The sequence below is a fragment of the Streptococcus sp. A22 genome (assembly GCF_043674215.1).
Taxonomy (GTDB): Bacteria; Bacillota; Bacilli; order Lactobacillales; family Streptococcaceae; genus Streptococcus; species Streptococcus suis_V.
Genome location: NZ_JBIMJQ010000008.1, coordinates 1 through 57,352 on the forward strand (window position 1 = coordinate 1; position 57,352 = coordinate 57,352).

The 57,352-nt window shown below is 45.0% G+C and carries 54 protein-coding genes and 3 pseudogenes (1 of these 57 cut by a window edge); 12 read left to right on the plus strand and 45 right to left on the minus strand.

What is annotated here, in order from left to right; genetic code table 11:
- Nucleotides 1–290 precede the first annotated feature (290 nt).
- The 7 genes and pseudogenes from ACHBHN_RS04615 to sodA form a co-directional block, all read right to left on the minus strand.
- Nucleotides 291–869 carry an LPXTG cell wall anchor domain-containing protein gene (locus tag ACHBHN_RS04615; protein WP_330835977.1) on the minus strand — a complete coding sequence of 193 codons (579 nt, stop codon included), beginning with the start codon at nucleotides 867–869 and terminating at the stop codon, nucleotides 291–293.
- Nucleotides 870–902: 33 nt separating this feature from the next.
- A complete protein-coding gene (locus ACHBHN_RS04620) occupies nucleotides 903–1,076 on the minus strand; it encodes a hypothetical protein (RefSeq protein ID WP_161943368.1) in 174 nt (57 codons plus the stop codon).
- Between the two features lie 14 nt (nucleotides 1,077–1,090).
- Nucleotides 1,091–1,222 carry a hypothetical protein gene (locus tag ACHBHN_RS04625; RefSeq protein WP_269088497.1) on the minus strand — a complete coding sequence of 44 codons (132 nt, stop codon included), beginning with the start codon at nucleotides 1,220–1,222 and terminating at the stop codon, nucleotides 1,091–1,093.
- Nucleotides 1,223–1,272: 50 nt separating this feature from the next.
- A pseudogene (locus ACHBHN_RS04630) lies at nucleotides 1,273–1,377 on the minus strand (YSIRK-type signal peptide-containing protein); the annotation flags it as partial.
- Nucleotides 1,378–1,600: 223 nt separating this feature from the next.
- Nucleotides 1,601–2,287, minus strand: a complete 687-nt coding sequence (locus ACHBHN_RS04635; protein WP_105122804.1) for a Crp/Fnr family transcriptional regulator — start codon at nucleotides 2,285–2,287, stop codon at nucleotides 1,601–1,603.
- A 180-nt stretch (nucleotides 2,288–2,467) separates the two neighbouring features.
- Nucleotides 2,468–4,534 (minus strand): 5'-nucleotidase C-terminal domain-containing protein, encoded by a 2,067-nt coding sequence (locus ACHBHN_RS04640; protein ID WP_394733740.1) that lies wholly within the window; start codon nucleotides 4,532–4,534, stop codon nucleotides 2,468–2,470.
- Nucleotides 4,535–4,781: 247 nt separating this feature from the next.
- Nucleotides 4,782–5,387 (minus strand): superoxide dismutase SodA, encoded by a 606-nt coding sequence (sodA, locus tag ACHBHN_RS04645; protein WP_105160439.1) that lies wholly within the window; start codon nucleotides 5,385–5,387, stop codon nucleotides 4,782–4,784.
- 273 nt (nucleotides 5,388–5,660) lie between these two features.
- On the opposite strand from sodA, the gene ACHBHN_RS04650 reads away from it, so the two are divergent.
- Complete coding sequence (locus ACHBHN_RS04650; protein ID WP_209306925.1) at nucleotides 5,661–5,768, plus strand: putative holin-like toxin; 108 nt, start codon at nucleotides 5,661–5,663, stop codon at nucleotides 5,766–5,768.
- Nucleotides 5,769–5,877: 109 nt separating this feature from the next.
- On the opposite strand, the gene holA is transcribed toward ACHBHN_RS04650, so the two are convergent.
- The 13 genes and pseudogenes from holA to ACHBHN_RS04715 all read right to left on the minus strand — a co-directional run bounded on the left by holA (nucleotide 5,878) and on the right by ACHBHN_RS04715 (nucleotide 24,851).
- Nucleotides 5,878–6,909, minus strand: a complete 1,032-nt coding sequence (holA, locus tag ACHBHN_RS04655) for a DNA polymerase III subunit delta (RefSeq protein ID WP_105122801.1) — start codon at nucleotides 6,907–6,909, stop codon at nucleotides 5,878–5,880.
- A 62-nt stretch (nucleotides 6,910–6,971) separates the two neighbouring features.
- Complete coding sequence (locus ACHBHN_RS04660; RefSeq protein ID WP_105122800.1) at nucleotides 6,972–8,285, minus strand: serine hydrolase; 1,314 nt, start codon at nucleotides 8,283–8,285, stop codon at nucleotides 6,972–6,974.
- A 125-nt stretch (nucleotides 8,286–8,410) separates the two neighbouring features.
- On the minus strand, nucleotides 8,411–11,191 hold the full coding sequence (ldcB, locus tag ACHBHN_RS04665; RefSeq protein WP_394733700.1) for an LD-carboxypeptidase LdcB/DacB: 2,781 nt from the start codon (nucleotides 11,189–11,191) through the stop codon (nucleotides 8,411–8,413).
- A 240-nt stretch (nucleotides 11,192–11,431) separates the two neighbouring features.
- Complete coding sequence (locus ACHBHN_RS04670) at nucleotides 11,432–11,815, minus strand: PH domain-containing protein (RefSeq protein WP_024397275.1); 384 nt, start codon at nucleotides 11,813–11,815, stop codon at nucleotides 11,432–11,434.
- A 121-nt stretch (nucleotides 11,816–11,936) separates the two neighbouring features.
- Nucleotides 11,937–12,206 (minus strand): nucleoside-diphosphate kinase, encoded by a 270-nt coding sequence (locus ACHBHN_RS04675; protein WP_394733701.1) that lies wholly within the window; start codon nucleotides 12,204–12,206, stop codon nucleotides 11,937–11,939.
- A gap of 23 nt (nucleotides 12,207–12,229) precedes the next feature.
- On the minus strand, nucleotides 12,230–15,841 hold the full coding sequence (gene addA / locus ACHBHN_RS04680) for a helicase-exonuclease AddAB subunit AddA (protein ID WP_394733702.1): 3,612 nt from the start codon (nucleotides 15,839–15,841) through the stop codon (nucleotides 12,230–12,232).
- The gene (gene rexB / locus ACHBHN_RS04685; RefSeq protein ID WP_394733703.1) at nucleotides 15,838–19,110 is read right to left on the minus strand and encodes an ATP-dependent nuclease subunit B; all 3,273 of its coding nucleotides are present in this window, start codon (nucleotides 19,108–19,110) and stop codon (nucleotides 15,838–15,840) included. The genes addA and rexB overlap by 4 nt, the downstream gene beginning before the upstream one ends.
- Before the next feature lie 547 nt (nucleotides 19,111–19,657).
- Nucleotides 19,658–20,335: pseudogene (locus ACHBHN_RS04690) on the minus strand (DNA alkylation repair protein).
- Nucleotides 20,332–20,835, minus strand: a complete 504-nt coding sequence (locus ACHBHN_RS04695) for a GNAT family N-acetyltransferase (protein WP_105122796.1) — start codon at nucleotides 20,833–20,835, stop codon at nucleotides 20,332–20,334. Before ACHBHN_RS04695 ends, ACHBHN_RS04690 begins: the two are co-directional and overlap by 4 nt.
- Nucleotides 20,835–21,452: a DUF5052 family protein gene (locus ACHBHN_RS04700; RefSeq protein ID WP_105122795.1), complete on the minus strand. Its 618-nt coding sequence runs from the start codon at nucleotides 21,450–21,452 to the stop codon at nucleotides 20,835–20,837. The genes ACHBHN_RS04695 and ACHBHN_RS04700 overlap by 1 nt, the downstream gene beginning before the upstream one ends.
- An 82-nt stretch (nucleotides 21,453–21,534) precedes the next feature.
- The gene (locus tag ACHBHN_RS04705) at nucleotides 21,535–22,857 is read right to left on the minus strand and encodes an FAD-containing oxidoreductase (RefSeq protein ID WP_394733704.1); all 1,323 of its coding nucleotides are present in this window, start codon (nucleotides 22,855–22,857) and stop codon (nucleotides 21,535–21,537) included.
- Between the two features lie 110 nt (nucleotides 22,858–22,967).
- Nucleotides 22,968–24,251, minus strand: a complete 1,284-nt coding sequence (locus ACHBHN_RS04710) for an O-acetylhomoserine aminocarboxypropyltransferase/cysteine synthase family protein (protein WP_105122793.1) — start codon at nucleotides 24,249–24,251, stop codon at nucleotides 22,968–22,970.
- Nucleotides 24,252–24,413: 162 nt separating this feature from the next.
- Nucleotides 24,414–24,851 (minus strand): hypothetical protein, encoded by a 438-nt coding sequence (locus ACHBHN_RS04715; protein ID WP_105110576.1) that lies wholly within the window; start codon nucleotides 24,849–24,851, stop codon nucleotides 24,414–24,416.
- Between the two features lie 354 nt (nucleotides 24,852–25,205).
- On the opposite strand from ACHBHN_RS04715, the gene ACHBHN_RS04720 reads away from it, so the two are divergent.
- Together ACHBHN_RS04720 and ACHBHN_RS04725 are read left to right on the plus strand one after the other, a co-directional pair.
- On the plus strand, nucleotides 25,206–25,580 hold the full coding sequence (locus tag ACHBHN_RS04720; protein WP_105122792.1) for a hypothetical protein: 375 nt from the start codon (nucleotides 25,206–25,208) through the stop codon (nucleotides 25,578–25,580).
- A gap of 46 nt (nucleotides 25,581–25,626) precedes the next feature.
- Nucleotides 25,627–25,953 carry a hypothetical protein gene (locus ACHBHN_RS04725; RefSeq protein ID WP_105110578.1) on the plus strand — a complete coding sequence of 109 codons (327 nt, stop codon included), beginning with the start codon at nucleotides 25,627–25,629 and terminating at the stop codon, nucleotides 25,951–25,953.
- Nucleotides 25,954–26,006: 53 nt separating this feature from the next.
- Here the strand turns inward: ACHBHN_RS04725 and ACHBHN_RS04730 are convergent, their stop codons facing one another.
- Together ACHBHN_RS04730 and ACHBHN_RS04735 are read right to left on the minus strand one after the other, a co-directional pair.
- On the minus strand, nucleotides 26,007–26,279 hold the full coding sequence (locus ACHBHN_RS04730; protein ID WP_105110579.1) for a hypothetical protein: 273 nt from the start codon (nucleotides 26,277–26,279) through the stop codon (nucleotides 26,007–26,009).
- Between the two features lie 11 nt (nucleotides 26,280–26,290).
- The gene (locus tag ACHBHN_RS04735) at nucleotides 26,291–26,797 is read right to left on the minus strand and encodes a hypothetical protein (protein ID WP_394732595.1); all 507 of its coding nucleotides are present in this window, start codon (nucleotides 26,795–26,797) and stop codon (nucleotides 26,291–26,293) included.
- Between the two features lie 100 nt (nucleotides 26,798–26,897).
- Here ACHBHN_RS04735 and ACHBHN_RS04740 point away from each other — a divergent pair, with 100 nt between their 5' ends.
- Nucleotides 26,898–27,695, plus strand: coding sequence for an XRE family transcriptional regulator (locus ACHBHN_RS04740; protein WP_105122790.1), 798 nt, complete (start codon nucleotides 26,898–26,900; stop codon nucleotides 27,693–27,695).
- 64 nt (nucleotides 27,696–27,759) lie between these two features.
- Here ACHBHN_RS04740 and ACHBHN_RS04745 read toward each other — a convergent pair.
- From ACHBHN_RS04745 to ACHBHN_RS04760, 4 genes and pseudogenes are all read right to left on the minus strand, one after another.
- Nucleotides 27,760–29,039: pseudogene (locus ACHBHN_RS04745) on the minus strand (helix-turn-helix domain-containing protein).
- Nucleotides 29,040–29,224: 185 nt separating this feature from the next.
- Nucleotides 29,225–31,318: a type I DNA topoisomerase gene (gene topA / locus ACHBHN_RS04750; protein WP_105122789.1), complete on the minus strand. Its 2,094-nt coding sequence runs from the start codon at nucleotides 31,316–31,318 to the stop codon at nucleotides 29,225–29,227.
- Nucleotides 31,319–31,409: 91 nt separating this feature from the next.
- The gene (gene dprA, locus ACHBHN_RS04755) at nucleotides 31,410–32,252 is read right to left on the minus strand and encodes a DNA-processing protein DprA (RefSeq protein ID WP_172095214.1); all 843 of its coding nucleotides are present in this window, start codon (nucleotides 32,250–32,252) and stop codon (nucleotides 31,410–31,412) included.
- 142 nt (nucleotides 32,253–32,394) lie between these two features.
- Complete coding sequence (locus ACHBHN_RS04760; protein ID WP_105122788.1) at nucleotides 32,395–32,655, minus strand: metal-sensitive transcriptional regulator; 261 nt, start codon at nucleotides 32,653–32,655, stop codon at nucleotides 32,395–32,397.
- Between the two features lie 110 nt (nucleotides 32,656–32,765).
- On the opposite strand from ACHBHN_RS04760, the gene ACHBHN_RS04765 reads away from it, so the two are divergent.
- The 6 genes from ACHBHN_RS04765 to ACHBHN_RS04790 all read left to right on the plus strand — a co-directional run bounded on the left by ACHBHN_RS04765 (nucleotide 32,766) and on the right by ACHBHN_RS04790 (nucleotide 38,799).
- Nucleotides 32,766–33,098, plus strand: coding sequence for a rhodanese-like domain-containing protein (locus ACHBHN_RS04765; protein ID WP_172023578.1), 333 nt, complete (start codon nucleotides 32,766–32,768; stop codon nucleotides 33,096–33,098).
- Complete coding sequence (locus ACHBHN_RS04770; protein ID WP_394733705.1) at nucleotides 33,099–34,748, plus strand: FAD-dependent oxidoreductase; 1,650 nt, start codon at nucleotides 33,099–33,101, stop codon at nucleotides 34,746–34,748.
- 83 nt (nucleotides 34,749–34,831) lie between these two features.
- Nucleotides 34,832–35,293, plus strand: a complete 462-nt coding sequence (locus ACHBHN_RS04775) for a DUF1836 domain-containing protein (RefSeq protein ID WP_125265623.1) — start codon at nucleotides 34,832–34,834, stop codon at nucleotides 35,291–35,293.
- 2 nt (nucleotides 35,294–35,295) lie between these two features.
- Complete coding sequence (locus ACHBHN_RS04780; RefSeq protein WP_105160804.1) at nucleotides 35,296–35,949, plus strand: hemolysin III family protein; 654 nt, start codon at nucleotides 35,296–35,298, stop codon at nucleotides 35,947–35,949.
- Nucleotides 35,950–36,097: 148 nt separating this feature from the next.
- The gene (mnmE, locus tag ACHBHN_RS04785) at nucleotides 36,098–37,471 is read left to right on the plus strand and encodes a tRNA uridine-5-carboxymethylaminomethyl(34) synthesis GTPase MnmE (RefSeq protein WP_394732593.1); all 1,374 of its coding nucleotides are present in this window, start codon (nucleotides 36,098–36,100) and stop codon (nucleotides 37,469–37,471) included.
- A gap of 260 nt (nucleotides 37,472–37,731) precedes the next feature.
- Entirely contained in the window at nucleotides 37,732–38,799 is a 1,068-nt protein-coding gene (locus tag ACHBHN_RS04790) for a hypothetical protein (RefSeq protein WP_394733706.1), read from the plus strand.
- Between the two features lie 33 nt (nucleotides 38,800–38,832).
- Here ACHBHN_RS04790 and ACHBHN_RS04795 read toward each other — a convergent pair whose 3' ends face one another.
- The 14 genes from ACHBHN_RS04795 to miaA form a co-directional block, all read right to left on the minus strand.
- Nucleotides 38,833–39,414 (minus strand): LemA family protein, encoded by a 582-nt coding sequence (locus ACHBHN_RS04795; protein WP_172058883.1) that lies wholly within the window; start codon nucleotides 39,412–39,414, stop codon nucleotides 38,833–38,835.
- Between the two features lie 18 nt (nucleotides 39,415–39,432).
- A complete protein-coding gene (locus ACHBHN_RS04800) occupies nucleotides 39,433–40,224 on the minus strand; it encodes a TPM domain-containing protein (protein WP_394733707.1) in 792 nt (263 codons plus the stop codon).
- Nucleotides 40,225–40,284: 60 nt separating this feature from the next.
- The gene (locus tag ACHBHN_RS04805; protein WP_394733708.1) at nucleotides 40,285–40,872 is read right to left on the minus strand and encodes a uracil-DNA glycosylase family protein; all 588 of its coding nucleotides are present in this window, start codon (nucleotides 40,870–40,872) and stop codon (nucleotides 40,285–40,287) included.
- Between the two features lie 43 nt (nucleotides 40,873–40,915).
- On the minus strand, nucleotides 40,916–42,316 hold the full coding sequence (pepV, locus tag ACHBHN_RS04810) for a dipeptidase PepV (RefSeq protein WP_394733709.1): 1,401 nt from the start codon (nucleotides 42,314–42,316) through the stop codon (nucleotides 40,916–40,918).
- 94 nt (nucleotides 42,317–42,410) lie between these two features.
- Nucleotides 42,411–43,175 (minus strand): ABC transporter permease, encoded by a 765-nt coding sequence (locus ACHBHN_RS04815; protein WP_394733710.1) that lies wholly within the window; start codon nucleotides 43,173–43,175, stop codon nucleotides 42,411–42,413.
- On the minus strand, nucleotides 43,172–43,810 hold the full coding sequence (locus tag ACHBHN_RS04820; protein WP_394733711.1) for an ATP-binding cassette domain-containing protein: 639 nt from the start codon (nucleotides 43,808–43,810) through the stop codon (nucleotides 43,172–43,174). Before ACHBHN_RS04820 ends, ACHBHN_RS04815 begins: the two co-directional genes overlap by 4 nt.
- Complete coding sequence (locus ACHBHN_RS04825) at nucleotides 43,810–44,238, minus strand: cupin domain-containing protein (protein WP_172079226.1); 429 nt, start codon at nucleotides 44,236–44,238, stop codon at nucleotides 43,810–43,812. The genes ACHBHN_RS04820 and ACHBHN_RS04825 overlap by 1 nt, the downstream gene beginning before the upstream one ends.
- 129 nt (nucleotides 44,239–44,367) lie before the next feature.
- Nucleotides 44,368–44,742, minus strand: coding sequence for a DUF4825 domain-containing protein (locus ACHBHN_RS04830; protein WP_394733712.1), 375 nt, complete (start codon nucleotides 44,740–44,742; stop codon nucleotides 44,368–44,370).
- 106 nt (nucleotides 44,743–44,848) lie between these two features.
- Entirely contained in the window at nucleotides 44,849–47,002 is a 2,154-nt protein-coding gene (locus ACHBHN_RS04835; RefSeq protein WP_394733713.1) for a copper-translocating P-type ATPase, read from the minus strand.
- 143 nt (nucleotides 47,003–47,145) lie between these two features.
- Nucleotides 47,146–47,901, minus strand: coding sequence for an SDR family NAD(P)-dependent oxidoreductase (locus ACHBHN_RS04840; protein ID WP_394733714.1), 756 nt, complete (start codon nucleotides 47,899–47,901; stop codon nucleotides 47,146–47,148).
- Complete coding sequence (gene rnz, locus ACHBHN_RS04845; protein WP_105138109.1) at nucleotides 47,898–48,827, minus strand: ribonuclease Z; 930 nt, start codon at nucleotides 48,825–48,827, stop codon at nucleotides 47,898–47,900. The genes ACHBHN_RS04840 and rnz overlap by 4 nt, the downstream gene beginning before the upstream one ends.
- Nucleotides 48,828–48,837: 10 nt before the next feature.
- Nucleotides 48,838–49,467, minus strand: coding sequence for a cystathionine beta-lyase (locus ACHBHN_RS04850; RefSeq protein ID WP_394733715.1), 630 nt, complete (start codon nucleotides 49,465–49,467; stop codon nucleotides 48,838–48,840).
- Entirely contained in the window at nucleotides 49,451–50,701 is a 1,251-nt protein-coding gene (gene hflX / locus ACHBHN_RS04855) for a GTPase HflX (RefSeq protein WP_394733716.1), read from the minus strand. Before hflX ends, ACHBHN_RS04850 begins: the two co-directional genes overlap by 17 nt.
- Nucleotides 50,694–51,578 carry a tRNA (adenosine(37)-N6)-dimethylallyltransferase MiaA gene (gene miaA, locus ACHBHN_RS04860; protein ID WP_394733717.1) on the minus strand — a complete coding sequence of 295 codons (885 nt, stop codon included), beginning with the start codon at nucleotides 51,576–51,578 and terminating at the stop codon, nucleotides 50,694–50,696. The genes hflX and miaA overlap by 8 nt, the downstream gene beginning before the upstream one ends.
- A gap of 68 nt (nucleotides 51,579–51,646) precedes the next feature.
- Between miaA and ACHBHN_RS04865 the strand changes: the two genes are divergently transcribed.
- Nucleotides 51,647–51,817, plus strand: coding sequence for a DUF3042 family protein (locus ACHBHN_RS04865; RefSeq protein ID WP_105122767.1), 171 nt, complete (start codon nucleotides 51,647–51,649; stop codon nucleotides 51,815–51,817).
- Nucleotides 51,818–51,903: 86 nt separating this feature from the next.
- Here ACHBHN_RS04865 and ACHBHN_RS04870 read toward each other — a convergent pair whose 3' ends face one another.
- Entirely contained in the window at nucleotides 51,904–53,070 is a 1,167-nt protein-coding gene (locus tag ACHBHN_RS04870; RefSeq protein WP_394733718.1) for an MFS transporter, read from the minus strand.
- A gap of 200 nt (nucleotides 53,071–53,270) precedes the next feature.
- On the opposite strand from ACHBHN_RS04870, the gene ACHBHN_RS04875 reads away from it, so the two are divergent.
- Complete coding sequence (locus tag ACHBHN_RS04875; RefSeq protein WP_105122765.1) at nucleotides 53,271–54,422, plus strand: cobalamin-independent methionine synthase II family protein; 1,152 nt, start codon at nucleotides 53,271–53,273, stop codon at nucleotides 54,420–54,422.
- A gap of 107 nt (nucleotides 54,423–54,529) precedes the next feature.
- Here ACHBHN_RS04875 and ACHBHN_RS04880 read toward each other — a convergent pair whose 3' ends face one another.
- The 4 genes in view from ACHBHN_RS04880 to folP are tightly spaced (at most 42 nt apart) and all read right to left on the minus strand, a layout consistent with a single transcriptional unit that may run on beyond the window.
- Nucleotides 54,530–55,840, minus strand: a complete 1,311-nt coding sequence (locus tag ACHBHN_RS04880) for a GntP family permease (protein WP_394733719.1) — start codon at nucleotides 55,838–55,840, stop codon at nucleotides 54,530–54,532.
- 42 nt (nucleotides 55,841–55,882) lie between these two features.
- Nucleotides 55,883–56,371, minus strand: coding sequence for a 2-amino-4-hydroxy-6-hydroxymethyldihydropteridine diphosphokinase (gene folK / locus ACHBHN_RS04885; RefSeq protein WP_394733720.1), 489 nt, complete (start codon nucleotides 56,369–56,371; stop codon nucleotides 55,883–55,885).
- Nucleotides 56,368–56,730, minus strand: a complete 363-nt coding sequence (folB, locus tag ACHBHN_RS04890; RefSeq protein WP_125265645.1) for a dihydroneopterin aldolase — start codon at nucleotides 56,728–56,730, stop codon at nucleotides 56,368–56,370. Before folB ends, folK begins: the two co-directional genes overlap by 4 nt.
- A protein-coding gene (folP, locus tag ACHBHN_RS04895; RefSeq protein ID WP_394733721.1) for a dihydropteroate synthase crosses the window boundary here: on the minus strand, nucleotides 56,723–57,352 show its 3' portion. The gene runs 183 nt beyond the window's last position; the window shows 630 of its 813 coding nt (coding positions 184–813); its start codon lies beyond the right edge, outside the window — the gene reads right to left on this strand; the stop codon is at nucleotides 56,723–56,725. The genes folB and folP overlap by 8 nt, the downstream gene beginning before the upstream one ends.

Consider the following 57,352-nt stretch of genomic DNA (forward strand, 5'->3'; position numbering starts at 1 on the left):
TTCTGTTTGGGCTAGCCCAGACAGCTTAACCTCTGGATCTCTAGTTATCAATGAACTTGTTGCACTTGACTTGACAAATTGGGATATTTATTTTTTTGTTAAAAGTAACAAAAAACTCTCCTGTCAGTTTTGACAATAGAGTCTATCTCCTACAGATGCGATTGGTTAAGAGGGAGGACGTTTCCAATCACATCATAAGAAGCTTAATATAATCAAGAGGAGAGGCCCTCAGCAGATAGGGCTGACTGCCTCTACTCAATGATCCCCATGCTAAGATGGGAAGTTGTTGCCTAGTCTTCGCGACGACGGCGTTTGCCTGCAAGGCCAAGGGCTGCAACCAGCATTGCTGCTCCGAGAACACCTGCTTCTGATGAAGATTCACCAGTGTTTGGCAATTGTCCAGCTGAAAATGGTTGTGCTGGAGTGTCGGCACCTGGGTTGTTACCGCCTGGGTTGTTATCGCCACCATTTGGTCCACCTGGCTTATCATCAGTGCCTGGCTCACCTGGTTGACCATCATCCTTAACTGGTACATAAGGAATATGTGTATCTTCACCTGGATTGCTTGGAACCGGTGGAATGAAGCCTTTAGATGGATCTTCTGGATTTACTGGTTTCAACGGCTCATTCGTACCTGGATCAACCGGAACACAACCTGGAACGTGTGGAATAACTGGGACATCGCCACCTTCACCTGGTAATGTTGAATCTGCAGGAACAGTCATCGCACGGAAGCCAGTTGTGCCATCCGCAGCTGCTTCGCCTGTCGTTGCTGATCCAGCCAGCTCTTCTTTTTTATTAACGATTGAGAAAGCAAGGATGTTTGTGCTGTTTTGACCTTCAACGATAGTCTTGGTAACAGTCGTCAATTGGCCATCCGCAAGTTCATAGCCTGAGCTTACTTATGAAGGATCGATTGTGTAAGAAACTTCTGTGCTCGCTACTGCTTCCGTAGTTGGTACAGAGGCATTCATTACTTGACCAACCTTGTAAGACGTATTTATCTCAATATCTGTTTGGACAACCTTGTAAGCAATTTGAGCTGTACGTACTACGACAGGGGCAACCTCTTCCACAACTGGGGCAGGTTCTACAACTGTAGTTTCGCAACAGTTGGTACTGCTGATGTCGCTTCAACTACAGGTTCCGCAGTCACTTCTGCTGGTACTGATTCAACAACTGAATCAGGTGTCACTGTGTCAGTTGTAGCTGGTTCAGCCACTGGAGTTTCTGCTGTAGCTGTTACAAGCTCAGCGTTGGTTGCAGCAGAGTCTACTTTGCTGAAGCTGTCTCTGCACCCGCAACGGTCGCAAGAGCCACACCCAGCAAGACACTGGCTACACCGAAATGGTACTTACGAATAGAGAATCTCTGCTTCGTTGCGTATCAATCGAATGATTTTTTTCGTTTCATAAAAAAACATCCTCCTAATTTATTTACAGGAGAATGGATGTTTGGACATCTAAACTATGCACTTATTCCAGTATAACCTGCCCCTCATTTTTTTCAAGCAATATGACTGAAATTTTCTTATTTTTATGTAATGGTTTATAAAAACTAAAAGACAAGCCCAACGGACTTGTCTAGGAAGGAGAATCAACTAATTTAAACTTTTGAGGAAGAAAGGAACATCCTTGTAGGTCAGGCGCTTGTGGCCGTAAGCGATTTTATCAGCTTCCTTTAATTCCTTGCAGACATGGCTAGCAGTTTCCCTAGTCGTAGCCGCCAGGCGGGCAATCTCTTGGATGCTAATGTCAAACGGTAATTCCTCCAAGGACTCTCGCCGACACATGTCCCAGTAAAGTAAGGCTAAGACCTGAACCACTCGACTACTGGCCTTTGACACCATGGCATTGCGCAAACGCAGCTCCTGAAAACGCAGGATATTGGACAATTTTCTATTGATATAGACCAATTGCCTCGGATTGCGCATGGAATACTTTTCATAAAGAGCCATAGGAATAATAAAGAACTCCAAGTCCGTGATGGCAATGGCCGTATAATGGTAGGTCTTGTCCTGAAACATATCTCCAAAAGGAAATGAACCGCCCTGCCGAATGTAATCCAGGTAGCTGTAAGTGTCCGTCTCATCATACTGCTCAATCCGCGCATAACCCTTGCCGATGACAAAGAGATAGTCACGCTTGTCTTCCGCATAGAAAATGACCTGACCCTTGGGAATCCTCCGAAAACGGATTTCCTTAGCCAGCTGATCAAAATGCTCCACGGACAGCTGATTAAAGCTTGGATGGTTTTTCAGGTACATATACTGGTCAGTTGTAATCATGGCACTCCTCATCCTATTTCTCTACGGCTATTGAACATCCACGTGGTGACACCGGTGTCATTTAGCTTAATTTTTAGCAATCCCTATATTCATTATATCAAAATAATCTTCATTTTGAAAAGGAATACACAAAAAGCAAGCAGGATTGAAACCCGCTTGCTATCAAGCGTAAGGAGCTTATTAAACTTCTTTGCGCTTAATTGAAACAGCTGTACCCAGTGATACCAAACCACCCAAACTGATAAGGAGAGCTGTCAAGTCAGATTGACCAGTGTTTGGCAATGTTTTCTCTTCCTTGCTAGCTAGAGCTGTCAAGTCAGATTGACCAGTATTTGGCAATGTTTTCTCTTCCTTGCTAGCTAGAGTTGGCTTTGGTTCTGTGGTTGGGTCTATGATTGGGTCGGTTGGTCGAGTTGGTTTTTGTTCTGGTTCTGGTTTTGGATCAGTTGGGTCTTCTGGGGTTGGCTTAGGAGTTTGGTCTGACGGTGAAGTTTCTTCCTCAATTGGAGCTGGCTCTTCTTTCTCGATAAATTGCTTACGACCATCGATTTGAGCAGTGATTTTCTGACCAGCTTTTTCCAAGTCTGAGAGGTATTCAACAAAGACTTCTGTATCTGGATTGATGGCCCCAATCAATTTTGCTTCCTTGAAGATAGAGAAATCATCGCCACCACCAAAGAGGAAGTCGTTGATAACCAGGGTATAGGTCTTAGCTGGGTCCAATTCTTGCCCATCAGCTGTGTAGGCTTTGACAACCTTGTATGGCACTTCATCTGTAGGATTATCCGCATGGGTGTAGGTATATTTCAAGCCAGAGATTTGCAAGAAATATTTTTCCGTGTCATCATACTGCTCATTGAGGGCAGTATAGATTTGCTCACCAGTCATTTCCACCACTTGCAAGATGTTACCAAATGGCTGAACAGCCTGTGCAGCACCCCACGTCACTGTACCATCTTCTTGAACAGCCAGGTCTGCACGGATACCACCGTTGTTTGTAAAGGCGAAATCAACATTGTAGCCAGATTTTCTAGCGATTTCCAGCTGGGCAGTTGTCACCAGATTTCCGACTGCACTTTCTTTGAATTTATTAACTTCACGAGAAATGGCTGTTGTAGACGCCGCAGTCGCAATTTTCTTGTCTGTCACTTGTTTGACGATGGTATTTGCCTCATCGACAATGGCCTGGATGGTTGCGGACGGTGTTTTTTGGTCAGGTGCTACTGCCTTGATAGTCGCCGTTGGAATAGCCACAAAGTCTGCGATGTCTGTCTCATAAATAGCACGAACATCCGCAAAGGCCTTACCTTGTGAAGTTGCTTGGACAATCAAGGTATTGCCCGCTGTGCCATTTACTGCGACATGGTTGTGACCCGCAAAGACAAGGTCCACTGAGTTTTCTGGGTAGAGGCTATTGAGTTTTTCCAGCATATCCGCTGCTGCACCAGCTGCCACACCTTCCTTACTTGTAGCAGGAACGTGGGCAAGAACAACAATCGCCTTGACACCTTGGTCGTTCAATTCCTTAGAATATTTGGCAATGGTTTCTGCCTCGTCAAGGAAGTCATATTGTTCGTAGTTTGCCTTCAAGACAAGGTTTGGAATTTCTGTTGTTACCACACCGATAAAGCCGATATTGGCAACTTTATCATTAACAGGAATGGTCTTGATAGCATATGGTTTCCAGCCAAATGGAATTTCGCCTGTTGCCTTATCTACCACGTTTGCGATGACAATTTCCTGCGTAGAAGCCTGGCGGTCATAACTATCCACGATTGGGTTGAATTTTCCAGCTTCTGGGGCCTGACCAGTCACGATACGGTCGAATTCTGCCAAACCTTCGTCAAACTCGTGGTTACCCAAGGTTCCGTATTCAACGCCAATTTCATTGAAGACTTTGACAGTTGGCTCATCCTGCAAGAGGCCTGAGTTGGCTGGACTGGCACCAACCATATCACCAGCCTGAACACGGATAGATTCCGCTGGAATTTCTTTAGCTGTTGCTTCTGCTTCAAATTCTACTTGAGCATCATCCATGTAGGTATCTAGCAAGGCCGCTGTACCAGCGTTACGGACAGTTTCCCCCTCCAAACGAGCTGTACCAGTTGTATCCAATGCACCGTGGAAATCGTTGACACCCATGATTTGCACAGCCAACTCATCTGCCAGGGTGGTTTGCGTAGCTGCCACACTAAAACCAGCTACCAAGGCCAAGATACTAGACTTCAAACGAATATTCTTCATCAGAATGACTCCTTGTTCTTATATTATTTTTATATAATTATCATAATCCTATTCTCAGCAAAAGGCAAGATAAAACAACGTTTTTTATAAAAATAACGATAAATGTTCGCTTTATGTGAAATTGTAGTGAAAAAATCAGAAATATTATGAAAATGGAGGTGAATTTCTTATTTCATTCGATATTTTGTTTCTAGGAGCATAAACTATCATACAACAAAAAACAAGCAGGTTTCCCCACTTGTTCTGTCTGTTATTTAGCCGCTTTATAAAGCTCGTTTACTTTGTCCCAGTTAATGACTTCAAAGAATGCTTTGATGTAGTTTGGACGAACGTTGCGGTAGTTGAGGTAGTAGGCATGTTCCCAAACATCCAAGGCCAAGATTGGCTTCAAACCTTGCATGATCGGTGTATCTTGGTTGGCTGTTGAAATAACTTCCAACTTGCCTTCTTTGTTAACAACCAAGAAAGCCCAACCTGAACCAAAACGAGTTGTTGCTGCAGTTGTGAAAGCTTCTTTGAAGTCATCAAATGAACCAAATGTTGCATCGATGTCCGCTGCCAATTCTGCTGAAATTTCTGTTTTTTCTGGCGAAAGCAATTCCCAGAAAAGCGCGTGGTTGAGGTGACCACCACCATTGTTGATCAAAGCTTGACGGATGTCCGCTGGAATAGACTCAACATCTGAAAGAAGAGCTTCCAAGTCTTCACCGATTTCAGGATGCTTCTCAAGCGCTGCATTGGCATTTGCCACATAAGTCGCATGGTGCTTGTCATGGTGAAGCGTCATTGTCTCTGCATCAATGTGTGGCTCCAAAGCGTCGTAAGCGTAAGGTAGGTCTGGTAAAATAATTGCCATAATCGAATTCTCCTATCAATTTGATAGTTTTATTTTACCGCTTTCTGGCAGCCTTTTCAATTTATTTGTCTGAAAATCACGACGTAGCGATTTTGAGCAGAGTGAGACAGTATATTAGATAGTAAAACATCAATAACTATTTTCTACCCGTTATTACAATTGTGATGGCGGGAGATAGGGACTGCTTCTACAATCCCCTTTAATTATTTTTGAAAGTACGGTGATGCCTATGCACATAGCCAATAAAATCCTATTAGAAATGAGTAACAACTTTTGTCCACAGCAGAGGCTTTGCAAGTGATGCTAGAGTTTGGCGGTTTTACCATCAACCTATTAACACTTGTCATAGCGCTAAACCTGCTTACAGATAAAAAGAAATAACCGTCTTAAACGGATTTTCGCAGGAGTTAGTTGGAGCTAACTCCTTTTATATTTTTATTATAACTTATGACTTCTTTTTTTCAAGTTTTATCATCTCCATTGCCTCAAATCAACTCGTAGCGATTTTAAGCAGGGCCAAGTCAAACAGGTAATCCTTGTCCATGACTCCAGTCTTTATCTGGTAATCCGTCTCAATCAGCAAGCGCACCACCTTCTTGAGAAAGCCTACCGACAGATGCCTTGAGTCACGCAGGGCAAACTTAATCTGATAAGGATTGACCTTGCGCCCCGAAATCTCAGACAATTCCGCCACCATCTGCTGCTCACTCCGCCCCTGCTCCTGCATGATTTGCACCTGCAGATAGGTTCGAAACTGGGTCAGCATAATCGCAATCAGTTTAATCTCATCCTCCCCTTGCAGGCGTAAGTCCCGCACCAGGCTCCTTGCCTCATCCATCTTAGACTGGAGGACCAGCTGGGTCAGGTCGAAAATATTATCCTGCAGGGTCTTAGGAATAGCCGCATCAATGTCCTCCTGTGAAATCTGCTCCTGCCCCTTATAGGATTGGAGAAAGACTAGATTTTTACTGACTTCAGCAAATTCAAAATTGGATTTGACCAAGAGATAGTGATAGGTCTGGGCATCTAGATTGAGCCCCAGGCGACCAATTTCTTTCTGAAAATGAGCCTTCAAATCATTATCCTTGAGAGGATTGGCCTCCAGAATCAGTCCATCTCGTTTGAGAATTTTCACCAAACGGCGCTTGCTATCTAGCTTACCAGGGGCTAGGATGACCAAACGCGTCGTCTCAACCGGATTTTCCAAATACCCCTCAAAAAGCTTGAGCTCATCATCCGTCAAATAGCGCTTTTTATCAGACGTAATATCCGCAAAATAATCCAAAATGACCACTTTCTCATCCGAGAAAAAGGGTAGGGACACCAAATCTAAATCCACCTGGCTGTAATCCGCCTCAGACATATCAAAATAAGCATAGGTCAAGTCCGCCGGATCAAACTCCAACTGTTGCAGCAGGCGGTCCTTGGCTATCTGGTATTGACCCACGTCCTCACCGCAGAGCACCGTCAGTAAGCCCAATTTATCTTTTTTTACTGTTTCAATCTGTTCAATAACTGTCATAGGAATATTATACCATGTAGATGAAAAAGGAGGCTTACTTAGCCCCCTCGATATCATATTTACTATCTAGACCCTCGTCGGCCACCAGCACGCACCCTCCGGCGTTTTTTCTTGATGCGTGAAATGATAAAAAGGAGCACCAACAGACCAAAGAAAATTCCCAGTCCCAAGAGGATATAAGGCATTAGCGGAGAGGAAATGAGGGAACTAGTCGTTTCAAGAACCGTATCTACCATAGGTTTTTCTTCGACAATGTCCACTCCCTTACTTGAATCAATAGAATTTGCAAGCAAGACCTTATTATTTTCAATAGTCAGACTTGGCTCTTCCCCCTCCTTAACCAAACCGGTCAAGGGCTGTTCAATACGGATTTCCTCACCATTTACAGTGTGTTTCCCAGGTTCAAGAACCGTAGCCTGTTTATAGTCTGCGAAGCTTTTTTCCAAGAGGCCATTGACATAATAATGACGAACAAATTCACCCTCTGGATCGCCCCACTCGCTCGCTCCTAGAACTACCGTAATCAGGCGGGTATCACCCCGTTTAGCAGTGACAATCGAATTGTAACCAGCACTTGGGCTAGAGCCCGTTTTCAGACCGTCTACCCCTTCAATTCCCATAGGATCACCAGGCAGAGAGTGGTTATAGGCCTCAAACGATTCCTCATTCGGAGTACCTTCTTTGACTGTCACCTTGGTCGCATTTGTGAATTCCAGAACCTCTGGGTGGCGTTTAATCATATGATAGCCAAGAATAGCCAAATCCTTAGCGGTTGATTCATTGGCCAGGCTTTGATCAACTCCCTCCGGAGCATATAAACCTTCATAGGCCTCTGTAATAGCCCCCGTCGCGTTGTAAAATACCGTATTCTTCATTCCCAGAGCCTGGGCCGTATCATTCATCAATGTAAGGAATCCAGCGTCATCCCCTTCAAAAATCAAATGTGCCAACATCAGTGTCGCCACATTGGACGAGGGAACCAGGGTCATAGTCAGCAACTCTCTGACTTTGTAACTAACACCTGCAAGGATATTATTATTACTCAAGGCATAGATTTGGGCAATAGCCTGGTCTTGCTCTGTCGCAACCACTTCTGTGTCTAGGGTAATTTTTCCCTGACTAATGGCTTCTAGAGTCAAATACACCACCATTACCTTGCTCGTGCTTGCTGGATCGCGCACTAAATCTCCATTGTCGTCCCATAAAATCTGACCATTGTCTGCATTGATAACAATAGAGCTCTTTGGCGCAGTCTCTTCACTAGCTGGATAACCTGCCGCCTTGGCAATGTCTACAATTGACTCTGCAGCCAAAACAGACTGTAGGGGGGTGAAGCACCAACAAACCAACAATACTAAACTAATAACCTTTTTCATGATTCCTCCGTCTCGAATTTACCCTTACTAGTATAGCATAGAAAAGCCTCATTTGTAAAAAGAGGTGAAAAAAACTCACTTGAATTATGCTGAACAAGTGAGTTTTGGAAAAGGGGCTAGCTCATTTAAGCAATTTGAACATAGCGACGATTTCCACTATAGGCAATATAGGATAACCAGGTTTTACCGTCTTCTTTCACCACACGGTCGTAATTGATGCTTTCACCGGCTGCGAAGGTGTAAAGAGCTGGGCTCGTAGATTTTGCTGCGTTTCGGACAACTGCTCCCTTGGTAAAACGGTAGGTTCCTTTTGCTGGCAATGGCTGAACAGAGACATTTGTAGCACCACTGTTAGCTTGATTAGCTTGGACAGTTTGTTTCTTCTGATAATCTCCCCCTGGAATATCGTAATATTCCTCAAGAGTCAGACCAGATTGGTAAATATCCTTGGCTTCCTTACCAACGTAACGGAGATGCCATGGCTCAGACATATAGCCTGTCACTGCTTCTTTTCCTGGTAGGTAGCGAACAACGAAGCCGTACTTGTGGGCATTGTCCTTGAGCCACTGCTCTGCTCTGCTATTTGTCAATAAAGCGCCTGAAGCATCTGTCAGGTCAAAGGCTAAACCAGTCTGGTGCTCACTGTGACCTGGGCGAGCTGAGTAATGATCCGCCGCAGCCTGCCCATCACGTTGAACATAGTTCAGATAGAGAGTCTGCTGGGTCTCATAGCTACGGAAGCCACTGTAGGCCTTGCCAACGTTGAATCCTTGGCGGATCATGTCATTGCGCAAGTTCTGATAAGCGTTACGAGCAGTCGGATTCTCACCTGGGTTATAGGTGGAAGCCAGTCCATGCTGTTTATTGACAATGATAACTGGACCGTACTTGCCATCAACGCTGTAGTATTGACCGTTGAAGGTAAGCTTGGCTTGATTTGCCTGTGTCTCAGTCGAAAGATTTGAAACTGCTGGTTTGTCAGCCTTATCAGTCAGCTTAGCCACTGGGATATAAGAACGACCGCCGCTGAAGGAAATGTAGCTCAACCACTGATGATTATCGGCGGTGATAACCTTGTCATAGTTGACCTTCATGCCCTTGTTGTAAAAGGCAACATCTGGACTGGTCATTTTGGCTTCGCGTTTTACTCCAACACGCTCAGTAAAGGTGTAGGTGCCTTGCGGAGCTAGCTTGAGAGACGCTTCTGCGGTTTCAGTTTGGGTTGTTGCTGGGGTGACAGTTGGTTTGTCTGGTTTTGGACTTTCAACAGTTCCAGGTGCAACCTTAGCCACTGGAATATAAGAACGACCGCCGCTGAAGGAAATGTAGCTTAGCCACTGATGATTATCGGCGGTGATAACTTTATCGTAGTTAACTTTCATACCCTTATCATAGAAGGCTACATCTGGGCTAGACAATTTGGCTTCACGTTTAACACCCACACGCTCGGTAAAGGTGTAGCTACCTTGTGCTGCCAATTTGAGAGACGCTTCTGAGGTTTCAGTTTGGGATGTTACTGGGGTGACAGTTGGTTTGTCTGGTTTTGGACTTTCAACAGGTTTGTGAACGGTTGGAGTGGTTACAGGTGCAACCTTAGCCACTGGAATATAATAACGACCGCCGCTGAAGGAAATGTAGCTCAACCACTGATGATTATCGGCGGTGATAATCTTGTCATAATTGACCTTCATGCCCTTGTCGTAAAAGGCAACATCTGGACTGGTCATTTTGGCTTCACGTTTGATACCTACACGCTCGGTAAAGGTGTAGCTACCTTGAGGAGCTAATTTGAGAGACGCTTCTGCGGTTTCAGTTTGGGTTGTTGGTGGAGTTTGAACCACCGGAGTGACTGGTGTAGCGACTTTTGAAATGGCAATGTAACGACGAGTTCCATTGTAAGAAACATAAGAAATCCAATTATGGTCATCCGCTACCAGTGTTGAATCGTAATTGACTTTCTCACCTTTTTGATAAAAATATTCCGCTGGGCTACTCATTTTAGGCTGATTGCGGATAGGCATATCTTGAGTAAAACGATAAGTACCAGCTTTAGGGAGTTCTGATACAGGTGTGGCAGTTTCAGCAGGTTTGTGAACGGTTGGAGTGCTTACAGGTGCAACTTTAGCCACTGGAATATAAGAACGGCCGCCACCGAAGGAAATGTAACTCAACCACTGATGACTGTCAGCGGTGATGACCTTGTCATAGTTGACCTTCATACCCTTATCATAAAAAGCAACATCTGGACTGGTCATTTTGGCTTCGCGTTTGACACCTACACGCTCGGTAAAGGTGTAGCTACCTTGAGGAGCTAATTTGAGGGAAGTCTCTGCGGTTTGAGTTTGGTTGGTTGCCGGAGTTTCAACAGGCTTATCAGTAACTAATGTAGTCGTTGGTTCTGTTTTTGTTAGCTTATTGATAGGGGCGTAACGACGAGTACCACTGAAGGAAACATAGGAAATCCACTGATAATCATCCGCTGTCATAACCTTATCATAGATGACCTTTTGCCCCTTATCATAATAAAATTGATCCGGGCTAGCGATAGCAGGTTCATTTTTGATTCCAGTCTTTTCAGTAAATGTATAAGTCCCTTGCTTAGGAATTTCTGGTACTGGAACAGTCGGAACCTCAGTCATAGTAGCCTCTGTCTGTGTCCCTAGGCTACTTGTAGTCACGCTGGCACTTGTAGTCTCCGAAATAGTTTCAACTAACTCTCTAGTCACAATCGGAGGACTAACAAGAACTGGATTTTCTTCACTAGGCGTCGTTGACTGAATCTCATCAGCAGTTGCAATTTGGCTAGACATAAAAGAAAGGGTTGCAAGCAAGACAGAAGCTGCACCAACAGAATATTTGCGAATGGAGAAACGATTCTCTTGCTTAGTGTACCAACGTTTATTCATTTTTCTAATCCTCCTTTGTAATTATTTTTACTTACATATATTTTTATTATAACATAGGTTTTGTAAAAATAAAAACAAAAACGTAATATTTCGAAATATTTTTGTAACATTTGTCATAATCAGACCATTACCAAATATCCCTTCACCTATCAATTCGCAAAATTTCTCAAAAAATCTGGAAAATGTTAAATTTTTTATAAAAAAATAGAAAGTGACCCAAAAATCACTTTCTACATTTATCTATTTACCTAAAACAGCAGACGCCAAGGCCTTTTGAATAGCAATGACGGACTTGTCGCTCTTAAATTGCAGAGTCTCTGCTGGCTCTGCTGCTGAAGAAATCCATATTTTCAACTCCGCATCTAGGTCAAAATGACCGGAGGTTTCAACCGTAAATCGTGAAATCGAACGATAGGGAATGGACTTGTAGGAAACCTTCTTACCTGACATTCCTTGTTTGTCCACCAGAATCAAGCGATACTCGGTAAAGACAATTAGGTCGCGAACCAAACTAAAGGCCATTTCTACCTGTTCCGCATCCAAAAGGATATCTGCCAACTCTTGCTCTACCTTGTCATTATTCATCTGCGAGGCATTGCCCATCAAACCTGAAAACAAACCCATGTGTTTACTCCTTTTTTACTTTTCCTTATTTTACCGAAAAATGTGGAATAAAAAAAGCAAAAACCCCAGAAGAGTTTTTGCTGCTGTCAAACTTAGTAAACATCACGACGATAGCCAACAGTCACCACAAGTACAACCAATTCATCATCAATAATATCACAAATAACCCGATACCAGCAATCAGCGGTCCACTGGTCATATAGTCCACCAATTGCGGGAAAAATGGTTTGTCCGTCAAATGGTCATAGTGGGCGACAATCAAGTCTTCCGTCGCCGTCATCATTTTCAAATCAGAAATGGTAAAGCCACGGTGCTCGATGCGGGAAATCATCTGCCCCACCAGCCCATGCTGGACAGCGTCTGGTTTAATAATGAAAAATGTACGTTCCATAAATTACCTCCATTTTACAGGTGTCAGAGGGACAAAACCTCAATCTGATTTCCGCCCAAAAGAATTAAGTATGAGTCCACTCGGTCAATCGCATAGGCCTGTCTCAAGCTGGCAGCGTAGAGGGCCATTTGTTGCCGGTAACGTTCTCGTAATTGTTCCGGATGCTTGTATTTATCGGTCTTGTAATCAAACAGAACGATATGGTCCTCATAAAGGATGTAGCCGTCAATAATTCCACGCAGGACAAATTCCTCTTTAGAAGTTGCATCTTTTTGGATACTGGCAAAAGGTGCCTCTCGGTGTAGCTTGTCAGTATTGGACAAGATTTCCCGTCCCAAATCTGTATCAAAAAAGTCCAAAATCTTCTGAGTATCAATCCTGTCCTTGACAGCCTGATCAGCCTGCACACGGGCAAGAGCTTCTTTAACCGTATCCTCTGTCACCAGCCATGATAAATCAATAGCCTGCATGAGCTCATGGATGGCAGACCCCATATCAGCACCCGTCACCTGCTTGTGTTTAGTGAAATTCGGTAAGCTAAAGGAATGCTCTGTCTGTCTCGGTTCAATCACATCCAGGGCCTCATCAGATAAGACCGGCTCATAGAGTTTTTTAATCTGACTTGGCGTCCGCAAGGTCGGCAAATCAATAGCTGGCTTGTAGCGCTGATTGAGCTCTTCGACACCTTTTAGTTGCTTGATAGTATCTGAAATAGCTTTAGACTGTCGCTGGTCTTTGCCCCCAGGATTGGTCTGCTTGTCAGGCATTTCCAACTTATCCTCATCAGTAAATACCAAATCAGTGTCTTTTATAAAGCGCTTCTTGAAATGCAGGTCTTGGTCTGGAAAGGCCGCCTCAATGGCTAGCACCCAGTCTTGGAAAGAGGTCATGCTCTCTCTGCTGGCCCTTGCAAGAACGCCATCTTGACGCTTGCCATCGTAGCGAGTAGCTAATTTTTCCTGACTGCCCTTGCCCACTAGATAGAGTTTTTTCTCCGCACGGGTCATGGCTACATAGAGCAAGCGCATTTGCTCCGATAGGTTGGCAATTTTCAGCTCCTGGCTATTTATCTGATAGGGAAAGGTGTCCATTTGCACGCGCACATGCGGGAGCGGCGTATCAAACTGGTCTTTCATATCTGCGATAAACTGGATGCCCAGGCCATTTTCCCGACTGAGAATATAAGGCGCCCGACTTTCCATGGTATTGAACTTCTTGTCCATATTCATGAGAAAGACATACTGGAACTCCAAGCCCTTGGACTTATGGACCGTCATGAGCTGGACAGCCTCCTTGGGAACAACCACTTCTACCTCGGCCAGGTCATTGTCGCTGGCTAGGACCTTATCAATCATGCTGATGAAGCGTGACAAGCCCTTAAATCCTGTCTTTTCAAACTGATTGGCCCGCAAGCCCAGGGCATAAAGATTGGCCTGCCGCTTCTGACCATTGGGCAGAGCACCCACATAATCATAGTAAAAGCGGTCATTGAAAATCTTCCAAATCAGGTCGTGAATGGAATGAAGCTTGGCAAATTTTCTCCAGTCTGACAAGACGGCATCAAACTTCTGAACTTTTTCCAGTAAATCCTGCTCAATCAAGTCTGCATTCTCCGATTGACCCGATAGAGCCAGCTGAATCTTGTCGTAGAAAAATCCAGACTCTGACTGGAGAGCCAGACGAGCCAACTGGTCCTCATCAAATGCGAACATAGGGGATTTGAGCAGGGCTACCAGGGCATAATCATTGAGTGGCTGGTTAATGGTCCGCAGGGTATCCAGCATGACCATGACCTCCAGCGACTTGAGATAGGAAGCCATACCACCATCCGCTACCAAGGGGATACCATGCTTTTCAAAACTGGTCAAGATAGCATCGTTGCGGGTCCGACTTGGCACCAGTAGCGTAATCTTTGAAAAAGCTACTCCTTCCTGCTTATGCAGGCGAATGATTTCCTTGGCCACCAGCTCCACCTCGCCAGCTGTAAAGGATTGCTCCTCCTGCTCCTCGTCAGATATATCCGTATTGTAAATCAAATACTCCATCTCATTATTGGGCAGGATGAGTTCTTGTTTCCCTTGCTCCTCACTACCAGCAACCAGGCTATGGGTCTCATCATACTTGATTTGCCCCACTTCCTTGTCCATGAGGCGCGTGAAAATAGCATTGGTCGCATCGATGACCTCTACCCGGCTACGGAAATTTTCCTTGAGCAGGATCAGTTTGCCAGCCTCTGGATTGGCCTGGTAGAGCTCGAACTTATCTTGGAAAATCTGAGGATCCGCCTGACGGAAACGGTAGATGGACTGCTTGATATCTCCCACCATAAAGCGATTGTGCCCATTTGACAAGAGGTCCAACATCCGCTCCTGGGTGTGGTTGTTATCCTGATACTCGTCCACCATGACCTCATGGTACTTTTCTTGGAAATGCTGGCGAATCTGCGCATTGCTTTCTAAAATACCGATGGCTAAATGGCTGATATCAGAAAACTCAAAAGCATTTTCCTGCATCTTGGCCTGCAAATATTGATAAGAGAAATCGCAAACAAATTCCTGCAAAATCCTCATAAGTGGCAAGACATGGGGCTGGTAGGCAAAAATTGTCTCTAAAAACTGGAGATTCTGCAAGTGGGATTTGAGCTGCTTAAAGATAGGGTGCTTGACCCCAGCCACTGTGACATCGCTGGACGAAGGGAGGATGTCCACTAATTTGCCAGTCAATTCCAGCAGGCGGGCCGCATCCATATTCCTGTCAAATTCCTGGGCCCATTCGCGCAGACTTTGGAAAATCAATTGGTGCTTCTTGTAGGCCGCCGTATCCTCTCCCTTGGCTGTTTTTTGCTTGTAATCCGGCAAATCAGTCAAGTCCTGCAAGTCATCAGCAGCCTGAAGCATGGCTGCTAGCAAACCTGTTAGGCTAGAGCTAGGCAGGCTCTCCCAGTCCTTATAAACTTGATAGCCCTTGAGCAAATTTTGCCGCAGCCACTTGTCTGGTGCGCTAGTTGCCTGGCTAAAGTCATAGATCTGGTAGACCAATTCCCGAAAATTCTTATTATCCTTGCGGTTGCCGGAGAAATTCCGAACCAATTGCTCAAACGACTTGCCATCTTTTCCAGACAGATAATCTGCAAAGAGATCACCGAACACTTCATTTTTCAGCAAATCCTGCTCATTCTTATCTGTCATTATACGGAAATTGGGCGCCACGCCCAGCTCATAGCCATAAATCGTGACCAATTTCTGGGTAAAAGAGTCCATGGTTCCGATATCCGCATTGCCCAATTCAGCCAATTGAGCCGTCAAATGCCTGCGAATGTCCTCATCCACCGTCTCTTTGATTTCCGTGTTGAGCCTTTTCTCAATCCGCTCCTTCAATTCACCGGCCGCCTTGACCGTGAAGGTGGAGATAAAGAGCTGGTCGATATGGACACCCCGTTTGAGCTTGTCCAAAATCCGCTCGACCATGACAAAGGTTTTTCCTGAGCCCGCTGATGCGGACACCAAAATATTCTGCCCATGGCTGTAAATGGCCTCAATCTGCTCTGGAGTTCGCTTCTGGTCTTTTTCGGAAGCCAGTTCCTGGGCCTGAATCTCTTTGATTTCTTCTTCGGTTAAAAATGCTTGAAAGCTCACGATTGGCTCCCTCCTTTCATTCGCTCTAACCAGTCTTCTCGCCTACCACCCTTGACCAAGACACGAGCCTGGCTCAGATGCCGGTCTGCTTCAAATCCGGTAATGGCCTTGAGCTGGTCACCTGCAACGGAACGTCCATCTTCTGTATAGGGATTGATGGCAAATTTCCCCTCTAAAATGCGGCTGGCTGCCTGGCGATACAATTTCTCATTATGGGCCATTAGAAGCCCTAATTCCTCGCGACTATAAAGACTGGACTTAGTCTTATGATAGAGCTGGCTGAGACGATTGCTCTCCTCTTCGATAAATAAGCCCTTATAAACCAAGGATTTGTATGCTTCGGCAAGAACCTGGTCCTGCCCCTTAGTATCGGCTAATTTGACAATGGGATCCAGCAAATGCAGATACATGGCCCCAAATACCTTATCTGTCTGCCCAGCATCCTTCATCTGACTAATGGCCGACAGATAGGTAATGAGCTGGGGACTAAGGCCATTGTAAAATCTGTCAATCTTAAAGCTATTGGCACTGGACTTGTAGTCAACCACACCCAAAGCCTGGTCTGATAGCAGCTGATCCAGGCGGTCAATCTTACCGATAATTTGTAGCTTACGACCACCTTCTAGTTCTAAATGGGCTTGCTCGTTCTGACCAAACACTGCTTCATTGGCCAAGACTCGCACAGGATTATCGCCTCTTAAAACGAGGGAACTTGCACGCGCTACGTCCAACAAAATTTGCTCCGAATAACGACTATCGGCATTCTCACCGTATAGGGCCTGGAAATCCTTTTCCTGACGGGTTGCTGCAATGGCCTGCTCCAACTTTTCATCGAAGAAGGCACTGCTGTGGTCCATGGTCACGCGCTCAAAAATCCGATGGAGGAAATTCCCATGGCTACGAGCATCCGGTCGAATAGAATCCTGCTCCTTCAAACGCAGGACATGCTTAATGAAAAAGAGGTATTCATTCTTGTAGAAGTCCGTCAAACTAGACACCGACAACCTCAAGGGCTGGTCAACTGGATAGAGGGTTGCCAGAGTTTTCTTGGCCAGCTTCTGACTGCGCAATTGACTGGAAATTGTCGGAATGGTAACGCCCTTTTGCTTTAACTTCTTATCAAGATAACGGACAGCCGCCGACCAAAAGTTCTTGATATCAGTATCCTCTTCTGTAGCCAATTCCTCAGGATTGAGCTTAATTACTTGGGATAGGAGACCATTAAAATGCCCGACATCCGTTGGCAGAAGGGTCTTCCTCCGACCTTTTTCAATGGATTTCACACCCAAGCCCGTCAATAGCTTCAGATAAGGAGAGACTAATTCCTGACCTTCATTGTACAATTGCGGAGCTGATAAGACCAGATGCTCAGTCGCCGAATGCAGCAAGGACATAAAGGTAGCATGGTTTTTCTTGCCATTTTCCCGACTAGGAATGTGGAACTGGGATAGGGAGTCCGAACGTTCATTCATCCTGGCCTTCTCCTCGTCGGTCAAAATACCTGTATTCTTGGCAACTTTTGGGAAATTCGACTGGCTCAACCCCAGGGCATAGACATACTTGGCCGTATGCGGTTCAATCAAATCATAGGACTTGACAGACACTACATCCACCGTTGCTGGGACGGTCCGGTAATGACTAGATTGCATACCCGCCTTGAGTAGGGAAAGGAAATCCTCGACCGACAGGGTTTCCTTAGCAAACAAGTGTTGAAAAACTTCCAGAATATGGCAGAAAGCCTTCCAAACCTCTTCCTCTTTTTCAATTTGCAGCTGGCTCAATCCCTCTGACAAGGCAACCATATTTTCAGCCAAGTTGATGCGACGGGCAAACTCCATGAATTTTTCTAGAAGGGATTGGCCTGACTGCGGACGAGCCTTGAAAAACTGTGTCAGAGGTGCCATAATGCTCTCTCGTAGCTGGTTCAAAACCTCCAAATCATAATTCGCTCTGCTATTGACCGTAAAATCACGAGAAAACTTAGCCTGGCCCTTGAGATCCGCAAAGGTAATATAAGCGTGGAAGCGGTCCAGTTGCCCCTGCTCCAGCTGGCCATAGAGACCAGATTTCAGCAAGTTAATCAGGTCCTCCGCCCGAAAATTATAGCGTTTTAGACGCTCCAGGGACTCCACAAAATGCACCAGCGGATGGTGGCTCATTTCCTCAGCCCTGCCAAAATAGTGGGGGATTTCATATTTATCAAAAATCTTGCCAATCTGAAGTTGGTAGCTATCCATATCACCTAGCAGGACTAGGATATCCTTATAGCGAGTCCCCTCAAACAATCTTTTACGAATGGAACGAGCAACCGCTTCAACCTCCTCCTTTTGATTGGTAGCCTCCCAGATTTCAATAGCTGACAAATCCTCTTCAGTCAGCTCATAGGCAGGTTTGGAATAATCAAACTGGCTTTCAATATTTTTGGAGAGTTTTGCAAGGGATGGCCTCGGAACATCGCCATCATCCCTTGTCAACTTGCCTTGATCAACTCCGTCCATGAAAATGGGCTTGGTCTGGTAGCTAAAAGCCAAGTGACGGAGAAATTCAACACTGGCTTGAAAAACATTCCCCTCAAGATGAGTTTCCTGGTAGGCTTTTTTGCTGGCATAGCTGGCAATGTGTATTTCCGCTACACGCCCATGAAGGCTGGCAATTAGGGCTTCCTCTTCAGCTGAAAAACGCGTAAAACCGTCCACAATCAGGACCACCTGGCTGAGCTGGTCATCCAATTGACCTGACTCTACTTTCCATCTGAATTGCGCCAACTTGGTCTCATTTTCATAATCCTCGTCCATGAGAACGTCCTGCAAGGCTGACAAAATCTTGATAATATCTGCCTGCTTGGCAGAAGTCTCCAGATTTTCCAAGGCAGAAAGGGGCATGTTGGAGGTTTGCAATTCCTTGTAAAGATTGACCACCTGCTCAATAAATGCCGGGTCCTTCTTCAAGCGGCCATAGACCTGCAAATCACCATCTTCAAACTGTGCTAAAACTCGATAGACCATCATGGACAAGCCCAAATCATCCAACGCTTTTTTGCTGTTCTCTTCATGGTAGATAAAATAACGGGCCATTTGCGCAAAGCGGGTCACCAGGATTGATAAACTAGCCTTTCTCGGCAGGTAGGATAGGACCTTTTTTTCCTTTTCAAAGGACAAGGAGTTGGGCGCAATGTAAAATACCCGTTGAACCCGATGGGACTCTTCCAGTGCTAAAGCGGTCAACTTCTTGGTAATATCATTGCTGATGTCTGAATAATATAACTTCATGGTTTCCTCACACAATTCTGGCGTCTATGAACTGTTCTTTATAATCTGGACTCACAAGTAAGGTACATTTAGGTAAGAGATAGTTTTTTGATAATTAGGACCGTTTTTTGAAGGAATACTGACTGTATTTCTAATAAACTAACGATGAGTAGTAGAAAACTAGCCTTAGCTAAAAGTGCCGAACTGTGAATACAGGTTCTTTTTCCATTATACCAAAAAAAGCCCACCTCAAGGGTGGGCAAGGGCATCGTTTCCGATGAGGTTAGAAGGTTCACAGCATCTAACCAAGGTCCGCTCCTGCGTCTCAATTAAGAACCTATATTCACAAGTAAGGTACATTTAGGTAAGAGATAGTTTTTTGATAATCAAGGCAGTTTTTGAAGGAGTACTGACTGTATTTCTAAAAAAACTAACGATGAGTAGCAAGAAACTAGCCTTAGATACATGTGCCGAGCTGTGAATATAGGTTCTACATGAAGACCTCCCTAGCGTCGAATGTGACAAAGTCACTACTCGGCTCATCGCATGGTATTATTTTAGCAGATTTTCAGAAAAATGCAAGGCATTCATTCTGGATATACTTGGACCCCTCGCGAATGGATAGACCCGCCATCTGACTTCTGTGCTGAGCAATAAATGCCCTGACCCATTCTGGATTCGTCTTGGAATAATCCCGCAGAGCCCAACCAATCGCCTTATTGATGAAAAATTCTTTCTGATTGAGATTGTTTATCAGGATTTTTTCTAACAAATCCGTATCAGTCTTGTCCTTCCTCAACAACTGGTGGTCAATGGCCAATCGTCTCAGCCAGAAATCCTCATGGACACTCCAATCCAGCATGACCTGACTAGCTTTTGGATGGTCCAGGATAATCTTTCCAACCAACTTGTCCAGACCGTCCACCGTATCCCACCAGGACTTGGTCTGGGCCAACTCTTTGAGCTTGGGTAAATCCTCCAGCTGCAAGTCCTATTTCTTGGTCACCAGGTAGTCAATAGCCACATACTGGAATTCCCGATAAGGCTGATTCCAACAGGCTTGGACAAAATCCCAGTCAAGGCCCACCGATTGACATTCCTTAAAAAATTCCTTGGCTGTCTGCCGGCGAACCTGGGCCCGAACACCTAAAAATCGAAAATGGTCCTTCATATAGGCCTCCATGGCTGGAACCTGATTAGGGTCCGCGACTGCTCGCAGGCGTTTTTCTAATTCCTCAATCTTCATTCACTGTCCTCGACCAAACTCTTCTGCAACCAGATAATATCGTGCCATTTGTCAAACTTATAGCCAACTTTTTTGAAATGAGCCACCTGCTCATAGCCCCGCTTTTCATGAAGGGCAATTGAAGCAGGATTGGGCAGGGCGATACAGGCCAGGAAATTCTTAAATCCTCTAGCAATTAACTCCTCCTCCAGGCGGTCATAGAGCAAACTTCCGATGCCCTTCCCTCTAGCAGACTGGTCCAGATAGACGGATAATTCCACTGTCCAATCATAGGCTGCCCTAGCATAGTAGGTCCCTGCGTAGGCATAGCCCACAATCCTTCCCCCTTCTTCTGCGATAAGATAGGGAAATTTTTCTCGGACCTTGCGGATACGGGCCTCAAACTCACTGACTGTCGGCACCTGGGTCTCGAAGGTAATGGCTGTCTGCTCGACATAGGGAGCGTAGATGGCCACCAGGGCTCCCGAATCTGCAATCTCTGCGTTCCGAATGGTAATCATTATTGCTCCAAAAGCTCACGATCGTAGATAGTGTAGTCGCAGCGGTAGATAATCAGTCGCTTGCCGTCAATGAGGAGCTCGGATGTCTTGGGCGCATCGGACGCATAGAGAGAGACCTTATCACCAGCATAGGTAGCCAGAGGGGTGCCGTTCTGCGAGCGGATGAGGACCACTTTTTCCTTGCCAGTAAACTCGTTTTTGAGGCGGTTGACCATGCGGTTGACCAGGGGAATATTTCGACCCGTCTCATCAATGTCGACTGTGTCCTGGAACTTGGAAAAAACGTCCTCCAGCCCTTCTTCTGCTGCAATCAGCGATGAGCCTACGTGGTCGATCTCGTACTTGCCGAGGGTGACTTTCAAAACAGACGAATCCGCATTGGAAAAGCCTTCGGCATCAACAGAATCAAAGTCAGGATTCCGCGAAATCGATAGGGACTTACCAGACATTTCATCGATTAGCTGGGAATTTTCATCGAAAGTGCGGACTGTCATTTCCAGACCAATCCATTCTTCCTTGGCATTCTTGAACCAATTGGAAACCGACTGACAGGCAGACAGGCTAACCAGGCTAAGTACCAAAACGGCAGTCAAGGCCAACTTCTGTTTCAATTTCATAAACAACCTCCTAGGTTTGATAGAACTATTGTAGCATGAAAATGGAAAAACCGCCCCTTTGGACGGTTGAATGTTTGTGTTCTTAGAAGTTAAAAACATCATTCAAGTTCTCAGCCATAGTTGGGTGAGTGAAGATTTGAGTCTTGAAGTAGGTATATGGAATCTTGTTGTCAATGGCCATAGCAATCAGGTTAATCAGTTCTTCCGAATTGCGGCCAAAGAGCGTTGCCCCAAGAACCAGATTGGTCTTCTTGTCCACGACCACCTTGAAGATACCACGAAGGTCATTGTTGACATGGCCACGTGGCATATTGGCTACTGGCAATTCATTGGCAACCACTTCAAAACCTGCTACCAGAGCCTCCTTCTCCGTCAGACCGACACGCGAAAGGACTGGGTCGATAAAGATGCTAGTAGGTACTGACTTGCGCTGACTGAGGCTGTAGGTGCCAGTCCCAGTCCCAGTCAACTTGCCAAAGACGATACGGAAGTCGTCTAGCGAAGTGTAAGTGAATTGTGGACCGCCATTGACATCGCCCACGGCATAGACACCGGGAACCGTGGTTTCACAGAAGTCATCCACCTTAACAGCACCATTTGGCAAGGTCTCAATGGCCGTATTTTCCAAGCCCAGATCAGCCGTATTTGGCACGCGCCCTGTCGCATAGAGAACCGCATCAAAGACCTGGGTTTCACCGTTGACCGTGAGAGCCACTTGCTCGCCCTGGCTAGCTACCTGCTCGATTTTTGCGTCCAACATAAAGCGGATGCCTGCCTCTTCCATGTAGCCCTTGGCCATAGTTGCCACCCCTTCCTCATCTCTTGAAAGAATAGCAGAGCCAGCTTCAAATACCGTCACGCTGGAGCCCAGTTTATTGTAAAGCACTGCAAATTCCAGACCGATGTTGCCACCGCCGATCACTGCCAAGGTTTCAGGACGAGTTTCCAGATTCTGGATGCCCGTGCTATCGTAGACATGGGCAGTTTCCGTCAAACCAGGAATTGGAAGGACACGTGATGTTGCGCCAGTATTAATGACAATAGTCTCAGCTGTCACTTCCAAACGCTCATCACCAGCCACAACCTCAACCACCTTATCAGCCGTAAAACGCGCAGAACCTTGGATAAGAGTCGTACCGCTGCCTTTCAGCACCATCTCGTTCTTATTGCGCAGACGAGTTGTGATAGTTTCCTTTTGCTCCATGACCTGGTCAAAAGTCCAGTTCTTGTCTGCTGCTACCAAGAGGGTCTTGGTTGGGATACAGCCAATATTGATACAGGTTCCACCAAACATGGCAGGATTTTCCTCGACAAGAGCTACCTTTTTACCAAGTGAGGCCATCTTCCCAGCCAGGGTCTTACCTGCCTTACCAAATCCGATAACCAACAAATCAAATTGTTCCACGAGATCACTCCTAACATTATTTACTTATCTTCATTCTAGCAAAAAAAAAGCATTTTGGCAGAATTTTGCTACGAAAAAAGACTTGAACCATCGTCCAAGTCGATTCTATTTTATGATAAGCTGTCTAGGGCTATCTTCAAGTCTTCAATCAAGTCATTTACATTCTCGAGACCAATTGAAAGACGGATTTGATTTGGAGTGACACCTGCTGCGAGCTGAGCTTCTTCTGGCAATTGAGCATGTGTGGTAGTAGCTGGGTGGACCACCAAAGATTTAGCATCAGCAACGTTGGCCAAATTAGAGAAGATTTCCAAACTATCAATGACTTTACGCGCTTCTTCGGCTCCGCCTTTTACCTGGAAGGAGAAGATGGACCCCACTCCTTTTGGCAAATACTTATCCGCCAGTGCCTTGTAAGGGCTATTGTCCAGCGAAGGATAATTGACGGATTCTACCTTAGGATGATTGAGCAAGAAATCAACGACTTTTTCTGCATTGGACACATGACGCTCAACGCGAAGAGAAAGAGTTTCTAACCCTTGCAACAACAAGAAGGCGTTGAATGGAGCTAGGGCTGCACCCGTGTCACGGAGCAATTGAACACGAACCGCCACAATGAAGGCTGCTGCACCCAAATCACGGGTATAGCTGATATTGTGATAGCTAGGATCTTCCTCAACAAATTGCGGGAACTTCCCAGATGCTGCCCAGTCAAATTTACCAGAGTCAACAATGACACCACCAATTGTTGTACCATGTCCACCGATAAATTTAGTCGCTGAATGTACTGCAATATCTACACCATGTGAGAAGACATTGATGAGATATGGCGTTGCAAACGTATTATCCGATACCAGTGGAATCTGATTTCTATGTGCAATGTCCGCCAATTTTTCAAGGTCAGGAACATTGATAACCGGATTACCCAAGGTCTCAATAAAAACTAGTTTGGTGTTATCTTGAATCGCTGCTTCTACTGCCTCGAAGTCATCAATATCAACAAAGGTGGTTGTGATTCCATAGCGTGGCAAAGTTTCTTTGAAAAGATTAAAGGTACCACCATAGAGAGTTGTTGCTGCTACGATATGATTACCGGCATGAGCCAAAGCTAATATAGTATAGGTGATAGCCGCCATACCAGATGAAGTAGCCAGAGCTCCAACACCACCTTCTAGCGCTGCAATCCGATTCTCAAAGGTTGCTACTGTAGGGTTAGTAATTCGAGTATAGATATTTCCCAATTTGCGAAGAGCAAATAAGTCTTCCGCCTCCTGGGCATCATCAAATACATAAGAGGTTGTTTGATAGATTGGTACAGCACGAGATTTTGAAGCCGCATCTACTTCCTGTCCCGCATGCAATTGCAAGGTCTCAAACGAAAATTCTCTAGTCATAAGGGATCTCCTTTGTTCTTTTTGAACATTGTACTCTATTTTCACAGGCTTGACCAATAGAAATTTTTAATCCAAGGCTATAGTTATAGACTATATCATTCTAAGAAGCAAGAAAAAATACCCAATAATCATGGATTATCGGGTAATACCTATTTCAGTCAACTAATCATCAAGGGTAATTGTTTCAACTACGTTGTCTTTTATGACAAGTTTAAATCCCCTACCCTTGACTGGGAAAATCCCATTTCCAAGGGTTTTTACAACGCTCTGTAATTCCTCGTCTTCAGCTATTATTCGATTCAAGATAGCAACATCAAGCTGCTCAACTCGCTCCAAATAACGCAGCATTGCATGTTCCGAAACAATCAAATCGCTTCGGCCTTTCAATGCCTGGATCCTCTGATTGACTGAATTAAGTTTGGAAGAGACCAGAGAAATTTCTTTACCCACCTGACCTTTACGGTCACGAAGGTTCTCTAGCTGGGCCTCTAATAGAACTTTCTTAGATTCGAGGTACTTGAGTTCCTCTTGTTCTTTACGATTGCTCATATTTTGCCCCCTTTCTATATTTTGCAAAAGAATATCATCTTTGCATAACATCCTCTTCCAAATCTATATTAACATAAATCTAAAAAAATGTCTGGTAAACGACATATAATCCTATAACAATTTCTTATGGTTTTATACTAAATCCTCAAAGGAGATTCGACCAGATTCCCCTTGAAAAACAAGCAAATTTTTGCTATACTTATCTTAGTGAAACCCACATTTTCATGCCTCCAAAAAGGCAAATAACTAATAATTCTGGAGAATGATATAGTCAATTTCAAGACTGGATAACCTATCAGCCTTGTTTATACTTGAACCCTCTTAAACAATGTCACTATCATAGAAAACTATGACATATTTCTACACAAAATGTGATGGTCAATCATTGTGGAAGGACGGGTAACTATGAAAAAATTATTGCTAACCATACCTATTTGGAGTCAGCTCCTATTCCTTTTTCTAGTGCACAGTTTCATAGCCATCTACTTAATGCCCTACTCATTGTATATTTCCATTTCAATTAGTTTAGGAATCTTAATTCGTTACAGTGTCCGTTTCTCTAAGAAAGCTACTCCTAAATCTCCAACATTTTTTCAACCAAAGCCTTGGAGAAAACTCCTCTTCCTTCTTCTGCTATTGTTAGCGGCATTTGTCACTGTTTGGCTGTCCAAAGGCAACCAGCAGCAACTGCTTCGTGGAATCTTAATTGGAACACTCTGCCTCTTAGGTGTAGTGCCTCTAGAAAAGTATGACCAATATTTAAGTCAGTTGCGCACTTAGAATGACCACCCAGCCAAATCTAATCCTGGAAGACATTTTAAGATACATGAAAAATCTCCTAGAATACATTGGTCCTATTGGACTTATTACCCTAATCATTGCCTACAGTATATACAGGAGGCTCCACCCGACGACAGAAGATGATAAGCACCACCTGCCCAGCCGATGTCCAGAATGTTCGTCCACATCTATTCAAGCCTACAAGCCGGCTAGAAAGCGCTACTCTCGAACTGCAGCTATGATGGGCCACCTATTGAATGGTAGTCGAGGAGCTTGGTTTGCTACCCTCTACGAAGCTGACCGAACCTACTACTACTGTCGGTACTGCGGGCACAAATTTGACAGAAAAGAAAATAGATTCCTGGCAGAATAGGATTCACCTACAAGGCACTTGAGGACGCACTCTCAGGTGCTTTTCATATCCAACTAGCTTGCCAATCTTTCCTCCTGCCCAAGATTGGTCTGATAAAGATAGCGCATCCGTTCAATCTGCAAGCGAAATTGCCCGACCAGGGCTGATACATCCAAAACCATTTCCTTAGTTCGAGTTGCTTCCATGACACCATCTACCAAACGACTGACTTCCTCACCATCTCGAACTCCCATAGACCACAGCTCCTGCAAGATAGTAATACCATAGCGCCTCTCATACTCAACCATGCTTTTCAATACCCACTGGTACTCAGTCTGATGTTTCATTTGATTTCTCCTTATACACGACTCAACAGGGAACGATTGTAAAATTGATTGGTTAAACTGGCCTGCAACATGGCCAACTCCACAATAGACTGGTAGTTTGTCAAATCAAGCCCTTCTAATATCCGATAAGATATAAATAATTTTGGCTGCAAGCGACTCAGATGACTGCTCCAGGCAAGCCCATCCTCTTTGAATAAATCAAAGGCAGGAAAATATATCTGATTGACTAACTGATAGGCTCTGCTATTTAACAAATAGGAATAATCCTGCATTACATCTCGGCAAAAGGAAGCTAACCAAATCGCAGCCCTCACCTCTGGATTCCCCTGGTATTTAGCCAGCAAGCGCATGGTCATGAGGCCAGCCGTACCCTCAGACAAGCTGTCAACACACACATCACCCGTATCTAGTCCAAAATGCTCAGCATAATTCTCCCACACCCGATACAAGGTTTCCCACTGAATCTCAGTCCTCCGAACTTCCATTTGTCTATCCTCCAATCCTTCTGTTTTCATCATCTTACCATTATTTTTGATTTTTGTCAAACGTATTAAACATAAAACTTGATATTTTATTCAAGATATGGTAAAATAAGTTAAACAATCAAGGAGGAGAGCCATGATTCTAGGTGACATTTTAAAAAACTACCGGACAAACGAAAAACTATCAATGGATAAATTTGCGGAAAAATCCGGCCTAACAAAGGGTTACATTTCTATGCTGGAAAAAAATCAGCATCCAAAGACTAAGAAGCCCCTTCTACCAACCATGGAAACTCTGGAAAAGATTGCGATTGGGATGGGCATCCCAGTGCATGAACTGATTGCCCAATTGGACCAGGACCAGGATATTGCCCTGACCCTGACACCTGGACAATTTGCCCAATTCCATTACAAAATGTCAAATCAGGTGCAAGAACTAGACCAAATATTGGTAGGTGACTACCGTGATAAATGGATTCACTTTGGCTTTGAGCAGGTAGCTACCATGGCAGATTCAGATGCACCGTCAGGTGAGGTTGTCAAGCTGTCTGACTACTTAGAAACCGTCCAACTTCCTGTCCAAGGCAAGGTGTCTGCTGGTAGCGGTTATTGGCAGGACAGCGACTTTGATAACCTAGTCACTTTTTCTGCTGATACTATTCCTGCTCCACAGGAATACGATGCTATTGCTGAGGTGGTCGGAGATTCAATGGCGCCCTACATTGCCAGCGGTGACTATCTCTTTATCCGTCTCTCTCACCAAGTCGAGCTCAACACTGTAGGAATTTTTTCGGTCAACGGCGAAAATTTTGTCAAAAAAAATAAGGGAACCTATCTCGAATCCCTTAATCCCGACTATGATGATATTCCCTTGTCTGAGGACGACGACATCAGACCAATTGGTCAACTCGTCCAAATTTATTCTCCTGAATAAAATGAAAAATCCTGTGGTTCTCATGAACAGCTCCCTGTCAAGTGGACAATGAAATAATAAAAGATTAGACGACGGCCTTGTTCCTCATTTCAATAGGAGCAAGGCCATTGTTATGCTCTTGAAAACGTTGATGATTGTAAAAATAGATGTAGGCATCAATATCTAAAACTAGCTCCTCAAAAGTCTTATATTTCTTCAAATCATAGCACTCCGTCTTAAAGTGCCCAAAGATACTCTCAATTGGTACATTGTCAATACACTTACCAACACGAGACATAGAGCGTGTCATCTGATACTGGGTAGTTAAACAGTAATAATCTTTCGAAGTATACTGCGAACCTCGGTCGCTGTGAATCAATGGTGTCGCATCAGGATTAGCTTTTCGAGATTTACGAAGCGTCTCTAACACCAACTCATTATCACTAAACTGACCAACCACATAAGCGACAATACCATTATGTTGGCTATGAACTTCCTTTATGACATCTATCAATCTTGTATTTTCTTGTTCAGAAGGAGTTTCTTGATGACGCAACCACTTGTAGTAGCCTGAGCGAGATATCTTTAGAATACGGCACAAGCGGCTGATAGAAGCCTCTTCATGCTCATCCGCATATTCTTTAATTGTTTGAAAAGTTTCCAAGTGGCGACCAAGTCTTACCGTCGATTTCGTCGTTTGATTTCTTCTACCATTTTTAGCAGGCCGTTCTCCATTTCAAGATACTTAATCCGCTCTTCCTGTTGCTTGATTTTAAGGCGTAACTCTTCTTCTGGAGTCAGATTAGGCTTGCTTTCCAGGCCTTTCCCACGACGATCTAGGAGACCGTTAGAACCTTCCTTCTGGAACTTTCTGACTCAAGAATAGACCTGTTGGTAGGAAACACCATACTTCTCAACAGCCCCTTGGTAATCTTTCTCGTGGGCAAGAGTAGAATTCACAATCTCAACCCGTTCGTCAAATGTTGTCTTGCGTCCTTGTTTCATGCGTCTCATTCCTTTACTAGTAGCTTTCAGTTCTTTACCACTAGTATAACTTTTTAGCCAGGATCTGAGAACATAAGGGTCAGAAATATCGTACTTTTCACTGAGACTTCTTAAACTTCCTTGGCCATTGAGATAGTCGGAAACAGCTTGTTCCTTTAGTTCCTTATTATATTTCGTCCAGCGACGACTCTACTCTAGCCTCTCAACACCAGCTTCTTTGTACTTCCGAACCCAGTTCGATAGGGTGTCTTTAGAAATGCCTTGGTTTCTAGTTAACCAACTAAGTGATTTCCTTTCTTCCAAGTGAATGAGAACTATTTCTAGTTTCTCAGATACAGATTTTGGACTTCTTTTGGACATAATAACACTCCCCTTATAGTTTCTAGTGAAAATTTTTGTTTTTTCACTGTCCACTATATGGGGAGCATATCATCAAAACTACAGGATTTTTGCTTTATCTTTGAATAGACGACCAAAATGCAGACTTGGCTTGAGGCTTTTCACCACCAAGTCGACAGGCTCATCCATTTGATTCCTACAAAAGTTTACTTAATCTTTTCTTCTTCATAATCACCGTTCGGGCAGACGACTTGCTTGCCACCACCACGAACCTTCTTCTCAACCAGATAATGGTCACATTTTGGACAGGCACGACCGACCGGCTTATCCCAAGATGTAAATTCACATTCTGGATAACGGTCACATCCGTAGAAAAGACGATTGCGTTTGCTCTTGCGCTCAATGACCTGACCCTGATGACAGACTGGACAGGTCACGCCGATTTCCTTGGTGATTTGCTTGGTATTGCGGCAATCTGGGAAATTGCTACATGCGTAGAATTTACCAAATCGCCCCAGTTTGATGACCATGGGATGACCACAAACGTCACAGTCAAATCCGGCAGGCTCATCCTTGATTTGGATTTTCTCCATTTGCTCCTCAGCCTTGGTCAACTCTATCTTGAAAGGCTGGTAGAAGCTATCGATAATCTTCTGCCACTGCTCTTTTCCAACCTCAACGTCGTCCAATTTCTGCTCCATTTCGGCTGTAAATTTGACGTTGACGATGTCTGGGAAAAATTCAACAATCAATTTATTGACAATCTCGCCCAGCTCTGTCGGCTCAAATCGCTTGGCAGCCAGTTTAACATAATAGCGTTTTTGGATGGTCTCAATGGTCGGTGCATAGGTAGATGGACGACCAACACCATTTTCTTCCAAGGTCTTGATTAGTGTCGCCTCAGAATAGCGAGCTGGTGGCTGCGTAAAGTGCTGCTCAGGATTGGTAGCGGTCCGAGTAACCGTATCACCTTGCTCCATATCCGGCAACATTTTATTCTTGTCTGAGTCGTTGTAAACCGCCATATAACCGTCAAACTTGACTTGGCTACCATTAGCCGCAAAGAGAACACCATTTTTCCCTAGACGAACGCTCATGGTGTCAAATACAGCCGCAGCCATTTGGCTGGCTACAAAACGATTCCAAATCAGTGTATAAAGACGGAGCTGGTCCTTATCCAGATATTTGGCAATGGATTCTGGGGTCAGATTGACATTGGACGGACGAATAGCCTCGTGGGCATCTTGGGCACCACTGGCATTTTTGAACTTGCTGCCATGCTTAGAATAGTTTTGACCAAACCGCTCTGTGATAAAGGCAGCAGCCTGCTCCTGAGCCACTGGACTAATCCGCGTCGAATCGGTACGCATGTAGGTAATAAGACCCTGCGTGCCGCCTGTTCCAAGACTGACCCCTTCATAAAGCTGCTGGGCAATCATCATGGTCTTCCGCGTACGGAAATTGATTTTATTGGCCGCATCCATTTGCATGGTGGAAGTGGTGTACGGTAATGGCGCATTGCGTCTCCGCTCCTTGCGTTCGACTTGCTCCACCAAGAAATCATCACCCTTTAGCCTATCCAAGACTTCCTTGACTTGGTCATTGTTTTCGATTTTGACTTTCTTGCCGTCCACTCCATAAAATGATGCCTGGAATTTTTTCGTTCCTTTTTTGAAGGTAGCGTCAATGGTCCAGTATTCTTCCGGCTTGAAATTGTTGATTTCATTTTCTCGGTCAATGATGAGCTTGAGGGCAACGGATTGCACGCGCCCTGCCGACAAGCCTTTCTTGACCTTTTTCCATAAGATTGGCGAAATCGAATACCCTACGATACGGTCCAAGACCCGACGGGCCTGCTGGGCATCGACCAAGTCATGGTTGATAGCACGCGGCTCCTTGAAGGCATTTTTTACCGCATCCTTGGTGATTTCATTGAATACCACACGGTTTTTGTCCTGCTCATCCAAGCCCAAAATGTGGGCCAAATGCCAGGAAATCGCCTCTCCTTCCCGGTCCGGGTCACTCGCCAGATAGACTTGTTTGGCATTCTTGGCCTCTTTTTTCAAAGAATTAATGAGCGGCCCTTTGCCACGAATATTGATGTATTCTGGTGCGTAGTTATTGTCAAAGTCAATGGACATGCTGGATTTTTTCAAATCACGGATATGTCCGACCGATGCAACTACCTTGTAATTTTTACCAAGATATTTCTCAATGGTCTTGGCCTTGGCAGGCGACTCTACGATAACCAGATTTTTCTTGTTCGCTGTTTTTTTCTTACTAACTGTTTTTGTAGCCATTCTCATTCCTTACAAATATTTTTAACTCACAAAGAATATACTATTTTTCAGCTAGTGTCAAGATTTTTATTTTCCTATAGGAAAACTTATTTTAAAATTGATAGTCAGAAATGATGTCCAAGCCCGATGTGACGCACTTTGCGCCCTCTTGAATCAAATGATGACATCCGTCAGATTTTCCGTCTAAAATGGAGCCTGGAATGGCAAATATTTCCCGCCCTTCTTCCAGGGCACGCTCACAAGTAATCAGGCTACCCGACCGCATTTTTGCCTCGCAGACCACCAGTCCGCCGACCAAACCAGCGATAATCCTATTACGCTCTGGGAAATGAAACTTGAGCGGCTGTTCACCAGGCCCGTACTCTGTTAAGACCAGATGATGCTTGCCTATATAGGACTGCAAATCTTTATTTTCCTTGGGATACGACACATCCAAGCCTGTACCGATGACCGCAATGGTCTGTCCACCATTTTTTAGGCTGGCGATATGGGCCGCCGTGTCAATTCCACGCGCCAGGCCGCTGACAATGACATAGCGATTCTGAAGTTCCTTAATAATCTTCTGGACTGACTGGATGCCGTTTTTACTGGCATTTCGCGTACCAACAACGCCCAACTTTGGTTTATCTAGCAAGTCAAGGTCTCCTTGGTAAAAGAGCAAGACTGGCGGATTGTAAATTTCCTTGAGGGCCAAGGGATAAATGTCATCCAAAATAGAAAAGGATGGAAAGCGATTAAACTCCTCACGGCAGGCCTTGATGTCCAAATTTTTATAATTTTCCATGAAGAGAATGGGATTTTTGCATTCAGATACGACAGCCATGTTGCGCAAGGATAGCTTTTTATCGTACTTCTCTTGGTAAACCAAGATTTTGTGAATATTGAGATTGGTCAGACCAGCCTTTTTCAACTTAAAAATATCAAAATTATTCATATTAATTACCTCTCTACCTGATTTGTTCGTAAAAAAAATAAATCTCCGAAGAAATTCATAGAAAATTTTGAAACTTTTTTATTCTAAGACTAACAAATTCTTAAGAAATTCTCTGAAATATTGTTAGATTATTCTATTGTTCCTATTTTTTAATAATTAATTTGATTGCCTCTTGCAATCGTCTCTCTTGCTCCTCTGGGTCATCAGAAGGATGTTCAATACAGGATTGAACTTTTTGTGCAATGGCAATTCCCATCATGCTATTAATACTGGATCGGACTGCACTAAGCTGCGTTACAATATCTATACATTCTTGTTCTTCTTCAACCATTTTTTGAATACCGCGAAGTTGACCTTCTGCGCGTTTTAATCGATTCATCATATCTTTTTTATCTGTCTTCATATTCTATATGGTACCGATTGTTTGTAAAAAAGTCAATTCAAAAACTTGACAAGTTATCCTCATCTTTGTTATATTTAAAATACCCTATAGGGTATATAAGAGGAGGACACATGCTTAAACAAATCTTATCAGGAATCTTTTCATCTTCTGAGAGTCTTACTGTGGCAGAACTGCCACAAGCCTTACAAGAACCCAATACTATATTATTGGATGTCAGAGAAGTCAATGAATTTAATTCTGGACATATTGCACAAGCAATCAATAGCCCACTGAGTCAACTCGAAAACTTCAAAGGCGATAAAACGAAACAGTATCTCGTCATTTGTCAATCAGGCATGCGCAGTCAACGAGCTACTGAGTATTTGACTAGTAGTGGATACCATGCACTGAATGTTCGTGGCGGAATGAATGCCTGGAACGGTCCTATCAAAGGAGGTCAATAAATGAAAATTCTAATTATTGGTGGTGTTGCGGGAGGAATGTCCGCTGCTACTCGTCTCCGTCGTCTGATGGAGGATGCCGAAATTATCGTATTTGAAAAAGGTCCATACGTCTCCTTCGCTAATTGCGGACTTCCCTATCACGTTTCTGGAGAAATTGCAGATCAAAGCAGTCTATTACTCCAAACACCAGAAAGTTTACAAGAGCGATTTAATCTGGATGTTCGGCCTTTTCACGAAGTCATTAACATCCACCCTGACAAACAAACGGTCACTGTCCAAACTCCAAATGGGCAGGTCGAAGAAACTTATGATAAATTGATTGTATCGCCAGGGGCAAAGCCCTTTATTCCTACCCTAGAGGGTATAGAAAATGCAACCAATTTGTTTACTTTGCGAAATGTACCTGATTTGGAAAAAATCATGACACAACTGAAGAAAGTAGAAAATGGGAAAGCAGTTGTCGTCGGTGCTGGTTTTATTGGTTTGGAAATGGCTGAAAATTTGGCACTCAAGGGAATGGACGTCACACTGATTGAACAAGCTCCTCATGTCTTGCCGCCTTTGGATGAAGAAATGGCTAGCTTTATTGAGGCTGAACTAATATCGAAAGGAATTCGTGTCCTCACGGGTCAGTCTGTAACAGGTTTCAGCCACAATGGACAAGTATTATCTTTAGCAAATGGGGAAACAATTTCTTCTGACTTGATAATCTTATCTGTCGGGGTACAGCCAGATTCAACATTAGCTGCTGATGCAGGAATCGCAGTGGGACTTCGCGGTGGTATTTTGGTTGATGAAAATTATCAGACCAATCTACCAAATATTTATGCGATAGGTGATGCTATCGTGGTTAAGCAAGAGATAACCGGGCAAGACGCTTTGATTTCTCTAGCCTCTCCTGCCAATCGACAAGGTAGACAGGTTGCTGATGTCATTGCTGGTTTAAAACGTATCAATAAAGGGTCTATCGGGACAGCCATCGTTAAAGTATTTGACCTAGTCGCAGCCTCAACCGGTCTAAACGAACGGACGGTTCAGACGCTTGGATTTAACCATGCGGTCGTACATACAACAGGCAAGGATCATGCCGGTTACTATCCGGGTGCAACCGATATTGTCCTCAAGTTGATTTTTTCACCAGTTGATGGCAAAATTTATGGGGCGCAGGCTGTTGGCCAAAAAGGGGTTGATAAACGCATTGATGTAATTGCGACAGCTATTAAGGCTGGTTTGACAATTTTTGATTTACCAGAACTTGAGTTGACCTACGCACCTCCATTTGGCTCGGCTAAAGATCCGGTCAACATGATTGGCTACGCAGCCCTCAATATCGCAGAAGGATTGAGTGAGAATATCCAGTGGCATCAATTGGAGCTAGAGTTGGAAAATGGTGCTATTTTATTGGATGTCCGGAATCATAATGAAGTGCGAAAAGGTCATTTTAAAGATTATATACATATTCCACTCGATCAACTCCGTGACCGAATGAATGAATTAGATAAAAATGAGCGCTACATCGTCAGCTGTCATAGCGGTCTCCGTTCTTATATTGCTGAACGTTTGTTAAAACAACATGGTTTCGATGTAAAGAACTTAGACGGTGCCTATTCTCTCTATAAAATGGTGCGACCTAACGCTATCTTAAACTAGATTATCCCTCCAGACTAGATGGTTCTGGAGGAATTTTTATCTTTTCAATTGACAAATTATTTTCATGATTATATAATCTAGTTATGTATACTAGATTAAACAAAAACGAAAGCGATCATCAATTGCCCTATTGGGAAGACTTGCCAGAGATTGATTTGTATCTAGATCAGGTCTTGCTCTATGTCCATCAGGCTACGCAGTTTTCACCGTCTAAGGAGGACAAGGGGCTGACTGCATCTATGGTGAACAATTATGTCAAACACAAGCATTTGGAAAAGCCTATCAAAAAGAAATACCAGAAACACCAATTGGCTCGACTGATTGCGCTGACTTGTTTGAAGAATGTATTTTCCATCCAAGAAATCAGCCAGACCCTGAATATCTTACAGTCCCACTACTCTTCAGATAGGCTCTACAATTATTTTGTGGATTGTATGAATGAAAATGAGATGGAGACAGCTCCTGAAATCATTCGTTATGCTTGCCAGACCTTGAAACTCTACCGCAAGACGCATCAGCTGGCTTTAGAATTAGAAAGAGGCTAGTCATGGATTACAAAATGAAACTCAGTATTCCCCTAACATTCGGCGAAGAAGTCGCTAACAGCGTCACGCATGCTATTGGTGCCCTTCTGATGCTGGCTCTACTGCCCATTACCGCTGTGCATGCCTTTAAGGATTACAATATCACTGCTGTGGTTGGAATGTCCATTTTTGTCAGCAGTCTGTTCCTGATGTTCCTCTCTTCTTCTATCTATCATTCCATGCCCTATACTTCGGTCCATAAGTATGTTTTGCGGATGATTGACCATAGTATGATTTACATCGCCATTGCGGGCAGCTATACACCTGTTGCTCTCTCCTTAGTCGGTGGTTGGTTGGGCTATCTGATTATCAGCTTACAGTGGGGCATTACGATTTTCGGCATTCTCTACAAAATATTTGCCAAAGAAATCAATGAAAAATTTAGTTTGGCACTCTATCTGATTATGGGCTGGCTCATCATTTTTATCCTGCCGGTCATTTTCCAACAGACCAATCTGACTTTCGGGCTCCTCATGTTGGCAGGGGGATTATCTTATTCAATCGGTGCTCTCTTTTATGCCAAGAAACGACCCTATTTTCACATGATTTGGCACTTGTTTATTCTCCTAGCCTCAGCCCTGCAGTATATCGCCATTGTCTATTTTATGTTATACTAGAAATCCGATAGACGTTCCAATTTCATGCGATTTTTTGCTTTCCATGATAAACTGATACATAGGAAATGTTAGAAGCTGCATTCAGAGCTTGGCACTTTTATATAAGTTCACCTTACTTATGAATACAATTTCTTAGAAAGTAAAAATTATGATTACCAAAGAATTTGACACCATTACTGCCATATCGACTCCCTTGGGTGAGGGCGCTATCGGCATTGTCCGCCTATCTGGCACAGATGCTTTTGCCATTGCCAGCAAGGTTTTCAAGGGAAAGGACTTAGCAACAGTTCCTAGCCACAGCCTCAACTACGGCCACATTATTGACCCTGCGACAGGGCAAGTGCTTGACGAGGTCATGCTGGGTGTCATGCGTTCCCCAAAGACCTTCACGCGCGAAGATGTCATTGAAATTAATACCCACGGAGGCATCGCCGTTACCAACGAAATTCTCCAGCTCCTGATTCGCCAAGGTGCTCGGATGGCTGAGCCGGGTGAATTTACCAAGCGTGCCTTTCTCAACGGTCGTGTGGATTTGACCCAGGCCGAAGCCGTCATGGATGTTATCCGCGCCAAGACCGACAAGGCCATGCACAATGCCGTACGCCAGCTTGACGGCTCCCTTTCCCAGCTCATCAACGACACCCGCCAGGAGATTCTCAACACACTGGCTCAGGTCGAGGTCAACATCGACTACCCTGAGTACGACGACGTGGAGGAGGCGACGACAGAGCTGGTCCGTGAGAAGACCCTCCAGTTCCAAGCTCTTCTAGAAAATCTCCTCCGCACTGCCCGCCGTGGAAAAATCCTGCGTGAAGGCATCGCAACCGCCATTATTGGTCGTCCCAATGTGGGAAAATCCAGCCTGCTCAATAACCTCCTCCGCGAGGAAAAAGCCATCGTTACAGACATCGCAGGAACAACCCGCGACGTTATCGAAGAATACGTCAACATCAAAGGCGTCCCCCTCAAGCTGATTGATACCGCTGGTATCCGTGAAACAGATGACATCGTTGAAAAAATCGGTGTGGAACGCTCCAAAAAAGCCCTTGAGGAGGCCGACCTCATCCTGCTAGTCCTCAACGCATCCGAACACCTGACTGAGCAAGATCGCAACCTACTAGCCATTTCCGATTTGGCCAACCGTATTGTCCTGCTCAACAAGACCGACTTGGAAGAACAGATTGAAGCAGACCAGCTGCCTGAGGAGGTCATCCGCATTTCCGTCTTAAAAAACCAGAACATCGACCAGATTGAAGAAAAAATCAACCAGCTCTTCTTTGAAAATGCTGGTCTGGTAGAGCAAGATGCCACCTACCTCTCCAATTCTCGCCACATTTCCTTGATTGAACAAGCCGTCCAAAGCCTGCAAGCTGTCAATGACGGACTGGAAATGGGCATGCCTGTCGACTTGTTACAGGTTGACCTGACCCGCTGTTGGCAAATATTGGGAGAAATCACAGGCGATGCCGCTCCAGACGAACTCATCACCCAGCTCTTTAGTCAATTCTGTCTTGGAAAGTAAGGAAATTTAGGTGTGGAGATCGTGCTTACTGAAGAGCTGCAAGGCTTCCATGGCACTTTCACAACGCTCATCCTAGAAAAATGCTTGACTAAACAGCAGTCTAGTGGCATTTATTCAGGCAAATAAGCAAGTAATCCCTATTCATGTAATGCAAATTATTTACATGGATTTTTCTTTTTTATTCTTGCTTTTTCATTTTTGTTTTGATTGTTTTTTTTACAAAATATTTGTTATAATAATGTCATAAAGGAGGTCTTCCTATGAAAAAAATTATCATTCTGCTATCTACCGTTTTTCTCCTTGTGCTAGGTGTCATCAGCTGGAAACTATTAACCTCTGGTCATGCCAAGTTTGAACTCCAAGATTCAGCTTCAATGTATATTATTTATCCTAATCAGATTGAGACCTATCAACTAGAAGGAAATGACCTCAAGCTCTTGAATCGACAAGAGATGGGAGGCATTGTTTTCCCTCTAGGAAATAGCCACAAGCTCCAAAATCGTTATCTGATGCTCTCAAGCAGCGCCCCAAAATCCTACGCAGAAAATGTCACTTCGCTGGATTTTGAAACAGGTACGATTTCCCAGAAAGCCACCAAGTTTCATGATTACATTGCAGGGAGCGACGAGCACCATCTCTATATGGCTGGTAGGCACCTGACTTGGTTTGATACGAGTGGCAAAGAGGCTGGACAACTTACTCTGCCTGAAGATTTTTCTACCCTGCCTAGCATCATGACCGATTCTGGCGATTTGCTTGTTCTGTACGGTCACAGGTATGTAATAGATAAACCTGAAGAAACCCGTGCTTACTATCTGATTTTTGACAAGAAATCTGAGAAAATTGTAGACGAGATTGAGGTACCACTTAGTCATCAAGTCCGCCAAGGTATCCTGAAAAATAGTCTTGTCTATCACCCGATTTTGACCTATTATCATGGTGATGGGCAACAGGAAACCTCTTATGATGTGCAGACCTTCGATCCTAAAACAAAAGAAATCGGAAAAATCCAGCTCTCTCATCCGCATCCCTCTACCATTCACAATCTGGGAGACAAGCATCTCCTATTGATTGAACATGATAGTTATATTAGCAAATATCCTCATTTCACCCTCTATAACTTAGAAACTCAAGAAGAGAGCTACCATGCCTTTCCTAACTTATCTGATAGCGACAGCCCAATCAAACATATTCAACTGTTGGATCAAGAACGATTACTGTTCACAAAGGATAATCAAGTCATCATTTATAATTTCAAACATTCTGAAATTCTCAATCAGACAAGCCTGCCATCTGAATATGTAGCTGGTGTCTGGCTTACCCCCTAAGAAAAAGGAACTCGCTCGAGTTCCTTTTCACTTCTATTCTTTATCTTGTAAATCAACGCTTGGTACTGTTGTTGCAGCATCGTTAGTCGCTTGGAAGAGGTCTACTTTCTCATAGCCAAAAAGATTGGCGTAGATAGAGGTCGGGAACTTCCTGATTTTTTTATTGTAGGCTGTTGCCACCGTATTATAATCCTTGCGGGCCACTAAAATCCGATTTTCTGTGCCTTCAAGCTCGGTAATTAAGTCCGATACCTGCTGGTTGGCTGTGATTTGTGGATAATTTTCCGCCACTACCAAAAGGCGAGAAACTGCTGAATCTAGCTGAGTCTGAGCCTGATTGTACTCTGCGGAACCTTGCTGGCTGGAACCAATCTTGGCACGCGCATCCGCGATAGCTGTAAAAATATCTTTCTCATGCTCCATGGCCCCCTTGACGGCCGATACAACGTTGGGAATCAGATCATAACGTCGCTGGAGCTGGGTCTGGACATTGGCCTGGGCGTTCTCCACTTCGGCGTGGCTGTCCACCAGACCATTGTACTGACCGATTGCTCCTATTCCCAAAAATAGCAAAGCGACTAGGGGGATGAGGAAGGTTAACCATTTTTTATTCATACTATTTCCTTTCTTTTTCTACCAACCAGATGAGGCGCCGCCTCCGCCGCCTCCACCACCGGACCAGCCACCTCCGCCGCCAAAGCTAGATGAGGAATGGTCAGAATGATGGTGTTGATGGTAATGATAATCGTCGCCCCACATCCAAAGTAGGCTACCTGGACCACCTCCGCGGCCACCACGACTGGACTTATCAATAATGATAAAAATAATAACCAGAACAATAATGAGGATGAAAAATGAACCGACATCATCGTCACTATAAGTTTCTTGACTTTCTAAGCTAGCCAGCTGCTGGGCTCCCAGGTCAGTCCCGTAAAAGCGGTCGCCGATGGAATTGACAATGTAGGTGACACCAGCATCATGGTCCTCCTGGCGGAAAAACTCCCTGGAGGAATCTAAAATATCTTTGGCCTCTATATCCATAATGACGGTGGCTGCATTGTCCGAGGTCTCTATCCGAAACTGCCTGTCATCTATGGCAATGACCAGCAAAATCCCGTTATCCGTCCCAGAAAATCCCACCTGCCAGTGACGAAAGAGCTCATTGGAAAAACTTTCTAAGTCATCATTCAGATGGTCCGTCACATAGACCCCCACCTGCAATTTTTGACCGGTACGCTCCCATTCTTGATTCTTTTGGTCAATACTGGCGATCGTATCAGCTGATAGGTAGCCTTGTTGGTCTACTACCGTCGTATCCAGCGGCCGATCTGGCAACTGGTCCGCTCTAACAATTGGCGGAAATAAGGCCAGCAAAACTAGTAGACTGACCAAGATTCCGCCTAGCCATACCACATACTTTCTCATCTCAACACCTCCTTCGGCACAAAAAGACAAGAAATCATCTATTTTCTATATACAATTATATCATATTGTGTACTGTTGAACAATATTTTTTATGTCCCTCTGCAATCTGGGTAAGACACGTTCCTTGAACCAGGGATGCTTGGCCTTCCAGATATTATTTCTAGGAGAAGGATGGGGCAGAGGAAAATAACTGGGCAAATAATCCTCAAAATGTCGGACCCTTTCGGTCAAGTTCCTCTGGGATTTCCCAAAAATAGCTTCCTGAGCATAGCTCCCAATTAAAAGCGTCATATCAATATGAGGCAAATGTTGCAAGATGAGCGGATGCCACTTGTCAGCGAAGTCCTTGCGCGGTGGCAAGTCACCTGTCTTACCCTTACCAGGATAATAAAAATCCATAGGAAGAATAGCAAACAGACCTGAGTCATAAAAGGTTTCTCGGTCCACCCCCAACCAATTCCGAAGATTATCGCCACTAGCATCATCAAAAAGTCGACCTTTTTCTTGTGTTTTCAAACCCGGCGCCTGCCCGATAATCAGAATGCGAGCAGTCTCAGGCGCCTGAAAGAGCGGTTCAATCCCTTGACGTGTAAAAACTTGATTGGCAGGGTCAGACATAATAGCCCGACGAATGGAGGATAGCTGCATATTGTGTCTCCTAAAAAAGACGGAAATCCCGTCTTTCCATCTCTTATTTAATCAACTCATAAATGGCCTCTGCGTAAATTGCCGCGGCACGATAGAGGTCTTCTATATCCGCAAATTCATTGGCCTGGTGCATGGTATCTGTGTATCCTGGGAACATGGCTCCATAGGCAACGCCACGCTCTAGCAGGCGACCAAAGGTTCCGCCACCGATGACTTGCTCGTGACCTTTCAGTCCTGTGTGTTTCTCATAAACAGACAGGAGAATGGCTACCATTGGGTCGTCAATCGGGCAATAATGCGGTGTGTGACCGTGGGCTGACAGGCTGACACTTTCTACCTCAAATTTCTCCAAGCCAGCCTTGATGACTTCAGGACTGGTGTTTTTTGGATAGCGGAAATTGAGGGCAATGGTGTTGTCTACTGCGCCTGCATCAAACTTGAAGACACCAGCGTTCATGGACAGGGCACCCATTTGCTGGTCGTAGATAGCTACGCCTAATTTTTTCGCATCGTGGTCCTCAAATAGAGTTTCTCCGGCAAGTTCCAAATAAGCCTTGGCTGCACCTTCAAAGGCAAACTGGTTGAGGAATTTAGCCAAGTAGGTCGCCCCATTGACCCCATTTTCTGGGTGGGCACCGTGGGCTGATTTTCCGATGACGGTCACTTGGACACGACCGTCAGACAGATTATCCGCGCTAGCTGACACGCCGTATTCCGCTGAGAAGGCTGCCAATTTATCCTCAAGACTATCTAACTGACCAGAGATGACTGCTGTCGCGGACTCAGGCACCATGTTCTCACGAAGACCGCCTGTAAAGCTATGCAACTGAGCAGCTCCGCTATTTTCCCCAGCAAAATGCAAATAAGCTGTGATGTTGCCCTTTTCACCGTTGATAATCGGGAACTCGGCATCAGGAGAAAATCCGAAATCTGGCAGAGGGAGACCAACGTTTGCGAAGTAATAATCCATGTCCGCCCAGCCCGACTCTTCGTCGGTACCTACGATAAAGCGGACTTTCTTAGAGATTGGCAAGTCCAATTCTTTGATGATTTTCAAACCGTAGTAGCAAGCCATAGTCGGCCCCTTGTCGTCGGACGAACCGCGCGCAAAGAGCTTCCCATCGATGATTTGTGGCTCGTAGGGGTCTGTATTCCAGCCACTACCAGCAGGAACTACATCCAAATGCCCGAAGATACCAAGTACCTCATCGCCTTCACCGAACTCAAAATGTCCAGCATAATTGTCAACATTTTTGGTCGGATAGCCGTCACGCTCAGCAATTTCTAGAAATTTATCCAAGGCACGGACAGGACCCGGTCCGAATGGGTGTTGGGCATCTGCTTGGCTATCGTCGCGCTCTGAATTGATGCGCAAGAGGTCGAATAAATCCGTCATGAATTCATCCTTGCGTTTGTCTACTTCTGCTCTAAAATTGATTGTCATACTGTCTCCTTTGCAATGTAAATGTAAGTCTATTTTATCATAATTTATCATGCAGATATAGAAAAAACTGACCTTTTTCAAGATCAGTTTATTCTTATTCAAATTCCAATTGCACCTTGTCCGTAAAATAAGACTTGTAGGCTGCGTATGATGCGATAACGGAGGCCAGACTGGTAGCCGACAGGAGCATGAACATGACCATAATCTGGTAACGAATGGCAGCTACAGGGTCAACACCTGCAAAAATCAGACCAGACATCATGCCGGGCAGGCTGACCAGACCAACCGTCTTGGCTGAATCAATAGTCGGTTGCATTCCTGTCCTGATACTTTCGCGCAAAATGTCCTGCGAAGCCAATTTGGCAGGCGCGCCCAAGCTCAATTTCTCCAAGACCTGCTGGCGATTATCCGTAAAGAGACGGTACATGGCTCGATAGGACAGACCGATGGCCGACATGGCATTGCTAGCTAGCATACCAGAAATAGGAATGACCTGCGAGGGAATGAACTTAATAGCCCCCGACCAAATCAAAATGCTCAAGGTCAATCCAGTGGAAATCAGAAGCGCAAAAAATGGATGCCAGAAGGACTTGTTGACGACAGGATTACGCTTATTGGCCTGACGACTAGCATTGTAGAGAATGACTAGGACCATGACCAAGCTCAACCAGCCATTAGATACTTGAAAGACAAACTTCAAGACATAGCCGACCAGAAAGAGTTGGACCACCGTCCGCAAGACAGCCATCACAATGTCTTTGGTAATTCCCAGTTTTTCCTTTTGGCTGATGCTAAGCGCAATCAAGACCAGACCAAAGACCAAGGCCAGAGAAAGATTGCTTACATTTACTTGGTTCATTGGACAATTCTCCCCTTCTCTACCTGGATAATGGTGCTGGCTGCTGCTATTTCCTCCACATCATGCGTGACTTCGACAATGGTGTGTCCTGCCTTGTGGTAATCGGCAATCAAGTCATGCACCAAGGCTTTGCTTGTCGCGTCTAATCCAGCCGTCACTTCGTCCAGTAAGAGCACCTGGGGCTCAAAGAGAAGATTGCGGACCAAGGCCACGCGCTGTTTTTCACCGCCCGACAATTCGGAGATTTTCTTGTCTAAAAATGTCGCTGGTAAATCCACCTTGGCAAGGGCTTGAACCACGCGTTCTTCATCAACATCCAGCTGACGAATGTTAAAGGGAAAGGCAAGGTTATCCCGCACCGTTTGCCCAAAGAGAACCGGCTGCTGGAAACAATAGGAAACCTCTCTGCGGTAGAGAGGCATATCCATTTGTGCCAAATCCTGAGACTGGTAGAGAACTTGTCCTTGACTAGGAGAAGTCAACCCTGCCAGCAGTTTTAAAATCGAACTCTTACCAGACCCGGACGGACCAACCAAGGTCAGGCGCTGACCAGCATCTATACTGAGCGTCACATCCTCCAAAATGGTCGTGTCCGCATGGACTAAGCCGACTTGATTTAGCTGAAAAATCGGCATTAGTGACCTGCCTCCTCTGCCTCTTCCGCAGCCATTGCAATAGCCTGAGTCTCGTGAATAGTGCCATGCGCATGGTGAGCAGGACCATAGATAGAATAGAGTTTCAAGTCCTCATCGCCAATGTTGATAACATTGTGGTAGGTATCTTTTGGAATTAAAATGGCAAATTCTGGAACTACTTCTGTATCAAGGGTAATGTTGTCCGCATCTGTTCCCATGATAACCCGTCCCTTCCCTTGCTCCACGCGCAAGAATTGATCATTTTCAGCATGCACTTCCGCGCCAATATCCCCACCAACTGGAATCGACATGAGGGTCACCTGCAAGAGTTCCCCAGTCCAAAGGGCTGTCCGGTAGTTTGTATTTTCCAAGGTTGCGTCTTCAATATTTGTTACAAATGGTGCTTTACCAAAATCTTTCGTTGTCATCTTATATACCTCTCAAATTTTAATCATTCTAAAGTTTATTTAGAATTGTTATAATTATAGAACTTCATCTGCAACTTGTCAAGAAAGAAATTGAAAAAAATTCATAAAAAAATTGACCAGCTTAACTGATCAATCTTTCCTAGTAAAATGAGCAATTTCTTCTTGGCTGGTCGCATCTACAAAAGCCACCTGCTCTAGATTGCCAATCAGGTCAAATAGGGACTGACTGTTTGACTGGAGCTCCTCTGCCTCTTTGTCAGAGGCTTTATCTACCTTCAAAAATACTGTCAATTGATAGGGTTCCTTGTCTGATTGGATTTCGATATGGTCATAAGTATAACCTTCAGGATAATCCTGTAAAGCAGCTAACTGAATGACCTTGCTATTGTCACCAACATAGTCTGTTTTGTACTGTTCCAGATTCACCTCTTGGCTTTTTTCTGCCTGACAGGCTGCTAAAAAGACGAGGAACAAACAGGAAACAAGAAATAAATATTTTCGCATGACTTTTCCTCCTGAAGCTTATATACTTTAAATTGTAAACCCTTACACAAAGCCTGTCAAGAAAATTGACTTCATGTAATGTATACTAAGAACAGGCTGTATCAAGCTACTCTCTGTCACCTTTGTAACGTAAACCCATAGCATTGATAGCGACAATAACCGTTGATAGACTCATGAGCACGGCCGCCAATAAAGGATCCACCATAATACCCATGCTTGGATAAAGGATTCCAGCAGCTAAAGGAATGGCGATGATGTTGTAACCTGCCCCAAACCAGAGATTTTGCCTCATTTTGCGGATGGTTGTCTTGGCAATGCTCAACATATCCAAGACCGCTGATGGATTGGATTGAACCAAGACTACATCTGCAGAGTGGATGGCAACAGAAGTTCCTGCGCCAATGGCAAAGCCTAAATCTGCCGTCGCTAGAGCAGGCGAATCATTGACCCCATCTCCGATGAAAAGAACTGCCCCACGCGCCTGATAGTCCTTGACCAGCTTCGCCTTATCCTCTGGTTTAAGTTCAGCTCGGTAATCTTCTATGCCCAACTGACTGGCCACTTTTTGTGCAGTAGCTGGGTTATCTCCCGTCAACATCACAGGACTAATGCCCTGCGCTTTCAAGCCTTCTACAAAATCTTTAGCATCTTCTTTTATCTGGTCTCCCAAGGCTACAAATCCCAAGACTACACGATCAGCCACCAAAAAACTCAAAGTAAGGCCCAAATCAAGATAAGGTGCAATCACGTCCTGATCCACTGACAAACCTATTTCCTGCACACCTTTGTAGGAAATAATTTCATAAATCCTTCCATCCAAGACGCCTCGAATCCCACTACCAGGGATATTCTCAACCCGTTCTGCTTGATAGAAAAGTGGACCTGCCGCCTCCACAATCGAAAGGGCAATTGGGTGGGTTGAAAGAACTTCTAACGCTGCCATTTTGGCCAGCGTATCTGCTCCCTGAACCAAGTCTTGACTGTGGCGAACTTGAAATTTTCCGTCGGTCAAGGTTCCGGTCTTATCCATCAAGGCAAACCGAATCTGGTTAACCTGTTCAAGAGCTGTTCGGTTCTGAACCAAAAGACCATTTTTTGAAGAAATCGTGGTCAATCGCGCCACAACAAGGGGAATGGCTAGACCAAGGGCATGCGGACAGGCAATGACAAAAACAGAAACTGCCATCATCAAGGCAAAAGCAAGATTAGCCGTCATGGTCCAATAAATAAAGGCCAAAATCCCCACAATTAAAGCTGCATAGAAGAGCCAAGAGGCTACGCGGTCAGCCATATTTTCAAGCTTGGATTTCTGGTTTTGCGCTTGACGGACCATTTCGGTCACCTGCGCCAAAAAGCTGTCCCTACCAAGACTGGTCACTTCCATTTCAAAGGGCGTGTTTTGATTGAGCGAACCACCGAATACCCTATCTCCCGCCTCTTTTTTGACAGCTCGAGATTCCCCAGTAATCATGGATTCATCAATATGAGCAACACTCAAAATCTTACCGTCAGCCGGAATTTTTTCATTTTCCTTGACTAGGAGGAAATCCCCAATCTGTAAGTCCTCTACCGCAACATCTGTCCCATCCTTGAGATGGGCTTTTTTCGGAATGAGAGAGGCCAAGTCTTTCAGGGCATCCCCTGCTCCCATAACCGCCTTCATTTCAATAATGTGCCCAATCAGCATAATGACAATCAGCGTAGACAACTCAAACCAAAAGTTCATGCTTTCTTGTCCCAATAGTGCTAAAATTGTTGCATAAACGGAGTAAAGATAGGAAACAATAATCCCCATGGAAATCAAGGTCATCATTGCAGGTTTTTTAGCTCGTAATTCCCCTCTCGCTCCGTTAAAGAAAGGCGTACCTGAGTAGAAGAAGATAATAGAACCTAGTATCAGCTGGACAAGTTCAACACCCGGAAAACGTAAGAGAGTGAAACCTGCAATTGGAGAAATGGCCAGTAGGGGAATCATGACTGCCACTGCCACCTTGAGCTTTGTATTCATATCCCCCATGTGCATCATGTGCCCACCGTGTTCCATCATGTCATGGTCATGGTGATGATGGTAAGCATCATGAGAATAGTGACTGATGTCAGAGCCTCCTTCATGATGCTCGTGATGGTCAGAATGATTATTGGCGTGCCCCCCCTCTTCATGGGAATGCTCCTGCTGGTGGGAATCATGATGGATCTGACCAACTTCCTCAGAATGCATCGCATGCTGGTGTTCCTGCTTATTTTCTTTTGAATGGTTCATAAGATAACTCCTATTTCTGTCTACATTTGTAATCGATTTACAATTATAGTTTACACTTGTAGTCAAAAAATGTCAACCGATTAGATCAAAAAAACCTAGAATGGCATTAATCCATCTAGGTCATATTATGTGTTCACTTTTCTTTATTTCAAATTAAAGACCGTACTGGCCAGATAATCAGCCAGTCTCGGAAAAAGAGTATATAGCTTATGAGCAGCTGCTAGTGACCAAGGAAGGTTGATATCCCGCTTCTTCTTGTCCATAGCCGCCACAATCTTCTTGGCAACATAGTCTGGTTGCAGCAAGAAAGCCTTGACACTTTCTTGATAAGTACCGTCTGGATCTGCTTGGTCGAAAAAGCCAGTCGCAATAGGACCTGGATTAACCGTAGTAACTGTCACACCATACTGGGCTAATTCCAAGCGAATGGTATTTGAAAAACCCATAGCTGCAAACTTGGTCGCCGAATAAACGGATGACTTGCTTGAAGCAATCAAGCCTGACATGGAAATGATATTGATAATCTGCCCGCTCCGTCTTGCCTTCATTCGTTTACCTACTAAACGGCACATGGTCATCAGGGCAAAGGTATTGATATCAAACATGGCCTGCACCTGCTGGCTAGAGAAATTCTCAAAATCATCATAAATTGCATAGCCAGCGTTATTGACCAAGATATCCACCTGACTAAACTGGCTATCGACCTGCTCAAAAAATGCCGTCAGAGCTACTTCATCTCGGATGTCTACATCAAAGACAGCCTTTTTTTCATGGTAAGTATAGAGCTGCTCAATTTTCGCCACATCTCGCCCCAACAAAATCAAGAAATCATCTTTGAGCAAAGGTACCATCTCCTGCACCAAACCGCCAGAAGCACCTGTTATCAAAATGGTTCTCATAGTTCAATTTCCTCCAAGTCCTTGACCACATGAACTTCTTCAAAAATGGTCTTAGCATCGCGTCGTAGCTGACTAACATCCTTGGCCAAGAAACGCGGACTGATATGATTGAGCAAAAGTCGCTTGGCTCCCGCCTCACGCGCCACTTCTGCCGCCTCCATATTGGTTGAATGTCCATGCCGACGCGCCATCTTTTCATCGCCCTTACCATAGGTCGCCTCATGGACCAAGACATCCGCATTGACCGCAAGTCGCACACTGGTATGGCATTTGCGTGTGTCTCCCAAGATTGTCACAACCTTACCCGGACGTGGTGGCGATAGATAATCACTGGCAATGATTTCACGACCGTCCTCTAGGGTAACATTCTCGCCATTTTTGATTTTTCCAAAGAGGGGACCAAAGGGTACACCGGCCGCACGGAGAGCATCCGCATCCAGCGTTCCCTCCAAATCTTTTTGCATGACGCGGTAGCCGACACATGGCACCGTGTGATCCAGCTTGTCTGCGAATACCGTAAATTTGTCCGTCTCAAGAACCTTGCCAACTGTCTCTACGTCAAACTCATGAAAATGAATGCGGTAAGGCAAGCGGGAACCTGACACTTTCAGACTGGCCAAGACAAAGGAACGAATGCCCGTCGGACCATAAATTTCAATATCCGTCTGCTCCTCACTAGACTGGAAAGAACGGCTGGACAAGAACCCGGGCAAACCAAAAATATGATCGCCATGCAGGTGAGTAATGAAAATCTTAGCCACCTTGCGCGGACGAATGGTTGTTTCAAGGATTTGATTTTGCGTTCCTTCGCCACAATCAAAGAGCCAGACCTCATTGATTTCGTCCAAGAGTTTCAAGGCCAAGCTGGACACGTTTCTTGCCTTGGAGGGCTGACCCGCCCCCGTACCTAAAAATTGAATTTGCATTGTTTACTTTCTAATGTTTTATATATAAAATTGCAGAGCGACCCGACCAAGCAACATACCGTTGACCGTCATACTTTTCTGCCGCTTGCAGGACTTCTTCTTGATTGAGACCACTTATTTTGACAAATTGGTCACTAACAGCCACATCCGTCAGAAGAAATTCTGTCTCTTCTGCCACCAAGATAGTCTCATCAAAATCATTGCCTTTCATCCACACCTTGCCTGCTTGCTCAAAGACTACATAGTGAGGGAAAATTTGCGCAATCTCAAACAGCAAATTCTCTGCAACCTCAACGTCCTGCTCGGCAAAGACCTGCGCCAGTCCAGTCCCATCAACATAGGCAAAACCGAAAGCCTTGCCTGATAAATTCAAGCGGACAAAGGGCTTTTCTTCCGCAAAGCTAGGTTCTTTTGGAAAAAGGCTCAGCTGCTGAGATAAAGTCAGATAGTAGTCCGTCGCCTCTTCTGGTCCTTTTTTCTGGTAGATTTCCGCAAAATAGGCATTGATGACCGACGGCGGTGGCGTGATAAAATCCAATTTCTGCTGGTCGGTCAATCCTGCCAATTTTCCAGCCAGATAGACCTTGTCCAGACTGGTAAAGCCACCGTATTTGATTGCCAAATCAAGATAATCCGTCATAAAATTCTTCCAACTTCCATTTATTGCTGGAAGCGATATAGCCTGATACCACTTCCACATCCTCTTCGTAGGTCCGATGTTCAATCAGGGCAAGAGTTGCTAAATCATGCAATTTATAAGATTCAGCAAGTGGCACCCTGACCTCAAACCGTTCAAACATGGTCTTAATCTTAGCCAAGACCATCATCTGGATATGACCTTTGGCATTTTCATCCTTAGCGGACAGCATGACATGCGGAAACTGACTAGGGGTAAAGCTGTCATCGGTCTTGTCCAGCTTGTTATAGAGAGCTAGACGGGGAATGTCCAACATGTCCAAGTCCTTGAGAATGTCCAAGACCACCTGCTCCTGCTCGGCATGATTAGGGTCAGAGGCGTCGATGACATGGAGCAATAGGTCCACATTCATGGACTCTTCCAAGGTGGATTTGAAGGCAGAAATCAACTCGGTCGGCAGATCCTGAATGAAACCAACCGTATCGGTCAAGGTCACGTTGAACTTGTCCGCCAAGTTAATCTGCTTGGTCGTGGCATCAAGTGTGGCAAAAAGTTCATCTGCCTCATACTGTCGCTTATCCGTCATGGCATTCATAATGGTGGACTTGCCAGCATTGGTATAGCCAATCAAGCCGATTTTGAAAACACCTGATTGCAAGCGGCGTTCACGGACAGTCGCTCGGTTCTTCTCCACCGTTTTGAGTTGGCGTTCGATGTCGTGAATCTGGTTGCGAATGCTTCGACGGTTAAGCTCCAACTGGCTTTCACCTGGTCCACGAGAGCCGATTCCCCCTGCCTGACGGCTGAGCATAATCCCCTGACCCACCAAACGAGGCAACATATACTTGAGCTGGGCCAGGTGGACCTGCAGTTTTCCTTCGTGGCTCCGCGCCCGCATGGCAAAAATATCCAAGATCAACTGCATCCGGTCGATGACCTTAACCCCCAGAATCTCCTCCAAATTGACATTCTGACGGGGCGTCAGTCGGTTATTGACAATGACGGTATCAATCTCGTCAGCTTCGACCATCTGGGCAATTTCATCCAATTTCCCTGAGCCGACAAAGGTCTTGCTGTCGTATTTTTCACGTTTTTGAGTGTAGACCCCCTTGACCAGAGCGCCAGCTGTTTTAGCCAGACTTGCCAACTCTTCCATGGACATGTCAAAATTATCTGTCTGCTGTAATTCCACTCCAACCAGGAGGGCGCGTTCTTGTTCTTTTTGCGTTTCAATCATCTAAAAATTCCTCCACAGCGGTAAAAATGGCCTCTTTGACTGTCGACTGACCGATTTCATAGAAGGTTACGGGCATGCGGTTGCGGAACCAAGTCAACTGGCGCTTGGCAAAGCGGCGACTGTTCTGCTTAACCTTATCGATAGCCTCTTCCAGCGAAATCTCACCAGCCAGATAGGGGAAAAACTCCTTATAGCCGATGCCCATAGCCGCTTGAGCGGTCGGGTGGTTCTCATAGAGCCATCTCACTTCCTCCAGCAAACCCTGTTCCATCATCTTATCCACTCGCTGATTGATGCGGTCGTAAAGAACCTGTCTGTCATCTGTCAGGCAGATGTAAAGAGGCTCATATTCTGACTCTGTATTTTCTAAGTTTTTGCCAATTTTTTTCAACTCTAACCCACGAATCATTCTCCGTCGGCTGTTTCCCTCGACCGTCAAACCTGCCTGCTCTGCCATTGTTTCCAAATCCTCGTCAGACAAGCAGTCGAGTTCCGCCCGATAAGTAAGAACTTGCTCCTGGTCAACCTGCCCGCCCAGATGGTAGCCTTCTAACAGACTTTGGATGTAAAGTCCCGTACCACCAACGATAACAGGCAACTTGCCACGACTTTTAATGTCAGCAATCAGGGCCTTGGCTTCTGCTACAAATTCATAAGCCGAATAACCATCGGTCACATCCCGGACATCAATCAAATGATGAACTGCTGCCGCCTGCTCCTCTGGACTGGCCTTGGCTGTCCCAATATCCAGCTTGCGGTAGACCTGCTGGCTGTCTCCGCTGATAATTTCGCCCTTATAGCGCTTGGCCAGCTCAATTCCCAGCGCTGTTTTTCCCACCGCTGTCGGTCCTAAGACCACAATTACCTTAGTTTTCATCTTTTTCCTTGAAAATTTTTTGTTTTTTCGCTAAAATCTATTATAACACAAGTAAAGGAGAATTCACTATGGCTAAAGGTTTTGGCAAAGGTTTCTTGACAGGCGTTCTTTCTACCGTTGCTGTGGCAGCAGGTGCTATCTTCACCGTTCATAAAACAATTATCGAACCAGAAGAAAAGAAAGAAGCCTTCATTGAAGAAAATCGTAAAAAAGCAGCACGCCGTCGCGTGTCACGTTAAGGAAAAGTTGGATGAAACGTCCAGCTTTTTTCTTTTGGCAGCAACATAAAAACAGCCCAAAACGGACTGTTGACTTCAGCATTTTCCTACAAAATAATCTCTTCCTTCTCAATCAAGACAATGGTCCACATCATGACCAGGGTCACCACTGCTAGTGCCAAAATCAGCGGTAACCATGACCCAAATACTGGAAAACTATAGCCCAGGAGACCTGGACCAAAGGCAGCAATCAGATAGCCGCCCGTCTGCACCATACCGGATAATTGGGCAGTCGCCTGTGGGTTGCTGGTTTTCAGGGTAAAGCCCAGCATCATATAAGGGAACAATGCACCATTGGTAAAGCTCAAAATCAAATGAATGGCAGTCCAAATGGCAAGATTTACAGGCGCTAAGGCCATGAGAGCGAGACCTACTAGAGAAACAGCGGAGATGATTAACATTATCCACCTACGCCCATCCTTGGTCTGACGAGAAAGAATAGCCGGTGTCACCATAGACATGGGAATGCCCATGAGATTGTACATGCCGGACATGAAACCAGCCTCAGCCTTGCTAAAGCCAATGGACTGAGCAATGGTTGGGAGCCAGGTAATCTCTGTATAGAAGAGCACCGACTGGAGCCCACCGAAAATCAGAAAGGCAAGTGCAGCCTTATTTTTCCAAAGGGATTGAACAGATGACTTCTCCTGATTACTTTCAAAACGATGATTGTGGCGGACATTTGGCAGCCAAATCAAGAGGGCCAAAAAGATTACGGCCGTGACCAGATAGATAAAGGTCTGCCATGAAGTCGCCGTAGCCACAGGTACTGCCGCCATAGAGGCCGTAGTTCCAGCCACCCCCATCAGGGTCACATAAATAGTAGTATAAAGCCCGATTTTCTTAGGAAAATTGGCTGTCACAATACTTGGCAGCAGGACATTGATAAAGGCAATGGTCCCGCCCAGCAAAACGGTCCCTACAAACAAGCCCACTAGACCGCTGGCCCGCATTCCTGAGCCAATAGTCATGATGAAGAGCACCAGCGCCATCAACTTTTCCAAGCCTAGCTTGCCAGCCAAGCGCGGTGCCAAGGATGAGCAGAGGGCAAACATAATCAGCGGAATAGAGGTCAGAACCCCCAGCGAGCTGACTTGTACCCCCAAGCCAGCTGCAATGTCCGTCAAAATGGCAGGCAGGGCAGTAAAGGGAGCCCGCATAACCACACCCAGCATAATAATGCCAGCTACCATAAATAGCGATTGTTTTTTCATATCGTGATAGTTGTCCTTTCTCTAACGTTCGGATTTCAGCATTTATGATTATACCATACTTGACAAATGATAGAAAGTTATTCTGTTTTATTTCTGGTTATAGTTTTAAGCTATATCATTTCCCATTAAATAACTATTTTTCAAATGGGAAAATTTGCGTTAGAATACAAACATACCAAACGAAAGCGAGAAAATATAACATGACACAATCAAGATTCCTACTAGTTGGCTCCCTCCTCCGCCCTTCAGCCCTTGGAGAATACAAGCGCCAAATCGAAGCGCGTGATGACATCAAGTACCCATTTTACGATGCCTTCGACGGCTACAAGGAGACTGAAACTGAACTCATCGAGAAAATCGTTGCGGAACAAAAAGAAAATGGTCTCGACATCGTGACTGATGGCGAATTTGGTCGCTCTATGTGGCACCTGGACTTCCTCTGGGGCTTTGAGGGTATCGAGCGTTACATTGCTGATCACGGCTATCCATTTAAAGACCACGATGGCCAGCCTTATGAAACTCGAAAGGACATCGGTCTTCGCATTACCGCTCCACTTTCTTCTAAAAATCACCACTTCATCGATATTTACAAGCAAGTACAGGAATTGGCTGGGGACACGACAACCAAGCAGACTATCTATGGACCAGCTCATGCCTTCAATGAATTGATTATTTTCAACGGTCAGGTTGGACCAGATCAAGTCTACAAGACCCGTGAAGACTTGAAAGAAGGCCTCATTGCTGCCTACAAGGAATTCTTGGACCAGTATAAGGCTGCTGGTGGTCAGATTGTTCAATTTGACGACTGTCTCTGGGAACTCTTCGACCCATCAAATCCTGTGCCATTCTTTCCGCAAGATGACCCAGAAGCTTTGGCTGCTCTTGCAGATGAATTTATCGCTATCAACAATGCCGTGGCTGACTACGGTCATGAAATTGGCTTGACAGTCTGGACCCACAACTGCCGTGGTAACTATGAAAGCCGCTCTGCAGCTGGTGGTACTTACGAGGCTATAGCTGAGAAATTCTTGAAAAACCAGCGTTACAGCCGTTTCTTCCTGGAATGGGATGATGAGCGTGCCGGTGATTTGAAAGCTTTGGAAAGCTTGAAAGATTCGGATGTCGAAATTGTTCTGGGTCTGCTTTCAAGTAAGACTTCTGAACTCGACGATGAAGAGCGTGTTTACAAACTCCTCGAAGAGGCCAGCAAAATCATTCCAAAAGAACGCCTCTACCTGTCACATCAGTGCGGTTTTGCATCATGTGACTCTGGCAATGAGCTTGCTATCCCACAACAATGGGCGAAAATCAAACAAGGTCAAGACATTGCAGCCAAATTCTGGGCTGAATAAAGAAGTAAATCAAGGAGCCATCAGCATTGCTGGTGGTTTTCTCATGTTCAAAATCGCCTGACGCACAAAACGACCCTGAAACTCAAGCTACAGGGTTGTTTGTCTATCTAATAAAGTAATTGTGCCAAAATCAAAACCGCAATCAGGGCCAGCAGATGACCGATATTGACTACGATAAAGGAATGCTTCAAGCCCCGCTTCATGCTCAATTTGGCCAGGTTATGGAAGGTAATCATAACTCCCGATTGGGGAACAACTGTCAGCACCGCCGAGGCAATAACCGTCACCCTGTGCAAGACCTGGGGATCGATACCCGAATCAAGGTAGGCAGGTAAGAAATTGCTGGCAGCAATCCCTACCGCACCAGACGAAGAGCCAATGATACCACCAATTAGGGCAGTCGACACCGAAAGACTAATCAGGGGCGAACCAGAAATCTGTCCAATCCAGTCTTGGATAAGCAAGAAGCCTGAGGACATGGCCAAGACCGTTCCGAAAGCCACTGTGCTAGAAGTCGCAAATGCAGGTAGAACAGATGCCGTTGTCCCTTCATTTAAGAGAGTTTGCTGATTGACCAGATTCTTACGGAAGAGAAGACCTGACACCAGTATGGCCACCGTTAGCCCCACAACCAAGATATAAGGCGTTTTCTGAAAAATGTAAATAGTTGCAACCAAGCTCAACATGGGCAGGCTTGCCAAAACTAGATTAGGAAGATTTGCGTTATCTGTAGTCACAATTTCCTCATCACGCTCAGTATACCCCTCATTTCTCGCCATACTTTTCTTCAAGGCAAACCGCATATAGGTCAAACCAAAAACGACTAAAATTAAGCTTGAAACCAGGCTCAAGAGCGGTGCGGCGGTCAAAGTCGTCCCCAAAACCTTGGTTGGAACCGCATTATGAATGGACGGCGTCCCTGGCAAACTGGACATGGTCAGGGTGCTGACACCTAAAAAAACTGGAATTGGAAATAGTTCCCAATTGATATTCAGCTCCTTAAAGAGCGGTCTCGACAGGGGCAAGAGGGTGAAAATAACCACAAAAAGGCTGACACCCCCATAGGTCAGCAAGGAGGCAATCAGGACAATAGCCAGCAATACCTTATAAGGACTTTCCTTACCAACCACTCGCAAAATACTATTGGCAATGGTCTGGGTAGCACCACTTGCTTCCATATACTTGGCCAGTATGGAGCCAAGCATAAAAATCGCAAAGTTATTGATTAAAAAACCAGCCAGGCCAGTCATATAAGACTGTTCCTTGCCCAACATGGTCTCTAAAATGGGCATTTGATTGGTCAAAGCCACGATCAAGCTCGCCAAGGGGGCCGCAACCATCACGTTTAGATTCTTTGTGGTCCAATAAATAATGGCCACAATCGCCAAAAATACCCCTACTACTCCTAAAATTGTCATAGTTCTCCTTTAATGAAAAGAGGGATTGCTCCCTCTGAATTTTTACCTATACTGTCGAATGTCTTCTTTCCCTTGAACCTTTGCCAGCAGCTGGGCCACTGTCTGCCCTAGGATTGGATGGACATAATTAGCCGCAATATCAGCCAGAGGCTGTAGGACAAAGGCCCGCTCATGGGCATAGGGATGGGGCACCGTCAGCCGTTCGGACTGGATGATTTCCTGGTCCCAGAAAATAATATCCAGGTCAATGGTCCTCTGTCCCCATTTTTCAATACGAACACGGTCCAAGTCCAGTTCGATTTTTTGACAGATTTCCAAAAATGCCAGAGGCTCCAAATCCGTAAAGACCCGACAGGCTAGATTGAGAAAGTCAGCCTGGTCCGTCTTGCCCCAAGCTGGTGTCTCATAAAGAGCCGATACGGCTCCCAGCTGACAGGCAGGATGATTATCCAAACTCTCCAAGGCAGCCTGCAAATAGGCCTCACGGTCCCCCATATTGCCACCAATGCTCAGATAAGCTGTGTGTTTCATAGGCGTTTACGCTCCAACTCAATACCAACTGAATCATAGTGGCCAGCGATAGGCGGATTTTCCTTGTGGATGGCCAGCTTGATCTTCTCTACTTTGGGAAATTGGTCAAAAATCTCCTGACAAATCAGCCCTGCAACTTTTTCAATCAGAATATAGGGTTTACCTTCGACCACTTTTTTCATAGCCTCGAAAACAAGGCCATAATGAACTGTATCTTCCAAATTATCCGACAATGAGGCAGCGGTTAAATCCAGAAACAAATCGCAGTCCACCGTAAAAATTTGCCCCAGGGTCTGCTCTTCCTTGAAGGCGCCGTGGTAGCCGTAAAATTTGCATTGTTTGAGTGAAATCTTATCCATTCTTGCTCCCATTCACTAATTGGTCCCAGACAGTAACCAGATCTCGATTGGCTTGGACATTGTGGACTCGGACCATTTTACAGCCCTTGGAAATAGCCCAAGCAGACAGGGCTGCCGTTGCCTGATCCCGGTCAGCTGCCAAGGTATTGCCACCCAAAAGATGGTCAACCACCCGCTTACGGGAAATCCCAAAAAGAACTGGATAACCAAGCCCAGTGATCTTCTCCAAGCCTTGGAGAAGATCCAGATTGTGCTGGGCATTTTTGGCAAATCCAAACCCAGGATCCATCCAAATTTTGTCAGCCAAAATACCAGCTGCTAGGGCTGCCTGAGCCCGCTCCGCTAGAAAATCTCGCACTTCTTGCACAATATCCTCGTAGACTTCCTCTGTTTGATTGTGCATGAGGATAATGGGGACCTGATACTCCGCTGCCAGGGCCAGCATTTCTCCGTCATAGAGACCTGCCCAGACATCATTGAGAATGTCTGCACCAGCCTCCAGAGCCGCACGCGCTGTCCCAGTCTTATAGGTGTCGATAGAAACCAGGCAGTCAAAATGCTCCTTTATAGCACGAATAATCGGTACCACACGGGCTATTTCCTCCTCTTGGGAAACAAATTC

What these genes read in the sequence shown, in the direction of transcription:
- dprA (WP_172095214.1), bottom strand. Translation starts at nt 32,252, where the DNA reads ATGAATAATTTTGATATTTTTAAGTTGAAAAAGGCTGGTCTGACCAAT.
- ACHBHN_RS04770 (WP_394733705.1), top strand. Translation starts at nt 33,099, where the DNA reads ATGAAAATTCTAATTATTGGTGGTGTTGCGGGAGGAATGTCCGCTGCT.
- ACHBHN_RS04735 (WP_394732595.1), bottom strand. Translation starts at nt 26,797, where the DNA reads ATGATGAAAACAGAAGGATTGGAGGATAGACAAATGGAAGTTCGGAGG.
- ACHBHN_RS04875 (WP_105122765.1), top strand. Translation starts at nt 53,271, where the DNA reads ATGACACAATCAAGATTCCTACTAGTTGGCTCCCTCCTCCGCCCTTCA.
- pepV (WP_394733709.1), bottom strand. Translation starts at nt 42,316, where the DNA reads ATGACAATCAATTTTAGAGCAGAAGTAGACAAACGCAAGGATGAATTC.
- folK (WP_394733720.1), bottom strand. Translation starts at nt 56,371, where the DNA reads ATGAAACACACAGCTTATCTGAGCATTGGTGGCAATATGGGGGACCGT.
- ACHBHN_RS04740 (WP_105122790.1), top strand. Translation starts at nt 26,898, where the DNA reads ATGATTCTAGGTGACATTTTAAAAAACTACCGGACAAACGAAAAACTA.
- rnz (WP_105138109.1), bottom strand. Translation starts at nt 48,827, where the DNA reads ATGCAAATTCAATTTTTAGGTACGGGGGCGGGTCAGCCCTCCAAGGCA.
- sodA (WP_105160439.1), bottom strand. Translation starts at nt 5,387, where the DNA reads ATGGCAATTATTTTACCAGACCTACCTTACGCTTACGACGCTTTGGAG.
- ACHBHN_RS04840 (WP_394733714.1), bottom strand. Translation starts at nt 47,901, where the DNA reads ATGAGAACCATTTTGATAACAGGTGCTTCTGGCGGTTTGGTGCAGGAG.
- holA (WP_105122801.1), bottom strand. Translation starts at nt 6,909, where the DNA reads ATGACAGTTATTGAACAGATTGAAACAGTAAAAAAAGATAAATTGGGC.
- ACHBHN_RS04780 (WP_105160804.1), top strand. Translation starts at nt 35,296, where the DNA reads ATGGATTACAAAATGAAACTCAGTATTCCCCTAACATTCGGCGAAGAA.
- ACHBHN_RS04725 (WP_105110578.1), top strand. Translation starts at nt 25,627, where the DNA reads ATGAAAAATCTCCTAGAATACATTGGTCCTATTGGACTTATTACCCTA.
- ACHBHN_RS04720 (WP_105122792.1), top strand. Translation starts at nt 25,206, where the DNA reads ATGAAAAAATTATTGCTAACCATACCTATTTGGAGTCAGCTCCTATTC.
- ACHBHN_RS04710 (WP_105122793.1), bottom strand. Translation starts at nt 24,251, where the DNA reads ATGACTAGAGAATTTTCGTTTGAGACCTTGCAATTGCATGCGGGACAG.
- mnmE (WP_394732593.1), top strand. Translation starts at nt 36,098, where the DNA reads ATGATTACCAAAGAATTTGACACCATTACTGCCATATCGACTCCCTTG.
- ACHBHN_RS04695 (WP_105122796.1), bottom strand. Translation starts at nt 20,835, where the DNA reads ATGATTACCATTCGGAACGCAGAGATTGCAGATTCGGGAGCCCTGGTG.
- ACHBHN_RS04850 (WP_394733715.1), bottom strand. Translation starts at nt 49,467, where the DNA reads ATGACGGATTATCTTGATTTGGCAATCAAATACGGTGGCTTTACCAGT.
- ldcB (WP_394733700.1), bottom strand. Translation starts at nt 11,191, where the DNA reads ATGAATAAACGTTGGTACACTAAGCAAGAGAATCGTTTCTCCATTCGC.
- ACHBHN_RS04700 (WP_105122795.1), bottom strand. Translation starts at nt 21,452, where the DNA reads ATGAAATTGAAACAGAAGTTGGCCTTGACTGCCGTTTTGGTACTTAGC.
- ACHBHN_RS04805 (WP_394733708.1), bottom strand. Translation starts at nt 40,872, where the DNA reads ATGCAGCTATCCTCCATTCGTCGGGCTATTATGTCTGACCCTGCCAAT.
- ACHBHN_RS04825 (WP_172079226.1), bottom strand. Translation starts at nt 44,238, where the DNA reads ATGACAACGAAAGATTTTGGTAAAGCACCATTTGTAACAAATATTGAA.
- ACHBHN_RS04870 (WP_394733718.1), bottom strand. Translation starts at nt 53,070, where the DNA reads ATGAAAAAACAATCGCTATTTATGGTAGCTGGCATTATTATGCTGGGT.
- ACHBHN_RS04880 (WP_394733719.1), bottom strand. Translation starts at nt 55,840, where the DNA reads ATGACAATTTTAGGAGTAGTAGGGGTATTTTTGGCGATTGTGGCCATT.
- miaA (WP_394733717.1), bottom strand. Translation starts at nt 51,578, where the DNA reads ATGAAAACTAAGGTAATTGTGGTCTTAGGACCGACAGCGGTGGGAAAA.
- ACHBHN_RS04670 (WP_024397275.1), bottom strand. Translation starts at nt 11,815, where the DNA reads ATGGGTTTGTTTTCAGGTTTGATGGGCAATGCCTCGCAGATGAATAAT.
- ACHBHN_RS04730 (WP_105110579.1), bottom strand. Translation starts at nt 26,279, where the DNA reads ATGAAACATCAGACTGAGTACCAGTGGGTATTGAAAAGCATGGTTGAG.
- topA (WP_105122789.1), bottom strand. Translation starts at nt 31,318, where the DNA reads ATGGCTACAAAAACAGTTAGTAAGAAAAAAACAGCGAACAAGAAAAAT.
- ACHBHN_RS04795 (WP_172058883.1), bottom strand. Translation starts at nt 39,414, where the DNA reads ATGAATAAAAAATGGTTAACCTTCCTCATCCCCCTAGTCGCTTTGCTA.
- ACHBHN_RS04660 (WP_105122800.1), bottom strand. Translation starts at nt 8,285, where the DNA reads ATGAAAAAGGTTATTAGTTTAGTATTGTTGGTTTGTTGGTGCTTCACC.
- ACHBHN_RS04635 (WP_105122804.1), bottom strand. Translation starts at nt 2,287, where the DNA reads ATGATTACAACTGACCAGTATATGTACCTGAAAAACCATCCAAGCTTT.
- ACHBHN_RS04675 (WP_394733701.1), bottom strand. Translation starts at nt 12,206, where the DNA reads ATGGAACGTACATTTTTCATTATTAAACCAGACGCTGTCCAGCATGGG.
- ACHBHN_RS04835 (WP_394733713.1), bottom strand. Translation starts at nt 47,002, where the DNA reads ATGAACCATTCAAAAGAAAATAAGCAGGAACACCAGCATGCGATGCAT.
- ACHBHN_RS04765 (WP_172023578.1), top strand. Translation starts at nt 32,766, where the DNA reads ATGCTTAAACAAATCTTATCAGGAATCTTTTCATCTTCTGAGAGTCTT.
- ACHBHN_RS04760 (WP_105122788.1), bottom strand. Translation starts at nt 32,655, where the DNA reads ATGAAGACAGATAAAAAAGATATGATGAATCGATTAAAACGCGCAGAA.
- ACHBHN_RS04800 (WP_394733707.1), bottom strand. Translation starts at nt 40,224, where the DNA reads ATGAGAAAGTATGTGGTATGGCTAGGCGGAATCTTGGTCAGTCTACTA.
- ACHBHN_RS04815 (WP_394733710.1), bottom strand. Translation starts at nt 43,175, where the DNA reads ATGAACCAAGTAAATGTAAGCAATCTTTCTCTGGCCTTGGTCTTTGGT.
- ACHBHN_RS04775 (WP_125265623.1), top strand. Translation starts at nt 34,832, where the DNA reads ATGTATACTAGATTAAACAAAAACGAAAGCGATCATCAATTGCCCTAT.
- ACHBHN_RS04820 (WP_394733711.1), bottom strand. Translation starts at nt 43,810, where the DNA reads ATGCCGATTTTTCAGCTAAATCAAGTCGGCTTAGTCCATGCGGACACG.
- hflX (WP_394733716.1), bottom strand. Translation starts at nt 50,701, where the DNA reads ATGATTGAAACGCAAAAAGAACAAGAACGCGCCCTCCTGGTTGGAGTG.
- rexB (WP_394733703.1), bottom strand. Translation starts at nt 19,110, where the DNA reads ATGAAGTTATATTATTCAGACATCAGCAATGATATTACCAAGAAGTTG.
- ACHBHN_RS04715 (WP_105110576.1), bottom strand. Translation starts at nt 24,851, where the DNA reads ATGTTATGCAAAGATGATATTCTTTTGCAAAATATAGAAAGGGGGCAA.
- folB (WP_125265645.1), bottom strand. Translation starts at nt 56,730, where the DNA reads ATGGATAAGATTTCACTCAAACAATGCAAATTTTACGGCTACCACGGC.
- ACHBHN_RS04830 (WP_394733712.1), bottom strand. Translation starts at nt 44,742, where the DNA reads ATGCGAAAATATTTATTTCTTGTTTCCTGTTTGTTCCTCGTCTTTTTA.
- ACHBHN_RS04865 (WP_105122767.1), top strand. Translation starts at nt 51,647, where the DNA reads ATGGCTAAAGGTTTTGGCAAAGGTTTCTTGACAGGCGTTCTTTCTACC.
- ACHBHN_RS04790 (WP_394733706.1), top strand. Translation starts at nt 37,732, where the DNA reads ATGAAAAAAATTATCATTCTGCTATCTACCGTTTTTCTCCTTGTGCTA.